General features: G+C 73.6%; 49 protein-coding genes and 2 riboswitches (2 of these 51 only partly in view). Of the genes, 32 read left to right on the forward strand and 17 right to left on the reverse strand.

What is annotated here, in order from left to right; genetic code table 11:
• The 5 genes from ACZ51D_RS27260 to ACZ51D_RS27280 form a co-directional block, all read left to right on the forward strand.
• Nucleotides 1–802, forward strand: the 3' portion of a protein-coding gene (locus tag ACZ51D_RS27260; protein ID WP_360493015.1) for an NYN domain-containing protein. Its footprint begins 500 nt before the window's first position; 802 of the gene's 1,302 nt are visible here — the last part of the coding sequence; its start codon lies off the left edge, out of view; the stop codon is at nt 800–802.
• Nucleotides 803–1,002: 200 nt separating this feature from the next.
• On the forward strand, nt 1,003–2,040 hold the full coding sequence (locus ACZ51D_RS27265; protein WP_360492439.1) for a C40 family peptidase: 1,038 nt from the start codon (nt 1,003–1,005) through the stop codon (nt 2,038–2,040).
• A 337-nt stretch (nt 2,041–2,377) separates the two neighbouring features.
• Nucleotides 2,378–2,531: riboswitch (cyclic di-AMP (ydaO/yuaA leader) on the forward strand.
• Nucleotides 2,532–2,541: 10 nt separating this feature from the next.
• Nucleotides 2,542–3,675 carry a C40 family peptidase gene (locus ACZ51D_RS27270; RefSeq protein ID WP_360492436.1) on the forward strand — a complete coding sequence of 378 codons (1,134 nt, stop codon included), beginning with the start codon at nt 2,542–2,544 and terminating at the stop codon, nt 3,673–3,675.
• Nucleotides 3,676–3,901: 226 nt separating this feature from the next.
• The gene (locus ACZ51D_RS27275; protein ID WP_465621506.1) at nt 3,902–4,948 is read left to right on the forward strand and encodes a C40 family peptidase; all 1,047 of its coding nucleotides are present in this window, start codon (nt 3,902–3,904) and stop codon (nt 4,946–4,948) included.
• A gap of 206 nt (nt 4,949–5,154) precedes the next feature.
• Nucleotides 5,155–6,177 carry a hypothetical protein gene (locus ACZ51D_RS27280; RefSeq protein ID WP_465663756.1) on the forward strand — a complete coding sequence of 341 codons (1,023 nt, stop codon included), beginning with the start codon at nt 5,155–5,157 and terminating at the stop codon, nt 6,175–6,177.
• 57 nt (nt 6,178–6,234) lie between these two features.
• Here ACZ51D_RS27280 and ACZ51D_RS27285 read toward each other — a convergent pair whose 3' ends face one another.
• A complete protein-coding gene (locus tag ACZ51D_RS27285) occupies nt 6,235–7,605 on the reverse strand; it encodes a glycosyltransferase 87 family protein (RefSeq protein WP_465663757.1) in 1,371 nt (456 codons plus the stop codon).
• Nucleotides 7,606–7,819: 214 nt separating this feature from the next.
• Here ACZ51D_RS27285 and ACZ51D_RS27290 point away from each other — a divergent pair, with 214 nt between their 5' ends.
• Entirely contained in the window at nt 7,820–8,956 is a 1,137-nt protein-coding gene (locus ACZ51D_RS27290; RefSeq protein WP_465663758.1) for a glycosyltransferase family 4 protein, read from the forward strand.
• A gap of 83 nt (nt 8,957–9,039) precedes the next feature.
• Here ACZ51D_RS27290 and ACZ51D_RS27295 read toward each other — a convergent pair whose 3' ends face one another.
• Nucleotides 9,040–10,833 (reverse strand): AMP-dependent synthetase/ligase, encoded by a 1,794-nt coding sequence (locus ACZ51D_RS27295; RefSeq protein WP_465621498.1) that lies wholly within the window; start codon nt 10,831–10,833, stop codon nt 9,040–9,042.
• Nucleotides 10,834–11,168: 335 nt separating this feature from the next.
• Between ACZ51D_RS27295 and ACZ51D_RS27300 the strand changes: the two genes are divergently transcribed.
• The 5 genes from ACZ51D_RS27300 (at nt 11,169) to ACZ51D_RS27320 (ending at nt 15,447) form a co-directional block, all read left to right on the forward strand.
• Entirely contained in the window at nt 11,169–11,603 is a 435-nt protein-coding gene (locus ACZ51D_RS27300) for an SRPBCC family protein (RefSeq protein ID WP_465621496.1), read from the forward strand.
• Nucleotides 11,604–11,625: 22 nt separating this feature from the next.
• Entirely contained in the window at nt 11,626–12,798 is a 1,173-nt protein-coding gene (locus tag ACZ51D_RS27305) for an ArsA family ATPase (protein ID WP_465621494.1), read from the forward strand.
• 113 nt (nt 12,799–12,911) lie between these two features.
• Nucleotides 12,912–13,313 carry a DUF5304 family protein gene (locus tag ACZ51D_RS27310; protein ID WP_360492416.1) on the forward strand — a complete coding sequence of 134 codons (402 nt, stop codon included), beginning with the start codon at nt 12,912–12,914 and terminating at the stop codon, nt 13,311–13,313.
• A gap of 192 nt (nt 13,314–13,505) precedes the next feature.
• Nucleotides 13,506–14,450 (forward strand): ROK family glucokinase, encoded by a 945-nt coding sequence (locus ACZ51D_RS27315; protein ID WP_360492413.1) that lies wholly within the window; start codon nt 13,506–13,508, stop codon nt 14,448–14,450.
• 151 nt (nt 14,451–14,601) lie between these two features.
• Nucleotides 14,602–15,447, forward strand: a complete 846-nt coding sequence (locus tag ACZ51D_RS27320) for an endonuclease/exonuclease/phosphatase family protein (protein ID WP_465621491.1) — start codon at nt 14,602–14,604, stop codon at nt 15,445–15,447.
• Here ACZ51D_RS27320 and ACZ51D_RS27325 read toward each other — a convergent pair.
• Together ACZ51D_RS27325 and ACZ51D_RS27330 are read right to left on the reverse strand one after the other, a co-directional pair.
• On the reverse strand, nt 15,444–16,265 hold the full coding sequence (locus ACZ51D_RS27325; protein ID WP_465621489.1) for a hypothetical protein: 822 nt from the start codon (nt 16,263–16,265) through the stop codon (nt 15,444–15,446). The two genes, ACZ51D_RS27320 and ACZ51D_RS27325, sit on opposite strands and share 4 nt — an antisense overlap.
• A gap of 10 nt (nt 16,266–16,275) precedes the next feature.
• Entirely contained in the window at nt 16,276–17,070 is a 795-nt protein-coding gene (locus tag ACZ51D_RS27330; RefSeq protein ID WP_465621487.1) for an alpha/beta hydrolase, read from the reverse strand.
• 177 nt (nt 17,071–17,247) lie between these two features.
• Here ACZ51D_RS27330 and ACZ51D_RS27335 point away from each other — a divergent pair, with 177 nt between their 5' ends.
• Genes ACZ51D_RS27335 through ACZ51D_RS27345 form a run of 3 tightly spaced genes read left to right on the forward strand, consistent with a single transcriptional unit; the run spans nt 17,248 to nt 20,000 of the window.
• Entirely contained in the window at nt 17,248–18,078 is an 831-nt protein-coding gene (locus tag ACZ51D_RS27335; protein ID WP_360492401.1) for a lysophospholipid acyltransferase family protein, read from the forward strand.
• 30 nt (nt 18,079–18,108) lie between these two features.
• A complete protein-coding gene (macS, locus tag ACZ51D_RS27340; protein WP_465621484.1) occupies nt 18,109–19,320 on the forward strand; it encodes a MacS family sensor histidine kinase in 1,212 nt (403 codons plus the stop codon).
• Nucleotides 19,320–20,000, forward strand: coding sequence for a response regulator transcription factor (locus tag ACZ51D_RS27345; protein ID WP_360492395.1), 681 nt, complete (start codon nt 19,320–19,322; stop codon nt 19,998–20,000). The genes macS and ACZ51D_RS27345 overlap by 1 nt, the downstream gene beginning before the upstream one ends.
• Before the next feature lie 57 nt (nt 20,001–20,057).
• Here the strand turns inward: ACZ51D_RS27345 and ACZ51D_RS27350 are convergent, their stop codons facing one another.
• On the reverse strand, nt 20,058–21,995 hold the full coding sequence (locus ACZ51D_RS27350) for an anthranilate synthase family protein (protein ID WP_465621482.1): 1,938 nt from the start codon (nt 21,993–21,995) through the stop codon (nt 20,058–20,060).
• 300 nt (nt 21,996–22,295) lie between these two features.
• Here ACZ51D_RS27350 and ACZ51D_RS27355 point away from each other — a divergent pair, with 300 nt between their 5' ends.
• Both ACZ51D_RS27355 and ACZ51D_RS27360 read left to right on the forward strand, forming a co-directional pair.
• A complete protein-coding gene (locus ACZ51D_RS27355) occupies nt 22,296–23,645 on the forward strand; it encodes a class II 3-deoxy-7-phosphoheptulonate synthase (protein ID WP_465621480.1) in 1,350 nt (449 codons plus the stop codon).
• A gap of 190 nt (nt 23,646–23,835) precedes the next feature.
• Nucleotides 23,836–24,153, forward strand: coding sequence for a (2Fe-2S)-binding protein (locus ACZ51D_RS27360; RefSeq protein ID WP_465663759.1), 318 nt, complete (start codon nt 23,836–23,838; stop codon nt 24,151–24,153).
• 67 nt (nt 24,154–24,220) lie between these two features.
• On the opposite strand, the gene bfr is transcribed toward ACZ51D_RS27360, so the two are convergent.
• A complete protein-coding gene (gene bfr, locus ACZ51D_RS27365) occupies nt 24,221–24,700 on the reverse strand; it encodes a bacterioferritin (RefSeq protein ID WP_045692153.1) in 480 nt (159 codons plus the stop codon).
• 227 nt (nt 24,701–24,927) lie between these two features.
• Here bfr and ACZ51D_RS27370 point away from each other — a divergent pair, with 227 nt between their 5' ends.
• Nucleotides 24,928–25,557 (forward strand): sulfite oxidase-like oxidoreductase, encoded by a 630-nt coding sequence (locus ACZ51D_RS27370; protein ID WP_360492384.1) that lies wholly within the window; start codon nt 24,928–24,930, stop codon nt 25,555–25,557.
• Between the two features lie 39 nt (nt 25,558–25,596).
• Here the strand turns inward: ACZ51D_RS27370 and pknB are convergent, their stop codons facing one another.
• The 4 genes from pknB to thiO all read right to left on the reverse strand — a co-directional run bounded on the left by pknB (nt 25,597) and on the right by thiO (nt 29,714).
• On the reverse strand, nt 25,597–27,375 hold the full coding sequence (gene pknB, locus ACZ51D_RS27375) for a Stk1 family PASTA domain-containing Ser/Thr kinase (protein ID WP_465621657.1): 1,779 nt from the start codon (nt 27,373–27,375) through the stop codon (nt 25,597–25,599).
• A gap of 95 nt (nt 27,376–27,470) precedes the next feature.
• Nucleotides 27,471–28,268 carry a thiazole synthase gene (locus ACZ51D_RS27380; protein ID WP_360492381.1) on the reverse strand — a complete coding sequence of 266 codons (798 nt, stop codon included), beginning with the start codon at nt 28,266–28,268 and terminating at the stop codon, nt 27,471–27,473.
• A 1-nt stretch (nt 28,269) separates the two neighbouring features.
• On the reverse strand, nt 28,270–28,470 hold the full coding sequence (gene thiS, locus ACZ51D_RS27385; RefSeq protein ID WP_360493009.1) for a sulfur carrier protein ThiS: 201 nt from the start codon (nt 28,468–28,470) through the stop codon (nt 28,270–28,272).
• 65 nt (nt 28,471–28,535) lie between these two features.
• A complete protein-coding gene (gene thiO, locus ACZ51D_RS27390; protein WP_465621476.1) occupies nt 28,536–29,714 on the reverse strand; it encodes a glycine oxidase ThiO in 1,179 nt (392 codons plus the stop codon).
• 3 nt (nt 29,715–29,717) lie between these two features.
• Nucleotides 29,718–29,830: riboswitch (TPP riboswitch) on the reverse strand.
• Nucleotides 29,831–29,971: 141 nt separating this feature from the next.
• Between thiO and ACZ51D_RS27395 the strand changes: the two genes are divergently transcribed.
• Genes ACZ51D_RS27395 through thiE form a run of 3 tightly spaced genes read left to right on the forward strand, consistent with a single transcriptional unit; the run spans nt 29,972 to nt 32,241 of the window.
• On the forward strand, nt 29,972–31,180 hold the full coding sequence (locus ACZ51D_RS27395) for an NAD(P)/FAD-dependent oxidoreductase (RefSeq protein WP_465621474.1): 1,209 nt from the start codon (nt 29,972–29,974) through the stop codon (nt 31,178–31,180).
• A 42-nt stretch (nt 31,181–31,222) separates the two neighbouring features.
• Nucleotides 31,223–31,588: an Rv2175c family DNA-binding protein gene (locus ACZ51D_RS27400; RefSeq protein ID WP_360492372.1), complete on the forward strand. Its 366-nt coding sequence runs from the start codon at nt 31,223–31,225 to the stop codon at nt 31,586–31,588.
• Nucleotides 31,588–32,241: a thiamine phosphate synthase gene (thiE, locus tag ACZ51D_RS27405; RefSeq protein ID WP_465621471.1), complete on the forward strand. Its 654-nt coding sequence runs from the start codon at nt 31,588–31,590 to the stop codon at nt 32,239–32,241. Before ACZ51D_RS27400 ends, thiE begins: the two co-directional genes overlap by 1 nt.
• Nucleotides 32,242–32,390: 149 nt before the next feature.
• Here thiE and ACZ51D_RS27410 read toward each other — a convergent pair whose 3' ends face one another.
• Nucleotides 32,391–33,503 carry a polyprenyl synthetase family protein gene (locus tag ACZ51D_RS27410; protein WP_465621469.1) on the reverse strand — a complete coding sequence of 371 codons (1,113 nt, stop codon included), beginning with the start codon at nt 33,501–33,503 and terminating at the stop codon, nt 32,391–32,393.
• Nucleotides 33,504–33,666: 163 nt separating this feature from the next.
• Between ACZ51D_RS27410 and metF the strand changes: the two genes are divergently transcribed.
• Both metF and ACZ51D_RS27420 read left to right on the forward strand, forming a co-directional pair.
• The gene (gene metF / locus ACZ51D_RS27415) at nt 33,667–34,581 is read left to right on the forward strand and encodes a methylenetetrahydrofolate reductase [NAD(P)H] (RefSeq protein ID WP_360492364.1); all 915 of its coding nucleotides are present in this window, start codon (nt 33,667–33,669) and stop codon (nt 34,579–34,581) included.
• A 218-nt stretch (nt 34,582–34,799) separates the two neighbouring features.
• Nucleotides 34,800–35,705 carry a hypothetical protein gene (locus ACZ51D_RS27420; protein ID WP_465621467.1) on the forward strand — a complete coding sequence of 302 codons (906 nt, stop codon included), beginning with the start codon at nt 34,800–34,802 and terminating at the stop codon, nt 35,703–35,705.
• Between the two features lie 62 nt (nt 35,706–35,767).
• On the opposite strand, the gene ACZ51D_RS27425 is transcribed toward ACZ51D_RS27420, so the two are convergent.
• Nucleotides 35,768–37,261: a phytoene desaturase family protein gene (locus ACZ51D_RS27425; RefSeq protein WP_465621465.1), complete on the reverse strand. Its 1,494-nt coding sequence runs from the start codon at nt 37,259–37,261 to the stop codon at nt 35,768–35,770.
• A gap of 37 nt (nt 37,262–37,298) precedes the next feature.
• A complete protein-coding gene (locus ACZ51D_RS27430; RefSeq protein ID WP_360492355.1) occupies nt 37,299–37,919 on the reverse strand; it encodes a DUF4126 domain-containing protein in 621 nt (206 codons plus the stop codon).
• A 563-nt stretch (nt 37,920–38,482) separates the two neighbouring features.
• Between ACZ51D_RS27430 and ACZ51D_RS27435 the strand changes: the two genes are divergently transcribed.
• The 3 genes from ACZ51D_RS27435 to ACZ51D_RS27445 all read left to right on the forward strand — a co-directional run bounded on the left by ACZ51D_RS27435 (nt 38,483) and on the right by ACZ51D_RS27445 (nt 40,768).
• Complete coding sequence (locus ACZ51D_RS27435) at nt 38,483–39,058, forward strand: SAV_6107 family HEPN domain-containing protein (RefSeq protein WP_465621655.1); 576 nt, start codon at nt 38,483–38,485, stop codon at nt 39,056–39,058.
• Nucleotides 39,059–39,154: 96 nt separating this feature from the next.
• On the forward strand, nt 39,155–39,910 hold the full coding sequence (locus ACZ51D_RS27440; RefSeq protein WP_465663760.1) for a methyltransferase domain-containing protein: 756 nt from the start codon (nt 39,155–39,157) through the stop codon (nt 39,908–39,910).
• Nucleotides 39,911–40,378: 468 nt separating this feature from the next.
• Nucleotides 40,379–40,768 carry a DUF3040 domain-containing protein gene (locus ACZ51D_RS27445; RefSeq protein ID WP_360492347.1) on the forward strand — a complete coding sequence of 130 codons (390 nt, stop codon included), beginning with the start codon at nt 40,379–40,381 and terminating at the stop codon, nt 40,766–40,768.
• Nucleotides 40,769–40,866: 98 nt separating this feature from the next.
• Here the strand turns inward: ACZ51D_RS27445 and ACZ51D_RS27450 are convergent, their stop codons facing one another.
• The 4 genes from ACZ51D_RS27450 to ACZ51D_RS27465 form a co-directional block, all read right to left on the reverse strand.
• Nucleotides 40,867–43,323: a transglutaminase TgpA family protein gene (locus ACZ51D_RS27450; protein WP_465663761.1), complete on the reverse strand. Its 2,457-nt coding sequence runs from the start codon at nt 43,321–43,323 to the stop codon at nt 40,867–40,869.
• Nucleotides 43,320–44,642, reverse strand: coding sequence for a DUF58 domain-containing protein (locus tag ACZ51D_RS27455; protein ID WP_360505357.1), 1,323 nt, complete (start codon nt 44,640–44,642; stop codon nt 43,320–43,322). The genes ACZ51D_RS27450 and ACZ51D_RS27455 overlap by 4 nt, the downstream gene beginning before the upstream one ends.
• 1 nt (nt 44,643) lies before the next feature.
• Nucleotides 44,644–45,588 (reverse strand): AAA family ATPase, encoded by a 945-nt coding sequence (locus ACZ51D_RS27460; protein WP_360505465.1) that lies wholly within the window; start codon nt 45,586–45,588, stop codon nt 44,644–44,646.
• A gap of 349 nt (nt 45,589–45,937) precedes the next feature.
• The gene (locus ACZ51D_RS27465; RefSeq protein WP_360505359.1) at nt 45,938–46,480 is read right to left on the reverse strand and encodes a beta-class carbonic anhydrase; all 543 of its coding nucleotides are present in this window, start codon (nt 46,478–46,480) and stop codon (nt 45,938–45,940) included.
• A 537-nt stretch (nt 46,481–47,017) separates the two neighbouring features.
• Between ACZ51D_RS27465 and rsmH the strand changes: the two genes are divergently transcribed.
• The 7 genes from rsmH to murD all read left to right on the forward strand — a co-directional run.
• Nucleotides 47,018–47,992: a 16S rRNA (cytosine(1402)-N(4))-methyltransferase RsmH gene (gene rsmH / locus ACZ51D_RS27470; RefSeq protein ID WP_360505361.1), complete on the forward strand. Its 975-nt coding sequence runs from the start codon at nt 47,018–47,020 to the stop codon at nt 47,990–47,992.
• Nucleotides 47,993–48,147: 155 nt separating this feature from the next.
• Nucleotides 48,148–48,666, forward strand: a complete 519-nt coding sequence (gene ftsL, locus ACZ51D_RS27475; RefSeq protein WP_465621460.1) for a cell division protein FtsL — start codon at nt 48,148–48,150, stop codon at nt 48,664–48,666.
• Nucleotides 48,663–50,924 carry a peptidoglycan D,D-transpeptidase FtsI family protein gene (locus tag ACZ51D_RS27480; RefSeq protein ID WP_465663762.1) on the forward strand — a complete coding sequence of 754 codons (2,262 nt, stop codon included), beginning with the start codon at nt 48,663–48,665 and terminating at the stop codon, nt 50,922–50,924. Before ftsL ends, ACZ51D_RS27480 begins: the two co-directional genes overlap by 4 nt.
• Before the next feature lie 93 nt (nt 50,925–51,017).
• Nucleotides 51,018–52,583, forward strand: coding sequence for a UDP-N-acetylmuramoyl-L-alanyl-D-glutamate--2,6-diaminopimelate ligase (locus ACZ51D_RS27485; RefSeq protein ID WP_465621456.1), 1,566 nt, complete (start codon nt 51,018–51,020; stop codon nt 52,581–52,583).
• Nucleotides 52,580–53,983 (forward strand): UDP-N-acetylmuramoyl-tripeptide--D-alanyl-D-alanine ligase, encoded by a 1,404-nt coding sequence (locus ACZ51D_RS27490; protein ID WP_360505369.1) that lies wholly within the window; start codon nt 52,580–52,582, stop codon nt 53,981–53,983. The genes ACZ51D_RS27485 and ACZ51D_RS27490 overlap by 4 nt, the downstream gene beginning before the upstream one ends.
• The gene (gene mraY / locus ACZ51D_RS27495) at nt 53,983–55,044 is read left to right on the forward strand and encodes a phospho-N-acetylmuramoyl-pentapeptide-transferase (RefSeq protein WP_360505467.1); all 1,062 of its coding nucleotides are present in this window, start codon (nt 53,983–53,985) and stop codon (nt 55,042–55,044) included. The genes ACZ51D_RS27490 and mraY overlap by 1 nt, the downstream gene beginning before the upstream one ends.
• Nucleotides 55,041–56,393, forward strand: the 5' portion of a protein-coding gene (gene murD / locus ACZ51D_RS27500) for a UDP-N-acetylmuramoyl-L-alanine--D-glutamate ligase (protein WP_465663763.1). It continues 81 nt past the right edge of the window; the window shows 1,353 of its 1,434 coding nt (coding positions 1–1,353); the start codon lies at nt 55,041–55,043; its stop codon lies beyond the right edge, outside the window. Before mraY ends, murD begins: the two co-directional genes overlap by 4 nt.

Consider the following 56,393-nt stretch of genomic DNA (forward strand, 5'->3'; position numbering starts at 1 on the left):
GTCGCTGCGCAAGAAGGTGCGGTCGCTGGAGAGTGACACCCGCCGGGCGCAGGCCGAGGCGCGCCGCCTGGCCGGGGAGCTGGAGGCCGCGAAGGCGCAGGGCGCGGCCGAGCGCAGTGCGGCCGAGACCGAGGCGCGGCGGCTCAAGCACCGGGTCTCCGAGCTGGAGAACGCCGCCGAGCAGGGCCGCCGGTCGGCTCGCGAGGGGCGCAGCGTCGAGGACATGCGGCTGCGGCTGCTGCTGGACACCGTGCTGCAGTCGGCCCAGGGGCTGCAGCGGGAGCTGGCGCTGCCGGTCTCCCAGATCCGCCCGGCGGACCTGGTGGAGGCGGTGGTGCCGGGGGCGGCCTCGCCGCACGACGTGGCGCGGCGCGGGCTGGCCGAGGACGACCCGGCGCTGCTGGACCAGCTGCTGGCGATCCCGCAGGTGCACCTGGTGGTGGACGGCTACAACGTGACCAAGACCGGCTATCCGACGCTGCCGCTGGAGCAGCAGCGGATCCGGTTGCTGGGCGGGCTGGCGATGCTGGCCCAGCGCACCCAGGCGGAGGTCACCTGTGTGTTCGACGGGCAGGACCTGGACGTTCCGGTGATCATGGCACCGCCGCGCGGGGTCCGGGTACGGTTCAGCCGGACCGGGGAGACCGCGGACGAGCTGATTCGCCGTCTGGTGCGGGCCGAGCCGCAGGGCCGTCCGGTGGTGGTGGTCTCCGCCGACCGGGAGGTCGCGGAGGGCGTGCGGAAGGCGGGCGCGCGCCCGGTCGCCTCGGTGCTGCTGCTGAACCGGCTGGCCCGGCCCTGAGCGCGGGCCGCGTAGGATGACTCCTGGTCAGCCTTGGGTCCGTGGTGGTGTGCGGGTCCGGTGAAGTCGGTGTGGGAAACAGAGTTCACGCCTTCGGGGGAGTGGCAAAGCGGATAGATCCGCACTAGGGTCTGGCGTCAAACCTATTTTCCGGAATCTCATCCAATCGGGTGAGTCCGTTGGAAGAAGGAGCCGGTCCCTTGGCCTCCCACCGCCGTCCCAAGCAGCCGAGCCGCGCGCGGGTCTCCGTGCTCACCGCGGCCGCTGCGACCGCGGTCGCACTCTCCGCCCAGGTAGCCGCGCACGCCGCGCCGCAGCCGAACAAAACGGACGTCAAGGCGCAGATCGACCAACTCCAGCAAGAGCAGGAGCAGGCGGCAGAGAAGTACAACGGCGCCACGGAGCGGGCCACGCAGCTGCGCAAGCAGGCCGACCAGCTGCAGGACCAGGTGGCCCGCGGCCAGGAGCAGATGACCCAGCTGCAGGCCGGCCTGGCCGAGGTGGCGGGCGAGCAGTACCGCACCGGCGGCATCGACCCGTCCGTCCAGCTGATGCTCTCCTCCGACCCGTCCGGCTACCTGGAGAAGGCCTCCACCGTCCAGCAGGCCAGCACCACCCAGGCGGAGGCGCTCAAGGGGCTGCTGGACCAGCAGCGGCGGCTGGACCAGGAGAAGACCGAGGCGGCCGCCGTGCTGGCCTCGCTCGACACCACCACCAAGGACCTGAACCAGGCCAAGGCGGACGTCAACACCAAGCTGAAGGCCGCCCAGGACCTGATGAACTCGCTGAGCGCCGCCGAGCGCACCGCGCTGAAGGCCCAGCAGGCGCAGGACGACCGGGCCTCGCGCGGCAGCGACCGGGTCGACCTGAGCAGCCTGCCGCCGGCCAGTGGCTACGCGGCCGTGGCCCTCGCCAAGGCGATGAGCAAGCAGGGCTCGCCGTACGTGTGGGGCGCCACCGGGTCGAGCACCTTCGACTGCTCGGGCCTGATGGTCTGGTCGTACGGCCAGGCCGGCGTCTCGCTGCCGCGCACCTCGCAGGAGCAGGGCCACTACGGCACCGCGGTGCCCGGACTGGCGGCGGCTCAGCCGGGCGACCTGGTCATCTACGGCCCCGACATGCACCACGTCGCGATGTACATCGGCAACGGCATGGTGGTCCACGCGCCGCACACCGGTGACGTGGTGAAGGTGATGAAGGCCGACGCGATGCCGATCAACACCATCCGCCGGGTCTGACGGCCCGACACGCCGAAGGGGTTCGCCCGAGCCCTGTGATCCGCGCCACCCCCGATCGGGGGTGGCGTTCGGGTTTTCGACCGTTTCGCGAGCATCGGGTGAGACCTGATCAGCCTTGCGTGGGGCGGCGGTTACCATCGGTCATTTTCACAAAAGAACTTGGGTAATCTTCCGTCTTTTTTCTGACAAGGATTTGAACCGATCACGGTTCAGTTACTAGGGTCATGCACCGAGCCATCGCAGTGTCGATCACCCAGCCGGGGTGGCGGCGGTGGCTACCGTCGAGTTCGCGAGGCAGCGGGGCAGGTCGAAGCGACTGCCCGACAGGGGAGCCCAGTAGTCGGGGGTGCTGCGCAGCGGAGCCGGGGAACCACGTTCCTCCGGGGTGAATCGGCGCCAGGTCGGCCGCTGGAACGGCCGTGAGGCGTCGTAGGGCATGCTTCCGGCCCGAACCCGTCAGCTCACCCGGTAGGCGGACGTAGGAAGAAGGAGCCCGCCTTCGTGGCGTCCCATCGTCGTCCCAAGCCAGCCGGCCGCGCCCGTGTCTCGATCCTGACCGGTGTCGCCGCCGCAGCCGTCGCCCTCTCCGCGCAGTCCGGCGCCCACGCCGACCCGCAGCCGACCAAGGACCAGGTCAAGGAGCAGGTCGACCAGCTCAACGAGCAGGCCGAGGTGGCGACCGAGCAGTACAACGCCGCCCAGGAGAAGCAGCAGACGCTGGAGAAGCAGGTCTCCGGCCTGCAGGACCAGGTGGCCCGTCAGCAGGACCAGGTGACCGACCTGCAGGGCGGCCTGGCCGAGATCGCCGGGGAGCAGTACCGCAACGGCGGCATATCCCCGACCGTGCAGCTGATGTTCTCGTCCAGCCCGGACAGCTTCCTCAACCAGGCCGGTGCGCTGAACCAGGCCGGCGACACCCAGAAGAACCAGCTGAAGGTGCTCCAGGAGCAGCAGCGCAAGCTCGACCAGGACCGCACCGAGGCCCAGGGCAAGCTCGCCGAGCTGGAGTCGACCACCCAGCAGCTGAAGGCCTCCAAGGACGAGGTCCAGAACAAGCTGAAGGCCGCCCAGGACCTGCTCAACACCCTGACCGAGCAGGAGCGCCAGGCGCTGCGCGCGGCCGAGGAGAAGGCCGCCGCCGACGCCAAGGCCCAGGCCGACGCCGCGGTGAAGGCCCAGCAGGCCGCCGACCGCGCCTCCCGCGACAACAGCCGCACCGACCTCTCCGCGGGCTCGGCCCCGGCCCCGGCCTCGCCGGTCGCCAAGCCGGTCGCCCCCGGCAGCTCGCGCGGTGCAGCCGCGCTCTCCGCCGCCGCCTCCAAGGTCGGCAGCCCGTACGTGTGGGGCGCCACCGGCGCGTCCTCCTTCGACTGCTCCGGCCTGATGGTCTGGGCGTTCAACCAGGTCGGCGTCTCGCTGCCGCGCACCTCGCAGGAGCAGGCGCACGCCGGCACCCGGATCGGCAGCGACCTGTCCCAGGCCCAGCCCGGCGACCTGCTGATCTTCTTCGGGGACGCCCACCACGTCGGCATCTACGCCGGCAACGGCCAGGTGCTGCACGCGCCCAAGCCGGGTGCCTCGGTCCGCTACGAGGCCGTCACCAACATGCCGCTGACCAGCATCGTGCGGGTCTGATCCGTACTCGGCGCTTCCAGGCCCGGTCTTCCTCCACGGAAGGCCGGGCCTGCGGCTTTTTCGGCGGCTCGGGCTGATGTCCGATTACGGGTCAAATATTCGGGTCCGGAGGGGTTTGGACTCGCTTGCCCGGACTCGCTAACGTCTGCCACCGGACTCCCGCTCGACGACCGCCCGCAGTGGGGCGGCGGCGGGGCCGCGCCGCAGGATTGGAGCCGCTGCCACCATGCCCGTGCACCGCCGTTCCCAACTGCTCGTCCGTGCGCTGGTGCTGACGGCGGCGGCCACCACCGCGCTCGGCATGGCGACCGGCGGCAGCGCCCACGCCGCCCCCGGCAGCCCGGACCCGGCCGACCGCAAGGACGTCAAGACACAGGTCGAGCAGCTCTACGACGAGGCCGAGCAGGCTTCGGAGAGGTACAACGCGGCCCAGGAGGCCCAGCGGCGGCTCCAGGGGGAGACCACGATCCTGCAGGGCGAGATCGCCGTCGCCCAGGACCAGCTCAACGAGCTGCGCGGCGACCTGGCGACCGTGGCCGGGGCCGAGTACCGCGGCGGCGGGATGACCCAGACCGCCCGGCTGATGCTGTCCCCCGACCCGGAGGACTACCTCGCCCGCGCCCGAACCATGGGCCAGGCGACGCAGCGGCAGCAGGAGACGCTGCACGAGCTGGTCACCCGCCAGCGCCGGCTCGACCAACGGCGCGCCGAGGCCGCCGGCAAGCTCGCCGAGCTGGACCAGACCCGCCGCTCGCTCGCCGACAGCAAGCAGCAGATCCAGCAGCGGCTGACCACGGCACAGAAGCTGCTCAACGGCCTGGGCGCCGTCGAGCGGGCCAGGATGACCGCCCAGGACGCCCGGGACGCCGAGCAGCGCGCCACCCGCGGCACCGACCGGCTGGACCTCGGCTCCGCCCCGCCCGCCTCCGAGCGCGGGGCCGCCGCGCTGGCGGCCGCGGTCCGGATGGTCGGCGCGCCGTACGTCTACGGGGCCACCGGGCCCCGTGCGTTCGACTGCTCCGGTCTGATGTACTACAGCTGGCGGCAGGCCGGAGTGACCCTGCCGCGCACCTCGCAGGCCCAGGCGTACGCCGGCCAGCGGATCAGCCTCTCCGAAGCGCGACCGGGAGACCTGGTGATCTTCTACCGGGACATGCACCACGTCGGCATGTACGCCGGCGGTGGCGTGATCGTGCACGCCCCCTACCCGGGCGCCAAGGTCCGCTACGAGAGCGTCAACGCCATGCCGGTCTCGGGGGTGGTCCGGCTCTGAGCGCGTCGCCGCCCGGCCCCCACGACCCCCACCCGATAGCGGGCCCCCACGACCCCCACCCGACGGACAGGACCCGCCGCACGCTGTCCCGGCGGGGTGCGCTGCTGCTCGCGGCCGGCGGGCTGGCCCAGCTGTCGCTGCCGCCGGTCGCCCCGGCGGCGGCACCGGCCCGCCAGGCGGCCGACCGGCGCGGCGAGGTGGCGGCGGTGCTGGCGGAGCGGGCGCGCTCGCTGCCGGCCCGGTCGGGGCTGCCGGTGGCCGAGGCGGCCTACCGCAACCTGGTGCTCGCCGCGGGCGGCGGGCCGGACCGGCTGACCGCCGCGGCCGACCTGGCGGTGCGGATCGCCGACTACGACGACTACCCCGTGGTGTACCCGCGCCGGATCGAGCTGGCCCGGGCCGGGGACGGCTGGCGGGTCGAGCGCGAGGAGAGCGCGAGCGGGCCGCCGGCGCCGTGGGACTTCGGCGCGGGGCGGTCGGCGGCCGGCGCGCGCTGCCTGGTGCTCGGGTCGGCCGACGGCCCCGACCCGGCCGGGCTGGTCGCGGTCGGGGACCGGGCGGTACCGGCCGTCGAGGAGGTCTGGGGCGGCGCCTGGCCCGGCCGGCTGCTGCTCGAACTGCCCGGTACCGAGGAGCGGTTCGCCCGGCTGCTGGAGGGCGACCCGGCGGGCTGGGCGGGCATGGCGGCGGTCACCGTGGCCGCCCCCGGCGCGCCCCGGCACACCCCGGCGGACCGGGTGCTGGTCAACCCCGAGGCGTACGGACGGCTCAGCGACTTCGGCCGACAGGTGGTCATCACGCACGAGGCCACCCACGTCGCGACCAGGTCCGACACCCGGGCCTGGACACCGCTGTGGCTCTCCGAAGGCGTCGCCGACTGGACCGCCTACCGCGACTCCGGCCGCGTCCCGCGGCAGATCGCCCCCGAGCTGGCCCGGGACGTCGCCGCCGGGCGGCTGCCCGCCGACCTGCCCGCCGACCGGGACTTCGCCGCCGGCGCCACCGGCATCGCCCAGGCCTACGAGCAGTCCTGGCTGGCCTGCGAGCTGATCGCGGGCCGCTACGGGCCGCAGCGGCTGGTCGCCTTCTACCGGGCGATCGGCGCGGCCGACGGGCAGGGCGAGGACCGCGAGCGCCGTACGGACCGGCTGCTGCGCGCCGAACTGGGTGTCGGCCTGGCCGAGTTCACCCGGCTCTGGCTGGACGAGGTGGCGGCGCTGAAGGACTGAGGCCCGGTGCCCCCCGGGGGCGACGGCCCGCTCGGTGCCGAGCAGCGGCGCCGCTGCTCAGCGCCGCTGCTCGGCCGGCGTCCCCGGGTGGTCGATGCCGTCCAGCAGGTCCTGCTCGTACGCGATGCCCGGGCGCACCGGGTAGCCCGAGCCGGGCAGCGCGGCGGGCTCGCGGTCCAGCACCACGGTCGCGGGCAGCGGCGCCCCGCCGCGGGTGGAGCGCCAGAGCCGGACGCAGGAGAGCACGGCGGCGGACAGCAGCAGCAGGTTGCGCGCGGCCAGCACGGTGATCGCGCCGGGGTCGCTGGCCAGGACCTGGGTGAACATCGTCGGGAACTCGACCAGCGTCAGCGGGCAGGCGATCAGGATCAGCAGCGCCACGGGCCGCTGGCTGGTGCCGCGTACGGTCAGGCAGACCGCCGCGACGCCGATCAGCCAGACCAGGTACTGCGGGCTGATCACCCGGCTGGTCACCACGAAGATCAGCAGCGCGCACAGCGCCGCGTCGTACATGGTGGCCGCGTTGCGGCGCTTGGAGGTGAAGCGCCACAGCAGCAGCCAGAGGAACCCCAGCACGGTGCCGGCCATCATCACCTTGCTGATCACGCTGACCCACGGTCCGAGCATCTCGGGGGAGCCGTAGTTCATGGTGACCTTGCCGTCCCAGCCCCCGGCGATCCGGGCGAAGTGCAGCGGCAGCGCGCCGACCGACTCGACCTCGATGCCGCGGTCCTTCTGGAAGGCCAGGAAGTCGAAGGCGCCGTTCATGCCGGCCGCGAGCAGGAAGCCGATCGAGACGGCGGTGGCCCCCGCCAGCGTCCAGGAACGGCGGGTCCTGCGACCGGAGGGGGTGCCGATCAGGCCGAGCAGCGGCCAGACCTTGACGATGCCGCCTAGCCCCAGCAGCAGCCCGCCGACCGCCGGACGGCGGATCAGCGCCAGCAGGCCGGCCAGGGCGACCGCGGTGACGATCATGTCGAAGCGGTTGTAGATCATCGGGCCGAGCAGCGGAACGCCCACCACCCACATCCAGGCGCCGGTCAGCGCCCGGCCCCGGCGCAGGCCGGTCCGCACCAGCAGCGCGGCCGCGGCGGCGTCGGCGATCCCGCAGACCACCCAGAACGAGACCAGGTACGACCAGGGCAGCAGACCCGGCAGCAGGATCACCAGGGCGGCGCCCGGCGGGTACTGCCAGGTCACGTCGTCGAACGGGAAGGTGCCGGTCTGCAGCACGCCGTACCAGGCGTGGTAGATCATCCACACGTCGGCGGTGACATCGCCGCCGGGCGACTTCAGCACGCCGGTGATCAGCAGCACCAGTACGGTGCGGGTGGCCAGCCAGGTCGCGCCGAGTGCGGCGAGCGCCCCGAGCGGGCGGCCGAGCCGGCCGCGCGAAGAACCGGGCTCGGTGGCCGGGGCCAATTCCACTGCGCTCCCTCGTTCGTCTCGGACGTCCTCACCGGAGGCGTCGTACTGACGGACGCCCGGGCCGTGGTGCACAGCGGCCTAGGTACTAGGACTGACCCGGGGGTCAAACGGTTGCCGTGCGCGGTTCCGTTCCCGGCGGGTCATGGTGTTGACCTATCGTACGGATCACCCAGCGGTACACCGAGCACCCCCCGACCGAGCGAGCCGTGGCCTGATGCACAGAACCTTGATCGTCACCAATGACTTCCCGCCCCGTCCGGGGGGTATCCAGGCCTTTGTCCACAACATGGCCGTCCGTCAGCCCGCGGGAAGCATCGTGGTGTACGCCTCGACCTGGCGCGACGGCAGCGAGGTGCGGCGCTTCGACGCCGAGCAGCCGTTCCCGGTGATCCGGGACCGGACGAAGGTGATGGTTCCCACACCCAGGGTCACCCGGCGGGCCGCCGAGATCCTGCGCGCCGAGAAATGCGACTCGGTCTGGTTCGGCGCCGCCGCCCCGCTCGGCCTGATGGCGCCCACCCTGCGCCGGGCCGGGGCCGGGCGGCTGCTCGGCATGACCCACGGGCACGAGGCCGCCTGGGCCCAGCTGCCGGGCTCCCGGCAGCTGCTGCGCCGGATCGGCGCGGGCACCGACGTGCTGACCTACCTGGGCGAGTACACCCGCTCCCGGATCGCCGCCGCGGTCGGGCCGCAGGCCGCGGCCCGGATGGTGCAGCTGCCGCCGGGCGTGGACGAGACGACCTTCCACCCGGGCTCCGGGGGCGCCGAGGTCCGCCGTCGGCTCGGGCTGGCGGACCGGCCGGTGGTGGTCTGCGTCTCCCGGCTGGTGCCGCGCAAGGGGCAGGACACCCTGATCGAGGCGATGCCGCAGATCCTGGCCGACGTGCCGGACGCGGTGCTGCTGATCGTCGGCGGCGGCCCGTACCGGGCGGACCTGGAGAAGCTGGCGGACGCCACGGGCGTACGGGACTCGGTGCGGTTCACCGGCTCGGTGCCCTGGGAGGAGCTGCCCGCCCACTACGGGGCCGGTGACGTCTTCGCGATGCCGTGTCGGACCCGGCGCGGGGGGCTGGACGTCGAGGGCCTGGGCATCGTCTACCTGGAGGCCTCGGCGACCGGCCTGCCGGTGGTCGCGGGGGACTCCGGGGGCGCGCCGGACGCGGTGCTGGAGGGCGAGACCGGGTACGTGGTGCCCGGCGGCTCGGCCCCGGCGGCGGCCGAGCGGATCGTGCGGCTGCTGCGCGACGAGGAGCTGCGGCGGCGGATGGGCGAGGCCGGGCGGCGGTGGGTGGAGCGCTCGTGGCGCTGGGACCTGCTGGCCGGGCGGCTGACCTCGCTGCTGGCGGTGTAGGGCCTGTCTTCGCACGACGCGGGGCCCGTCTCCTTCCGGGAGACGGGCCCCGCGTCTGCTTCAGGGTGGTTACCCGTCGGCGGTCACTTCTGGTAGAGCGCCTCGATGTCGGCCGCGTGGTCCTTCAGGACGAGGTTGCGCTTGAGCTTCAGCGAGGGCGTCAGGTGGCCGCTCTCCTCGGAGAACTCGGTGTCCAGCAGGCGGAACTTCTTGACCGCCTCGGCGTGCGAGACGGCCGCGTTGCCGTCGTCCACCGCGGACTGCAGGGCGGCCAGCAGGTCCGGGTCCTCGGCGAGGTCGGCGACGGTGGCGGCGGCGGGCTTGCCGTTGAGCTCCTTCCACTTGGGGAAGAAGTCCGGGTCGAGGGTGATCAGGCAGGCGATGAAGGGCTTGCGGTCGCCGACCACCATGACCTCGCCGACCAGGGCGTGGGCGCGGATCCGGTCCTCGATCACGGCCGGGGCGACGTTCTTGCCGCCGGCGGTGACGATGATCTCCTTCTTGCGGCCGGTGATGGTCAGGTAGCCCTCGGAGTCCAGCGAGCCGATGTCGCCGGTGGCCATCCAGCCGTCCCTGAGCGTGTCGGCGGTGGCCTGCGGGTTGTTCCAGTAGCCGGTGAAGACGTGCGGGCCCTTGAAGAAGACCTCGCCGTCCTCGGCGATCCGGACCGAGGCGCCGGGCACCGGCTGGCCGACCGTACCGATCTTCGGCTTGTCCCACGGGTTGAAGGCGGTGGCCGCGCAGGTCTCCGTCAGGCCGTAGCCCTCCAGGACGGTGAAGCCGATGCCCCGGTAGAAGTGGCCCAGGCGCTCGCCGAGCGGGGCGCCGCCGGAGATGGCGTGGGTGGCGCGGCCGCCGAGCGCGGCGCGCAGCTTGCTGTAGACCAGCTTGTCGAAGACCGCGTGCTTGATCCGCAGGACCAGGCCCGCGCCGCCCGCGTCCAGCGCCCGGCTGTAGGCGATCGCGGTCTCGGCGGCCTTGTCGAAGATCTTGCCCTTGCCGTCGGCCTGGGCCTTGGCACGCGCGGTGTTGTAGACCTTCTCGAAGACTCTGGGCACGCCCAGGATCAGGGTCGGCTTGAACGCGGCCAGCTCGGCGGTGACGTCCTTGATGTCGGAGACGTGGCCGAGGTTGATCGGGGCCATCGCCGGGGCGATCTCGGCGATCCGGCCGAGCACGTGGGCCAGCGGCAGGAAGAGCAGGACGGAGCTCTCGCCGGTGCGGAACAGCGGGGCCAGGCGCTCGACGATGTTGCCGCACTCGGCGAGGAAGTTGCCGTGCGTCAGCTGACAGCCCTTCGGGCGGCCGGTGGTGCCCGAGGTGTAGACGATGGTCGCGATCGAGTCGGAGTCGGCGGTCGAGCGGTGCTCGGCGACGGTCTCGTCGGAGACCTCGCGGCCGGCCTCGGCCAGCGCGGCGATCGCGCCCTGCTCGATCTGCCAGGTGTGCTTCAGCTCCGGGAGACGGCCGCGGACCTCCTCGACCACCTTGCGGTGCTGGTCGGTCTCGGTGAGCACGGCGACCGCGCCGGAGTCGCCGAGGATCCACTCCACCTGCTCGGGGGAGGAGGTCTCGTACACCGGCACGGTGATGGCGCCGGCCGACCAGATCGCGAAGTCCAGCAGCGTCCACTCGTACCGGGTCCGGGACATGATGGCCACGCGGTCGCCGGGGCGGATGCCGGTGGCGATCAGGCCCTTCGCGGCGGCGTGCACCTCGACCAGGAACTGGGCAGCGGTCAACTCCTGCCACTGGCCGTCCACCTTGCGGCTGAGGACCACGACGTCCGGGTGCCGCTCGGCGTTCTGGTGCACGAGGTCGGAGAGGTTACCGCCGCTCGGTACCTGGTAGAGGGCCGGAAGGCTGAAGTCGAGCAAGACTGCTCCTCGTTCGCGACGCTGCGGGACGGCAGGACGTTACTGCCCGGTAGGCAGCTTCGACCAGGGGGGTCGGCCCCGGTGTTCGAAGTGTCACACCCGGCCGGGTCCGACCAGGCCGTGACCGGGTCGTTCGAATGGCACCCTACGGCAGCCCCACGGTGACCGACCGGTAGCCCACCCGAGGCCCGGCGCCCGCCGACCCGCGGCCGCCCGCAGGACACCGCCCGCGCCGCCGACCGGATCCCCGGTCGCGATAGCCTGCTCCGGGCGGACCGGGCCGAGCGCGCCCCGGACGGACCGGCAGGCAGAGGGACGACGCGGAGGGCCATTCCATGGCGGAGCACACCAGGTCGAGCATCACCATCGACGCGACCCCGGCCACGGTCATGGCCGTGATCGCCGACTTCGCCGCCTACCCGGCCTGGACCGGCGAGGTCCAGGAGGTCGAGGTCCTGGAGACCGGCGAGGCCGGCCGCGCCGCCCAGGTCCGCCTGCTGCTCGACGCCGGCGCCATCCGCGACGAGCACGTCCTCGCCTACACCTGGGACGGCGACCGCGAGGTCAGCTGGACCCTCGTCCGCAGCCAGATGCTCCGCTCGCTGGACGGCTCGTACACCCTCGCCCCGCTGGCCGGCGGCCGTACCGAGGTGACCTACCAGCTCGCGGTGGACGTCAAGATCCCGATGCTCGGCATGATCAAGCGCAAGGCCGAGAAGGTCATCATCGACCGTGCGCTGGCCGGACTGAAGAAGCGCGTCGAGGGCTGACGAGCGGAACGGGGCCGACGGCATGACGGCGACACGCACCATCCTGGTCAGCGGCGACGCGGGCGCGCCCGCGGTGGCCGCCGCCACCGCCCTGCACGCCGCCCGGCGCGGCCACCGCACCTGGCTGCTGGCGGCCGACGACCCGCACCGCACGCTGGACGCCGTCCTCGGCACCCGGCTGGAGCCCGAACCGCTCGGCTACGCACCGGGCCTGACCGTCTCCAGGATCGACGAGCAGGCTGCCTTCCGCTACGCCGTCGGCGAGCTCACCGGCCGGCTCAAGCCCGCCCTCGACCTCCTCGGCGCCGAACAGCTCGACCCCGAGGAGCTCACCGCCCTCCCCGGCATCGCCCGGCTCGCCCTGCTGCGCGCCCTGCCCGCCGCCGACCAGGACGTCCTGGTCGTGCTCGCCCCGCCGCCCGCCGAGCTGATCGCCACCCTCGCCCTGCCCGAGCAGCTGGCGCGCTACCTGGACCGGCTCGTCCCCGAGCAGCGCCAGGCCGCCCGGGCGCTGCGTCCGCTGCTGGCCGGACTGGCCGGGGTCCCGATGCCCGCCGACTGGCTGTACGAGGGGCGCGGCAAGGCCGCCGCGGCGCTCGCCGAGTCCCGCGCCGCGCTCACCGACCCCGGCACCAGCGTCCGCCTGGTCGTCCCGGCCGACGGCCACCCGTACGAGGAACTGCGCCGGATCCGGGCCGGGCTCGCGCTGTACGGGCACCGGCCGGACGCCGTGGTCCTGCACGGCGCACTGCCCGAGGCCGCCGTCGCCTCGCCCGACCCGTGGCTGGCCGCGCTGGCCCGCCGACGGCAGGAGGAGCTGGCCGCCCTCGCCGCCGACACCGACGCCCCGGTCCTGGTCACCGGCCTGGCCGAGGCCACCCTGGAGGCCGTCGCCGACCGCCTGTACGGGGACGGCCCCGGGCCCGAGCGGCTCGACCCGGCGCCCTGGACGGTCGAGGACCGGCTCGCCGCGGACGGCCTGCTGATCTGGCACCTCGACCTGCCCGGTGCCGACCGGGCCGAGCTGGACCTGGTCCGCCGGGGCGACGACCTGGTGGTCGGCCTCGGCGCCCACCGCCGGGTGCTCGCCCTGCCCTCCGCGCTGCGCCGCTGCACGGTGGCCGGGGCCGGGCTGCTGGACGGGGTGCTCTCGGTGCGGTTCGCACCCGACCCTTCGCTCTGGCCGAAGGGCTGACGGGCCGCCCGCCCCTTTCCCGGGCCGGCGTTTGAGGACGGGTGCCGCGGTCGGTCCGGTAGCGTCGGGCCGGAGGGCCGCGGGGTGCGGCCACGGCTGAGGAGGCGCCCGCGATGACCAGCACCGACGACCGCACCGAGCCCGTCGGGGACCATGCCGAGGCGGGCGATCACGGCGGGGCGGGCGAGCAGGCCCACCCGTTCGGGCCGGAGCTCGGCCCGCTGGTGGACGAGGTGCGCCGGTTCGCCACCGCGTTCGGCGAGAAGGCCCAGGAGACCAGCGCCACCACCCTGATCACCCTCTCCGGCCTGGCCGACCGCCTGCGCACCCAGCAGCCTGAGGTGTACACCCACCTCGCCGCCGCCGGCTCCGGGCTGGCCGCCGCGGGCGCCGAGCTGCTGGCCGCCTACCGTGCCGCCGTGGCCGGGCACGAGCACCGCTGGACCGCCGGGCAGAGTGCGGCCGCCGAGAAGATCGACCTCGACGGGCCTGACGAACCGTCCGCCAAGCAGTGAAACCGTAGGTTTCGGAGGGTGATCACGGCGCTCTCGTGCGTCACGAAGAAGGAAATTCGATAAGACTTTTGAAGCATTGCGGCCCGGCTGTCCCAGGATTGTCTTCGGATAATGTATGCGAGGCTGTGTACGGGGACTGGGTTGGGCGGTACCGTTCCGTCCAGCGGGAACGAGTGAATAGCTGAGGGACACATGGCTCTGACCATCGGCGTCGATGTCGGCGGGACCAAGATCGCAGCAGGCGTGGTCGACGAGGCGGGCGAGATCCTGGCCCGGACCAGGGTGCCCACCCCGGCCGACCCGCAGTGGGCGGTCGACGCCATCGCGCAGGCCGTGCGCGAGCTCAAGGAGCAGCACCCCGACGTCACCGCCGTCGGCGTCGGCGCCCCCGGCTTCGTCGACAGCAACCGCTCCACGGTGATCTTCGCGCCCAACATCGACTGGGAGAACGAGCCGCTGCGCGGCCGGATCGAAGAGCTCACCGGGCTGTCCGCGGTGGTCGAGAACGACGCCAACTGCGCCGCCTGGGCCGAGTTCCGCTTCGGCGCGGCCGCCGACCACCAGGACATGGTGCTGATCACCGTCGGCACCGGCATCGGCGGCGGCATCGTCCTCGACGGCCGGCTGCACCGCGGCCGCTTCGGCGTGGCCGGCGAGATCGGCCACCTCAACATGGTGCCGGACGGCCTGCAGTGCGGCTGCGGCGGCAAGGGCTGCTGGGAGCAGTACGGCTCCGGGCGGGCGCTGCGCCGCTACGGCCGGGAGAAGGCTGCGGCCGACCCGGTGCGCGGCCGGCGCATGCTGGAGCTCAACGACGGCGTCGCCGAGACCATCCGCGGCATCCACATCACCGAGGCGGCCGAGGCGGGCGACCCGCTCGCCCTGGAGTGCTACGCCGAGCTGGCCGACTGGCTGGGCCGCGGCATGGCCGACCTCGCCGCACTCTTCGACCCGGGCGTCTTCGTGCTCGGCGGAGGCGTCTCCGACTCCGGCCGCCTGCTGCTCGACCCGGTCGCCAAGGCCTTCGAGTACTACCTGACCGGCGGCGTGCACCGCCCGCGCGCCGAGGTCGTGCTGGCCTCGATGGGCTCCGCCGCCGGCATCGTCGGCGCGGCCGACCTCGCCCGCGTCCCGTAACCGCCCCACCCCTCCCTCCCAGCCCGCCGGCGGCGGTGCGACCGGGCCCCGACCGATCCCGGACGCGCCGCCGCCGTCGCACGTCCCGGCGCCGCCGCGTACGGTCGGACCCAGCGACGACGCACCCGGTGACGACGTACAGGGGAGGGCCATGACCGCCGCGAGGGCGACCCGAAGGAGCGCGACCCAGGCGAGCGCGACCGGAGCGACCGGGACCGGCGCGAGCGCCACGAGTGCGGTGGGTGCCGCGGCCGTCGAACCGTTGCCGCCGGCCGGCCCGCGCCGGCTGCGCCTGCTCAGCTACAACATCCGCTCACTGCGGGACGACCGGCGCGCACTGGCCCGGGTGATCCGGGCCTGCGCGCCCGACCTGGTCTGCGTCCAGGAGTCACCGCGCTACTGGCGCCCCGAGGGCCAGGCCGGGTGGCTGGCCCGGCACACCGGGACGGTCGTCCTGGCCGGCGGCGGCCGCACCGCGGCCGGCCCGCTGCTGCTCGGGCGGCCCGGCGCGGTGGAGGTGCTGGGCGTGCACGACCGGCTGCTGCCCAAGACCCGCGGCCTGCACGCCCGGGGCTTCGCCACCGCGCTGCTGCGGCTGCCCGGCGCGGCGCCGTTCACCCTCACCAGCTGCCACCTGAGCCTGGAACCCGAGGAGCGGTACGGGCAGTTCGAGCTGCTGCTCGACCAGCTCGCGATCGCCGAACACGGCGTCGTGGCAGGGGACTTCAACGAGCACCCGGACGGGCCGGGCTGGCAGCTGCTGGCCTCCCGACTGCAGGACGGATACCCGACCGCGCCCTGGGGCGGCGAGTTCACGTCCGTCCCGGAGCGCCCCTACCAGCGGATCGACGCCGTCTTCGCCACCCCCGGGATCACCGTCCTCGGCTGCGGGGTGCCGCACGGACTGCCCGGCGTCACCGAGGCCGACCTGCGGGCCGCGACCGACCACCTGCCGGTGCTCGCGGTGCTCGAACTCCCCGAGAGCAAGGCGGGCTAGACCACGGCGCCGTGGTCCGGGTCCTCCGGCTCGTCCTCGTCGCGGTCCCGCATCCGGGCCACCAGGGTGACGAAGCCGCCGAGGAAGGCGGTGATCCCGACCCAGGCGGGCCAGCCGGAGATCTCCCGCCAGACCATGGCGTCGACCAGCAGCAGGGCGGGGCCGCCGAGCACGGCGAGCCAGGCGAACTTGGCGGTCACGTCGGCGGCGGGCAGCGGCGGGGGCTCCGGCGGGACGTAGTGGTCCTCGTCGCTCTCCTCGGCCAGCTCGTAGTCGCGCGGGCTCGGACCGGCGGCCGGTAGCACCGGCCGGCCGGAGCGGGGGCGGGGCTGCGGGGCGAGGTCGGACAGGTCGTCCTGGTCGTCGCGGCCGCTGCCGTTCTTGTAGCCGCCCTTGAGCTCGTTCTGCGCCCGGAGGTTCTCGACCTCGGGCCAGTCGGGGTTGTTGAGGTCGACGGGGTCGTCGAACTGGGCGACCAGGGCGGCGAAGATCTCGTCCTGCTCGGCCTGGCTGCGCTCGGGCGCGCGGCGCGGCCGGGGACCGGCGGGGGCCGCCGGTGCGGCGGCGTCCTCGGCGGAGCCCTTGGCGGCGGCGTCCTTCGCGGGTGCGGGTGTGGGTGCGGGCGTCACGGCGCCGTCCACGCCGGTGCGGTCCGTCGGCGCACCGCCCGGGGCGGCGTCGTTCGCCGCGCCGTCGTTCGCCGCGCCGTCGTTCGCCCCGCCGTCCTGCGCCCCGCCGTCGTTCGCTCCGCTGTTCTTCGTCGCGCCGTCCTCGCGGGGAGCTTCGTCCCCGCCGCCCGCCGTGCTGCTCTCGTGCACTTCCGGCCCTTCAGCCATGGTGATCGTCGGATTCGACCCGGGTTGCGCCCGCCGCGTGCGCGGGGGCCAGCTGTCGGATGAAGTCCTGGCTGGCCGCGAATATTTCCGCCGCGTCGTGGTCCAGCGTCGCGACGTGGAAGCTGCGTTGGCACAGCCGCTCCGTCACATCGGTCGAGGATATCCGGGCCAGCACCAGTTCCGAGTTGGCCGGAGAGACGACGTGGTCCTGCGGGCTGTGGAAGAGCAGCACCGGCTGGGTCACCTCGGGAAGGCGGTGCTGGACCTCCCGCCACAGCCGGCTCAGCGACCAGGCGGCGTGCAGTGGCGTCCGGTCGTAGCCGAGCTCGGTCGCGCCGGCCTTGGCGATGTCGTTCGCGATGCCGGGCGTGCTCGGGACGAGGTGGCGCAGCACCGGAAGCAGCACACTCGCGGGGGTGTCCGAGCGCACCGACGGGTTGACCAGCACCAGCCCGGACACCGTCGGGCCGTGCAGCGCGGCGAGCCGCAGCGCCAGCGCGCCGCCCATCGACAGCGCGCAGACGAAGACCTGTTCGCACTCGTCGGCGAGCGTCAGCAGCTCGCGTTCGACCGCGGCGTACCAGTCCTCCCAGCGGGTGAGCTGCATGTCCTGCCAGCGGGTGCCGTGCCCGGGCAGCAGCGGCAGCGAGACGGTGTACCCGGCTGCGGCCAGGTCCTCGGCCCACGGTCGCAGCGACTGCGGCGACCCGGTGAAACCGTGGCAGAGCAGCACTCCCACCGGTCCGCCACGGTGGCGGTACGGTTCTGCACCGGGCAGCAACGGCATGGCGGACTCCTTCGCGGGCGGGTGGCGCTGGGGGAGGGGACGCTGGAGGGGGAAGCTGCAGGAATCCGCATCGTCCCACGCTCCGCGCGGGGTCGTACACCCCCTTCGGCGGGGCCGGGCACAGCGGACGGCCGCGGGGCATTAGGATCGACCGGTCCGCATAACAGGAGGCCCCGGTTGTTCTACCGACTGATGAAGATGATCGTCGCGCCACTGCTTCGGATCTTCTTCCGGCCGTGGATCGAAGGTGAGGAGAACATCCCCACCGAGGGTGCGGCGATCATCGCGAGCAACCACCTGTCCTTCTCGGACTCGTTCTTCTTCCCCGCGCTGATCAAGCGCCGGGTGACCTTCATCGCGAAGGCCGAGTACTTCAACACCCCGGGCCTCAAGGGCCGGCTGACCGCCGCGTTCTTCAAGGGCGTCGGCCAGCTGCCGGTGGACCGCTCGGGCGCGCGCGGCGCCGGCGAGGCCGCGATCCGCAGCGCCATCGCCGTGCTGGAGCGCGGCGAGCTGTTCGGCGTCTACCCCGAGGGCACCCGCTCGCCCGACGGCAAGCTGTACCGCGGCAAGGTCGGCGGCCTGGCCCGGGTGGCGCTGGCCACCGGCGCCCCGGTGATCCCGGTCGCCATGATCGACACCGAGAAGGTGCAGCCGCCCGGCCAGGTGGTCCCGAACTTCGGCATCCGCCCGGGCATCCGGATCGGCCGCCCGCTGGACTTCTCCCGCTACCACGGCATGGAGAACGACCGCTTCATCCTCCGTTCGGTGACGGACGAGGTGATGTACGAGATCATGCGGCTCTCCGGCCAGGAGTACGTGGACATCTACGCGACCGCCGCCAAGCGGCAGATCTCCGACGACAAGAAGAAGGCCGACGCCGAGCGTCGCGCGGCGGCCAAGGCGGAGAAGGCGGAGGCAGCCGAGGCCGAGAAGGCAGCCGAGGCGGAGAAGGCGGCCGAAGCCGAGAAGGCGGCCGAGACGGACAAGGAGACCGGGTCGGCCTGACGGCCCGGCCGGGCCCGGGGGGAGGGGCGGATGACGGACGGCGGCAGAGCCGGCGCGGTGGGCGGTACGGTGGCGGCCGGCGGCATGTCCGTCGAACTCCCGTTGTGGAGGGCCATCTCCTACTTCCGGGTGCTGGCCCTGATCTACGCGTTGCTGCGGTACTTCAACTCGTACCTGCACTTCCTGCACCCCGTCGCCGGCTGGATCTTCCTCGGCGCGCTCACCCTCTGGACCCTCGCCACCACCCGGGCGTTCGCCAACCCGCAGCGCTGCACCTGGTACGTCCTGGGCGTCGACCTCACGCTCGCCGTCACCGGCATCGTGATGAGCGGACTGACCGACGCCCCGGCCCGGATCAGCCACGGCGCGCCCACCCTGCCCACCATCTGGGCCGCCGGTACCGTGCTCGGCTGCGCCGCGAAGGGCGGCTGGCGCCCGGCGGCGGCCGCGGGCTCGGTGATCGGCGTCGCCAACATCCTCGGCCACGGCGGGCCGACCGGCGACAACATCCACAACATCGTGCTGCTGATGGTCGCCGGGTGCGCGATCGGCTACGTGATCGAGCTGGCCCGGGGCAGTGAGGCCACGCTCACCCGGGCGCTCCAGGTCGAGGCGGCCACCCGGGAGCGGGAGCGGCTCTCCCGGGACATCCACGACGGCGTGCTGCAGGTGCTGGCGCTGGTCCAGCGGCGCGGCGCGGAGCTGGCCGCGGTGCCGGACGGCGGCACCTGCGGCACGGACTTCGCCGAGCTGGGCCGCCTGGCCGGCGAGCAGGAGCGCGCGCTGCGGACGCTGATGACCGGCGGCCCGATCCCGGCCCAGCGCCTGCCGCAGCCCGACGCCGCCCAGCCGCGCGACCTCACCGCGCTGCTGCGCCCGTACGCCGACGAGCGGATCACGTTCTCCGCCCCCGGCACCCCGGTGCTGCTGCCCGCCCCGGCGGCGGGCGAGCTCGCCGCGGCGGTCGGCGCGGCCGTGGACAACGTCCGCCGGCACGCCGGGGAGGAGGCCCGGGCCTGGATCCTGGTCGAGGACGAGCCGGAGGCGGTCACGGTCAGCATCCGCGACGACGGCCCCGGTTACGCCCCAGGCCGGCTCGGCGAGGCGGAGCGGGCCGGGCGGCTCGGTGTCTCCCAGTCCATCCGGGGCCGGCTGCTGGACCTCGGCGGCACGGCCGAGCTGTACTCGGCGCCCGGGGAGGGCGTCGAGGTCGAACTGCGTGTCCCGAGGAAGGGTGCTTGATGACCGATCAGCCGACCACCGACCGGCCGGTGCGGGTGATGGTGGTGGACGACCACCCGATGTGGCGCGACGCCGTCTCGCGTGACCTCGCCGAGTCCGGGCTGGACGTGGTGGCCACGGCGGGCGACGGCGAGGAGGCCGTCCGCCGCGCCCGCGCCTGCTCGCCGCAGGTCGTCGTGCTGGACCTCAACCTGCCCGGGCTGCCCGGTGCCGAGGTGTGCCGCCAGGTGGTCGCGCACGACCCGGCGGTGCGGGTGCTGGTGCTGTCGGCCAGCGGGGAGCACCAGGACGTGCTGGAGGCGGTGAAGTCCGGTGCGACCGGGTACCTGGTGAAGTCGGCCGGGCGGGAGGAGCTGCTGGACGCGGTGCGCCGTACGGCCGTCGGTGACGCGGTGTTCACCCCGGGCCTGGCCGGCCTGGTGCTCGGCGAGTTCCGCCGGCTGGCCGCCGAGCCGGCCCCGGCGTCGGCGCCGGCCGCCCCGCAGCTCACCACCCGGGAGACCGAGGTGCTGCGGCTGGTGGCCAAGGGCCTGTCGTACCGCCAGATCGCCGACCGGCTGGTGCTGTCGCACCGCACGGTGCAGAACCACGTGCAGAACACCCTCGGGAAGCTGCAGTTGCACAACCGGGTGGAGCTGGTCCGGTACGCGATCGAGCAGGGCCTGGACGACGAGATCTGACGGGCCCCGGGCGGTGCGTCCGCCCGGGGCCCGTCAACTCCTCACGTCCTCGACCCCTCAGCGCGGTACGGCCGCAGCCTCGCGCAGCAGGCCCGCCACGATGTCCACGCCCTCGCGGGTGAGCACCGACTCGGGGTGGAACTGGAGGCCGGCGAAGCCGGGCCCGCGCAGGGCGTGGACGTCGCCGGTGGCGGCGTCCCGGGCGACCTCGACGCCCGCGGCGGCGAGCCGGGCCGCGTCGGCCTCCGAGCAGCGCGCGGTGAAGGTGTTGTAGAAGCCGACCGTCCGCTTGCTGCCGAACAGGTCGATGCTCTCCTGCGCGCCCTGGTACGGGACGGCCTTGCGGCCCAGCGCCAGCCCGAGTTCGGCTGAGAGCAACTGGTGGCTGAGGCAGACCGCGAGCAGCGGCGCGGTCCGGGCACCGGACCGCGCGGCGGCCAGGGCGTCCGCGACGATCGGCCGCAGCACGGCCATCTTGGGGTCGTCGGCGACGGCCGGGTCGCCGGGGCCGGGGCCGAGCACCAGCGGGCCGCGGTGCGCCGCGACCAGCGCGCGCAGCCCGGGCTCGTCGTAGCGCACGACCGTCACCCGGTGGCCGAGCGAGCCGAGCAGGTGGGAGAGCATCGAGGTGAAGGTGTCCTCGCCGTCGACGACCAGCGTCGGCTCGGCCTCGGTGATCCGGGCCGGGGTCTGCATCCGCAGCCAGAACGGCGCGAGGCCGGCCCGGCGGGCGTCCAGCGCGGCCTGCACCCGGTGGTTGTCGGCGAGCCGGGGGCCGGTGGGGTGGGGCAGCCGGGCGGGCGCGGGCCGGGCACCGATCGCGGTGAGCACCCCGGCGGCCTTGGCGTGGGTCTCGGCGACCTCGGACTCCGGGACGGAGTGGCGCACCAGGGTGGCGCCGACCCGGACGACCAGCCGTCCGGTGGCCGGGTCGATGTCGGCGGTGCGGATGCAGATCGGCGAGTCCAGCAGCTGCCCGCCGCTGGCGGAGCGTCCGATCAGGGCGAGCGCGCCGGAGTAGTAGCCGCGCCCGGTGGGCTCGTAGCGGTTGATGACCCGGGTGGCGTTCTCGACCGGGCTGCCGGTGACGGTGGCGGCGAACATCGTCTCGCGGAGCACGTCGCGGACGTCCAGCGAGGTGCGCCCGCGCAGCTCGTACTCGGTGTGGGCGAGGTGGGCCATCTCCTTGAGCCGGGGCCCGAGCACCTGGCCGCCGAGGTCGCCGACCGTGCACATCATCTTCAGCTCCTCGTCCACGACCATGGTGAGCTCCTCCAACTCCTTGGGGTCGTGCAGGAATTGGAGCAGCGAATCGAGGTCGGAGCCGCCTGCCGGATAGCGGTAGGTGCCGGAGATCGGGTTCATCACGACGGTGCCGCCGCTCTGCCGGACGTGCACCTCGGGGGAGGCGCCGACCAGGACCCGGTCACCGGTGTGCACCAGGAAGGTCCAGTAGGCGCCGCGCTCCTGCTCCAGCAGCCGCCGGAACAGCGTCAGCGCGAGCGCGGGGCTGAAGTCCTCCAGCGTGGCGTGGAAGTCGCGCCGGATCACGAAGTTGGCGCCCTCGCCGTTGCCGATCTCCTCCTCGACCACCCGGCGGACGATCGAGGCGTACGAATCGTCGTCCACGTCGAACGCGCCACCGGCAAGCGAGACCGGCAACTGCGGTAGGGCGGAAGTGAATTCGGCCAACGGTAGAACGTGCTGCTCAGCCACCGTGAGGGCCTGCAGCGGGGTGCCGTCGTCGTGCGCCTCGAAGCCGCGCTCGCGGATCTGCCGGTACGGGACGAGCGCGAGCAGGTCGTGCACCGGGGTGCCGCCGGCCGGGGCACCGCTGCGCACCGGGAGGTCGGCGAGGCGCTCGTAGCTGTCGACGCTGCCCAGCAGCACCTCGACGGTGTCCGGGGCGAGTCGGGGGGTGCGGCGGTGCAGCAGGGCGAAGGCGGGGGCGCCGGGGGCGGTGAGACGGGTGAGCAGGTCGGTGATGGTGGTCACGGTGCGGCTTCCTTCCGGGTGGAGGGCGAGGGCGGTGCTGGATTCCGCTCCCGGAGGGCCGTCAGCTCAGACGCCGACGGCCGCCCCGAGGGGCGGCCGTCGTGTTCGTCTAGGAACGCGCGATCGGTGGGCCACCCTTGGGGGAGGCCCACCACCAGGAGTGGTTGTGGGGCGCGTGCATGGCTCGAGCGTAGCGGATCCGGCAGGACGGGTGAGCGAGGTCACTCCTTTGTCCGAGATGTGTCTCACCCCTCGGGCAATGGTCACGAATCGCTCGGGTCACCCCGTAGCCTTGGCGGTGTGACCGCTACGACTGAGACATCGAGGGCTGCCCACTCCTGGCAGTCCCTGCCCGCGGCGCAGCAGCCTGAATGGCCGGACCAAGAGGCTCTGCGCAAGACCCTTGCCGAGCTCGCCTCGTATCCGCCGCTCGTCTTCGCCGGCGAGTGCGACCAGCTGCGCGCCCGGCTCGGAGCCGTGGCGCGCGGGGAGGCCTTCCTCCTCCAGGGTGGTGACTGCGCCGAGGCCTTCGACGGTGTCTCGGCGGAGCACATCCGCAACAAGCTGAAGACCCTGCTGCAGATGGCCGCCGTGCTGACGTACGCGGCCTCGGTGCCGGTGGTGAAGGTCGGCCGGATCGCGGGCCAGTACTCCAAGCCGCGTTCCAAGTCGACCGAGACCCGCAACGGTGTGACCCTGCCGGTCTACCGGGGCGACTCGGTGAACGGCTTCGAGTTCACCCCCGAGTCCCGCAACCCGGACCCGGAGCGCCTGAAGCGGATGTACAACGCGTCCGCCGCGACGCTCAACCTGGTGCGCGCGTTCACCACCGGTGGCTACGCCGACCTGCGCCAGGTGCACGCCTGGAACCAGGACTTCGTCCGCAACTCGCCGGCCGGCCAGCGCTACGAGCAGCTCGCCCGGGAGATCGACAACGCCCTGGCGTTCATGAACGCCTGCGGTGTCGCGCCGGAGGAGTTCAAGACGGTCGAGTTCTTCTCCTCGCACGAGGCGCTGATCCTCGACTACGAGACCGCGCTGACCCGCGTGGACTCGCGCACCGGCGAGCTGTACGACGTCTCCGGCCACATGGTGTGGATCGGTGAGCGCACCCGGCAGCTGGACCAGGCGCACATCGAGTTCGCCTCGAAGATCCGCAACCCGATCGGCGTCAAGCTCGGCCCGACCACCTCCGTGGACGAGGCGCTCGCCCTGATCGAGAAGCTGGACCCGGAGCGCGAGCCCGGCCGCCTGACCTTCATCACCCGGATGGGCGCGGGCAAGATCCGCGAGCACCTGCCCGCCCTGGTGGAGAAGGTCACCGCCTCCGGCGCCAAGCCGGTGTGGATCTGCGACCCGATGCACGGCAACACCTTCGAGGCCTCCAGCGGCCACAAGACCCGCCGCTTCGACGACGTCCTGGACGAGGTCAAGGGCTTCTTCGAGGTGCACCGCGCGCTCGGCACCCACCCGGGCGGCATCCACGTGGAGCTGACCGGCGACGACGTCACCGAGTGCGTCGGCGGCGGCGACGAGGTCATGGTGGACGACCTGCACCAGCGCTACGAGACGGCCTGCGACCCGCGGCTCAACCGCAGCCAGTCGCTGGACCTGGCGTTCCTGGTGGCGGAGATGTACCGGGGGCAGTGAGCCCCGGGCACTGCCGGCCCCCGGCGGTGCCGGATGTGACGTAAGCCCCTCCGGATTCGGGATTCCCGAGCCCGGAGGGGCTTTTTCGTACCCGGATCGCCGGGTAAGGTGAGGCTTAGTGAACTAAGGCAAGCCTTAGTCAAGATCCACTCCGTACTTCACCCCGGGAGAGACCGCGATGTTCGTGTGCATGTGCCATGCGGTCACCGAGGACCAGGTGAAGAAGGCAATCGACGGGGGTGCCAACACCCCCCGCCAGATAGCGAAGGGCTGCAAGGCCGGCACCGACTGCGGGTCCTGCGTGCGCCGGATCCAGGCGCTGCTCGGCGAGCACGGCGCCCGGCCCTGCCCGACCGCTCGGCTGGCCGCGAAGCTCGGCCTCGCCGAATCGGAGCCGCAGCCCGCGCCCGACGCCATGCCGGCTGCCGCTGTGCCGGCCGCCGCCGTTGCTCCGGCGAGGCTTGCCGCGGGTCCGATCGCCCCGGTGGTCACGCTGCGCGTCGCCTGAGGCCGGATCCCCGGGGTCCAAGCCTGGCGTCTGAGGCCCGGCGCCTGAGGCCCGGCACCTGAGGGCCTCAGGACTCCGGCTGCTCGATGAGCTGGGCGATGTAGAGCGCCTCGCCGAGCTTCTCCAGGAGCTCCAGCTGGGTGTCGAGGTAGTCGATGTGGTGCTCCTCGTCGGCCAGGATGTCCTCGAAGATGTTCGCCGAGGTGACGTCGTTCTTGGCCCGCATCACCACGATCCCGCGCTTGAGCCGGTCGATCGCCTCGACCTCGATCTGCCGGTCGGCCTCGAACATCTCCTTGACCGTCTGGCCGATCCGGACGTGGAACAGCCGCTGGTAGTTGGGCAGCCCCTCCAGGAACAGGATCCGGTCGGTGAGCGTCTCGGCGTGCTTCATCTCGTCGAAGGACTCGTGCCGGGTGTACTTGGCGAGCTTCGTCCAGCCGAAGTTCTCCTGCATCTTGGCGTGCAGGAAGTACTGGTTGATCGCGGTCAGCTCGGCGGTGAGCTGTTCGTTGAGGAACTCGATGACCTCGGGATCGCCCTGCATGGCGGTGCCTCCTGCGCTCGTCCTGGAGTAAGTCCTGCGCTGGGCATCCTGGCACCGTAATGGGAAGTAATTCCAGTAAGTTCACACTCACTAGGACATGTGTCGGAATATCCGATTTGGCCGGAGTCGGCCGGTGGGCGATCGACGGTTGGCCCGTCCGGGCGGGGCGTGAATCCGCGCCAAGGGGCGCGCGTCGGCGTACGTCCGCCGTCTGTCACCATGGATCCATGGGTCAGTCCAAACACGAACCGCTGCCGCCGTCTGACCCGAGGCTCCCCCCGGGCCAGCGCGAACAGCGCGGCTGGCCCGCCCTGCACTACGGGCCGGTACCCCGCTTCAAGCCGCTGACCTGGGACCTCCAGGTGTTCGGCGCCACCGCCTCGGCGGAGAAGCACAGCTGGGACTTCGAGGGCTTCAACGCCCTGCCGCGTACCACCGTCGTCGCGGACCTGCACTGCGTGACCAAGTTCTCCGTGCTCGGCAACGAGTGGACGGGCGTGTCGGCCGCCGCCGTGCTCGACCTGGTGCCCCCGGCGCCCGGCGTCACCCATGTGATGGTCTGGGCCGAGTACGGCTACAGCGCCAACCTGCGGCTCGCCGACTTCGCCGACCCGCGCACCCTGCTCGCCACCCACCGCAACGGCGAGGCGCTGACCGCCGAGCACGGCTTCCCGGTCCGGCTCGTGGTGCCGCAGCTCTACGCCTGGAAGGGCCCCAAGTGGGTCCGCGCGGTGGAGTACATGCGGGCCGACCGGCGAGGCTTCTGGGAGGAACGCGGCTACCACAACCTCGCCGACCCCTGGGGCGAGCAGCGCTACTCCTACCAGGAGGAGCCGGGCGAGGGCCCGCTGCGCTGAGCCCGGCCGCAACGGCCGCAACGGCCGGGGCAGGGGTGCCTAGAAGAGCGAGAAGCGGACCGTCACCGCACTGTGCTGCGGCCGCCGCTCCCCGGCCGCCGGGGACTGGCCGTTCACCTTGACCGCGCCGAACACGTCCCAGCCGGTGGTCTGCATCGTGAAGCCCGCTGCCTGCAGCGCCTTCTGTGCCTCGTCCTTGGTCATCCCGGTGACGTTCGGGACCGGCACCATGCCCTTGCTGACCACCAACGAGACCGCGGCGTTCTCCTGCAGCTGCTGCCCGGCCGCCGGCGAGCTGCTGATCACCGAGCCCTCCGGGACGTTGTCGTCGTACGTCTCGGTCACGCTGCCCTTGGACAGCTGGGCGCCGGCCAGGGCCGCGGCGGCGTCGGCGGCGCTCTTGCCGACGAGGTCCGGCACCGCGACCCGCTTGGGCCCCTTGGAGACGGTGACGGTGATGCTGTCGCTCCGGCGGGTGCGCGCGCCCACCCCGGGGTCGGTGGAGATCACCTGTCCGGACGGGACGGACTCGCTGAACGCCTCGACGAACTTGCCGTGCAGACCCTCCTTGTCCAGGATCCGCTGCGCCTCGGCCCGGTCCTTGCCGAGCACCCCGGGCACCGAGCCGTACAGCCCCTCGGACAGTCCGTAGGTGGCACCGCCGACCGCCAGCACCAGCGCGGTCAGCACGGAGGCCCAGATCAGCGCCTTGCGGGGGATCCGGCGCAGCAGGCCGGGCCGGCGCTCGCGCGCCGGGGCCGGCTCGTCGTACGGGCGCGGCTCGGTGAGCAGCTGGTCCATCAGCTCCGGCGGCACGTCCAGCACGCTGGTGCGCTCCGGCGGCGGGGCGTCGGCGGGCCGCGGCAGCGGCTGGATCACCGAGGTCGGCTCGCTGGTCGGGTAGCGCGGGCTCGGCCGGGTGGAGGCCGGCGGCTCGGCGTCCAGCTCGGCCGGGGTGAGGGTGCGGCGGAGCCGCTGGAGCGCGGCGAGCAGCTCGACCGCGTCGTACGGGCGGGCGTCGGCGACCCGGGCGCAGGCGCCGGCCACTATGGCGTCCAGCTCCGGGCCGACCGCCGGGGCGACCAGGGAGGGGGCGGGGACGTTCTCGTGCAGGTGCTTGTACATGACCTGGACGGGGTTGTCGCCGGTGTGCGGGCGGCGGCCGGTGAGCATCTCGTAGAGCAGGATGCCGGCCGCGTAGACGTCGACCCGCTGGTCGGTGGGGGCGTCCGGGAGGATCTGCTCGGGGGCCAGGTAGGAGACGGTGCCCAGGACCGTGCCGCCGGTGGCGGTGCTGGTCGAGGTGGGCGCGCCGTCGGCGGCGCCGAGCACCCGGACCAGGCCGAAGTCGGCGACCTTGACCAGGCCGCTCTCGGTGATCAGCACGTTCTCCGGCTTGACGTCGCGGTGGACGAGCCCGGCCCGGTGGGCGGCGCCGAGGGCGGCGAGCACCGGCTCCAGGACGTCCAGCGCGGCCCGAACGGAGAGCGCGCCGCGGTCGCGCAGCAGGTCGCGCAGGGTGCGGCCGGGCACGTACTCCATGGCGAGGAAAACGTTTCCGCCGTCCGCGCCCTGGTCGAAGACGTTGACCACATTGGGGTGGGTGAGCTTGGCGACCGCCTTGGCCTCGCGGATGAAGCGGGTGGTGAAGGCCTCGTCCCCGGCCAGCGCGGGGTGCATCACCTTGAGGGCGACCACCCGGTCGAGCCGGGTGTCGGTGCCCTTGTAGACGGTGGACATCCCGCCGGTCGCGATGCGCTGCTCGACCCGGTACCGGTTGTCGAGCAGGGCGCCGATCAGCGGGTCGTGCAGTGCCATGTCCACCCGGCGAGTCTAGTGCCGGGCCGGGCGGCCGGACCCGGAGGACGCCGCCCCGGGGCCCGGCTGTGCCCGGCTTGTGACACGCCGGTGCTTCAGAAGGCAGGCCGCTCCCGGGTGTCCAGGTCGGCCCGGCCGGCCATCGCGGAGGAGGCCTCGGCGTGGAAGCGGCGCGGGATGCGCCCCGCCCGGTGGGCGAGCCGGCCCGCCTCGGCGCCGTGCCGCATCGCCTCGGCCATCAGCACCGGGTCCTGAGCCCGGGTCACCGCGGAGGCCAGCATCACCGCGGCGCAGCCCAGCTCCATCGCCAGCGCGACGTCGGAGGCGGTGCCGGCGCCCGCATCCAGGATCACCGGGACGCCCGCACTCTCCACGATCAACTGGAAGTTGTGCGGGTTGCGGATGCCGAGACCGGAGCCGATCGGCGAGCCCAGCGGCATGATCGCGGCGCAGCCGACGTCCTCCAGCTTGCGGGCCAGCACCGGGTCGTCGTTGGTGTACGGCAGCACCGTGAAGCCGTCGTCGACCAGGGTCTCGGCGGCGTCCAGCAGCTCGATCGGGTCCGGCAGGAGGGTTCGCTCGTCGGCGATCACCTCCAGCTTCACCCAGTCGGTGCCGAGCGCCTCGCGGGCCAGCCGGGCGGTCAGCACGGCCTCGCCGGCGGTGAAGCAGCCGGCCGTGTTGGGCAGCACGCGGATGCCGTTGCGGGTCAGCACGTCCAGGACGGAGCCCTGGGTGCCCGCGTCGACCCGGCGCATCGCGACGGTGGTCAGCTCGGTGCCGGAGGCGAGCAGCGCGCGCTCCAGCACCTCCAGGCTCGGCGCGCCGCCGGTGCCCATGATCAGCCGGGAGGAGAAGCTCGTCCCGGCGATGGTCAGCAGGTCGTCGGCCATCTCAGCCTCCCTGCACGGCGGTGAGGATCTCGACCCGGTCGCCCGCGGTCAGCGGCGTCTCGGACCACGAACTGCGGGGCACCACGGCCTCGTTGAGGGCGGCGGCGACGCCGGAGTTGGCCCGGCTGACGGTGGCCACCACCTCGGCGAGGGTCGTCGCGGCCGGCACCTCGCGGGGCTTGCCGTTGACGGTCAGTGCGATCTCGTCCGGACCGGTTTCGTTCGGTGCGGTCTCGTTCGGGCCGGTTTCGTTCGGTGCGATCTCGGTCATGCCAGGGCCTTCGTGGTGGGGCGAGCGGGGGCGGGGGAGAACCGGGTGGGGGTGAACGGCTGCGCCAGTTCGGGGAGTTCGCCGGTGGCCAGGTACTCGGAGAGCAGGTCGGCGGTCACCGGGGTGAGCAGCACGCCGTTGCGGTAGTGGCCGGTGGCGGCGACCAGCCCGGGCAGTGACGTCGGGCCGAGCAGCGGCGCGTTGTCGGGCGAGCCCGGGCGCAGACCGGCCGAGGTCTCCGCGAGCGGGAGTTCGGTGAGACCCGGGACCAACTCGTGCGCGTCGCGCAGGAGTTCGTACACCCCGCCGGCGGTGACCGTGGTGTCGTAGCCCTGCTCCTCGGTGGTCGCGCCGATCACCAGCTCGCCGTTCTCCCGCGGCACCAGGTAGATGTGCCGGCCGCGCACCACGGCGCGGACGTTGCGGGAGAGGAACGGCCGGTAGGCGTCGGGGACCCGTAGGCGCAGCACCTGCCCCTTCACCGGGCGGATCGCGGGCAGCACGCCCTCGGGCAGACCGGCCAGCCGGTGGCTGTGCGGGCCGGCGGCGAGCACGACCTGGTCGGCGGTCACGGTCTCGTGCGTGCTCAGGCGGGCGCCGACCGCGCGGCCGCCCTCGACCAGCAGCTCAACCGCCTCGGCGGCCCGGACGACGACGCCCGCGCGCTCCCCGGCCGACAGCAGCGCGGTGAGCATCCGCCGGCCGTCCACCTGGTGGTCGTCCGCGACGTGCAGGCCGCCGCGCACCCCGGGGGCGAGCATCGGCTCCAGCCTGCGGGCCTCCCGGCCGGTCAGCCAGGTCGAGTCCAGGCCCAGCCGCCGGTGGAAGGCGTGCAGTTCGCGCAGTTCCTCGCGGTCGTCGGAGTCCAGCGCGACGGCGATCGTGCCGCACTGGCGGTAGCCGGTGTCCTGGCCGCCGCTCGCCTCCGTGAGTTCGGCGACGAAGTCCGCGTACCGCTCGTTGGAGGCCATGCCGAGGCGCAGCAGCGGCTCCTCGCCGTACTGGAGCTCGGTGACCGGGGCGAGCATCCCGGCCGCGACCTTGCCCGCCCCGCCGCCGGGGGTGGGGTCGACCACGACGGTCCGCAGCCCTCGCTGCGCCGCCCGCCAGGCGACGGCGAGGCCGATGATGCCCCCGCCGATCACCAGGACGTCGGGTGGGGCGCCTGATGGCATGCGTGTCAAAGCTGCTCTTCTCCCTTCGCCGGTATGACCCGGATCAGGTTCGGACGGTCGCAGGCCGTGCCAGCCCGCCTCTCAGCCCGGTTCGCCGGGCTCCCGTGATGGTGTCCCCACCATAACGCCGGGGCCCGGCCCGGCCGAAGGGCCGGACGAAGGGTGGACAGGGGGAGGCGGAAGGGGGCCGCTCGGCGCGAGGCCGCGCCTGAACGAAGGGTGGACGGCCCGGAAGCGGTGGCGTCGCGCTGAGTACAGTGACGGGCGTGGCAGAGCTGAGCGGGACGGATCAGGTGGTCGTCGTCGGGGCCGGGCTGGCCGGGGCGCAGTGCGCCCTGAAGCTGCGGCAGGGCGGTTGGCGGGGGCGGATCACGCTGGTCGGCGAGGAGCCGCACGCGCCGTACGACCGGCCACCGCTCTCCAAGGACGTGCTGCTCGGCAAGAGCGACAGCACCACCCTGGACATCGACTACGCGAACCTCGGCATCGAGGTCCGCACCGGCCGCCGGGCCACCGGCCTCACCCCCGGCGTGCTGCACACCGACGACGGCGACCTCCCGTACGGCTCGCTGGTGATCGCCACCGGCGCCGTCCCGCGCGCCCTGCCCGGCGCCGAGCGGGCCCACCTGCTGCACACCCTGGACGACGCGCTGGCGCTGCGCGCGCTGCTGCGCCCCGGCCTGCGGCTGGTGCTGGTCGGCGCGGGCTGGATCGGCGCCGAGGTGTCCACCGCCGCCCGCGAGGCGGGCTGCGAGGTGACCGTGGTCGAGGCGGGCCCGGCGCCGCTGCCCGGCGCGCTGCCGACCGCGATCGGCTCGGCGATGGCCGCCTGGTACGCCGAGGCCGGCGTCGACCTGCGCTGCGGGGTCGGCGTGGCCGCCGTCGAGCCCGGCGCGGTGCTGCTGGCGGACGGCTCGCACCTGCCCGCCGACGAGGTGGTGGTCGGCATCGGCGCCCGGCCCGCGACCGAGTGGCTGGCCGGCTCCGGCGTCGAACTGGACGGGACCGGCGCCGTCGTGGTGGACGCGCGGCTGCGCACCAGCCTGCCCGGTGTCTTCGCGGCCGGGGACTGCGTCAGCTACCCCTCGGCCCGGGCCGGCGGCCGGCTGGCCGTCCAGCACTGGGACCACGCGCTGCAGTCCGGCGAGGCGGCGGCCGCCGCCGTCCTCGGTGCGGACGCGCCGCCGTACGACCCGGTGCCGTACTTCTGGTCGGAGCAGTTCGGGCGGATGGTCCAGTACGTGGGCCGGCACGCCGAGGGCGACGAGCCGCTGTGGCGCGGCAGCCCGCAGGACGGCTCCTGGGCGGTGCTCTGGCTGCGCGACGGGGTGCCGAGCGCGCTGCTGACCGTGGACCGGCCGCGCGACCTCACCCAGGGACGGAAGCTGATCGAACGCGGTGCGGCGCTGGACCCGGCCCGCGCGGCGGACCCCTCGGTTCCGCTGAAGTCGGCGGTCGCCGGGTAGCGGCTGGTGCGCGGCGGGCCGCGGAGGTGGCAGTCTGGTGGCGTGAGTGAGATCGAAAGCAAGATTGAAGCCCTGGTCGCCGAGTGGATGTACCTCCCCGACATCTCCGAGCAGTGGGGGGTGCGCGTCACCGAGGTGCGCGACCTGGTCCGCAGCGGCGGCCTGATCGCCGTCCGGCGGGGCCCGAACAAGTCGCTGCAGGTCCCTGCGGCGTTCATCGACGGCCAGGGGCTGGTCAAGCACCTGTCCGGCACCCTGACCGTGCTGCGCGACTGCGGGTACAACGACGTGGAGATCCTGGAGTGGCTCTTCACCGAGGACCCGTCGCTGCCCGGCAGCCCGATCCAGGCACTGCGGGAGAACCGCGGCACCGAGGTCAAGCGCCGCGCCCAGGCGATGCTGATCTGATGGCGGCGGACACGCCGCGCGCCCGCCTGGCGGACGCGCGCCTCTACCTGTGCACCGACGCCCGCCGCGAGCAGGGCGACCTCGCCGAGTTCCTCGACGCGGCGCTGGCGGGCGGGGTGGACATCGTCCAGCTGCGTGACAAGGGCCTGGAGGCCAAGCAGGAGCTGGCGGCCCTGGAGGTCTTCGCCGACGCCTGCCGTCGGCACGGCAAGCTGCTGTCCGTCAACGACCGCGCCGACGTCGCCCACGCGGCCCGGCCGGACGTGCTGCACCTCGGCCAGGACGACCTGCCGGTGCCGGCCGCCCGGGCGGTCCTCGGCGAGGACGTCCTGATCGGCCGGTCCTGCCACGCCGAGTCCGAGGTGGACGCGGCGGTCGCCGAACCCGGGGTGGACTACTTCTGCACCGGCCCGGTCTGGCCGACCCCGACCAAGCCGGGCCGCCCGGCGCCGGGCATCGGCCTGGTCTCGTACGCGGCGAAGCAGGCCACCGACCGGCCGTGGTTCGCCATCGGCGGGATCGACCTCGGCAACCTGGACGAGGTGCTGGCCGCCGGTGCCCGCCGGATCGTCGTGGTCCGGGCCATCACCGCCGCGGAGGACCCGCGGGCGGCCGCCGCCGAGCTGTCCCGCCGGGTGCGCGCGGCGCTCTGACCGCCGCCGAGGACCGCCTTTGAGGCCGTCGCCGTCCGCCAGTACTTGCGGACGGTGGCGGTCTCGGCCACGTCTTCAGTACTTGCGGATGGTGGCGGCTTCGGCCACGTCTTCAGTACTTGCGGATGGTGGCGGCTTCGGCCACGTCTTCAGTACTTGCGGATGGTGGCGGCTTCGGCCAGTGCCAGCAGCACCCCGCGGGCCCGTTCGTCCACCAGCGGGGCCGCCTGCAGCGCGGCCAGCGACTGCCGCATCAGCTCCTCGATCCGGTGCTCCACCAGCTCGGGCGCGCCGCTGCGGGCGACCAGTTCGCGCAGCCCGGCGACCTCCTCGGGTGCCAGGTCCGGCGCGCCGAGCCGCTCGTCCAGGTGCCGGGCGTCGGCGGTGGGCAGGCCGCGCATCGCGTGCGCGACCAGCAGGGTGCGCTTGCCCTCGCGCAGGTCGTCCCCGGCCGGCTTTCCGGTGACCGCCGGGTCCCCGAAGACGCCGAGCAGGTCGTCCCGCAGCTGGAACGCCTCGCCCAGTGGCAGCCCGAACGCCCCGAGGGCCTCGACCAGCTCGGGTCCGGCCCCGGCCAGCAGTGCTCCGACCTGCAGCGGGCGTTCGATCGTGTACTTCGCGGACTTGTAGTGCAGCACCGTCTGCGCCCGGTCCAGCGCGCCCTCGTCCGTCGAGTCGCCGGCCACCGGCTCCAGCACGTCCAGGTACTGGCCGAGCATGACCTCGGTGCGCATCAGGTCGAACACCGGCTTGGCGGCCAGCACGGCGGCCGGCTCCAGGCCGGAGCGCAGGAACAGCTCGTCGCACCAGATCAGCAGCAGGTCGCCGAGCAGCACCGCGGCCGAGGCGCCGTACTGCTCGCGGTCCCCGCGCCAGCCGCTGTCGCGGTGCAGCGCCTCGAAGCGGCGGTGGATCGAGGGCAGGCCGCGGCGGGTGTCGCTGCGGTCCATCAGGTCGTCGTGCACCAGGGCACTCGCCTGGAGCAGTTCCAGGGCGGCGGCCGCGTTGGCGATCCCGTCGCCCCCCGGGCTGGCCGGGCCGCCGGCGGCCCGCCAACCCCAGTAGCAAAAGGCCGGGCGCAGCCGCTTGCCGCCGTCGAGCAGGAAGTCGCGCAGCGCGTCGGACGCGGGGACCAGCTGGGGCGAGATCTTGCCGAGCAGCGCGGACTGGCCGTCCATGAACGCGGCGAGCGCGGCGTTGACGCGTGTGCGGACGTCCTCCACGTCAATGGGATTGGCCGGCCGGGTGCTGGACGAGGTCACGATGGGGCTCCGCTGGTTCTCTGGGGTGCAGCAAGCGTAGCTGGGCGGCTGGGAACGGGCGTGCGAGCAGCCCTGCGGGGTCAACCGGAATGCCGTCCACTAATTGTCTCAATCCGTGGAATCGGGTTGTCCGGCCTCCATGAGGGGCGGATAGCCTGCCAGCATGGCACTCGGTATCGCTTCCACGAGAACGGATCGCGCACTGACCGTCCGCGAACTCCTGGCGGCCGGCAAGCGCTCCTTCTCCTTCGAGTTCATGCCGCCGCGCACCGAGGTCGGTGAGCAGAAGCTCTGGGACGCCATCCGTCGACTCGAACCGCTCGACCCGAACTTCGTCTGTATGACGTACGGCGCGGGCGGCTCCTCGCGCGAGCGCACGGTCAACATGGTCGGCCGGATCGCCACCGAGACCACGCTGACCCCGGTCGCCCACCTGACCGCCGTCGACCACTCGATCGCGGAGCTGCGCAACATCATCGGCCAGTACGCCGACCAGGGCGTGCGGAACGTCCTCGCCGTCCGGGGTGACCCGCCGGGCGACCCGCTGGGCGAGTGGGTCAGCCACCCCGAGGGCGTCACCTACGCGTACGAGCTGGTGGAGCTGATCAAGGGCATCGGCGACTTCTGCGTCGGCGTCGCGGCCTCGCCGAACATGCACCCGCGTTCGAGCAACTGGGACGACGACATCCGGCACTTCGTGGCGAAGATCCGCTCCGGGGCCGACTACGCGATCACCCAGATGTTCTTCGAGGTGGACGACTACCTGCGGCTGCGCGACCGGGTGACCGCCGCCGGCTGCGAGACGCCGATCATCCCGGAGATCATGCCGGTCACCAACGCCAAGCAGCTGGAGCGTTTCCCGCAGCTCAGCGGCTCGCCCTTCCCCGCCGACCTGGAGGCCCGCCTGCGGGCGGCCATCGACGACCCGGCGGCGCTGCGGGCCGTCGGCATGGAGCACGCCACGGCGATGGCCGAACGGCTCCTGGCCGAGGGTGCGCCCGGTCTGCACTTCATCACGCTGAACCACTCGACGGCGACGCTGGAGATCTACCAGAACCTGGGGCTGCACAAGCGCTGAGCCGCGGCCCGCCGCCTGCGGGTGGTCCTGGCCCGACTGCCGTGCTGACGTCGGGTGTTCACGAGTCCGTCACCGTTCCGACGGGGACGGGCTCGGTCGTGTGCGGCCGGTTCCGGGTGCGGTGGGAACGCGATGCGGTACCCCGGCCGTTGAACCGGTACAGTCGCCGGACACGCGCGGCGTGGACGCGCGGGCACGCGACTGGAGGTAGCGGGCGGATGGGCATCGGATACCTGCTGCTGTACGCCGCGTTGGCGGTGGTGGCGCTCTGGCTGGTCGCCGAGGTGCTGCTGCAGAACCGGGCGCCGCTGCACTGGCGGGCCCTGGCCCTGGTCGGCTTCCTGGGCGTGGCCGCCGGGATGAACCTCGGGTCGGTCGTGGTGATCGGGGTCGGCGCGGTGCTGTTCGCGGTCGGCCAGACCTTCGTGACGCTCTCGGTCAAGCGCGGCTACCGGGACGGCTGGTCCCTGCGGAAGGCCGACGGCAGCCTGCCGGGCCCGCTCGCCAAGGTGCCGCTGCTCGGCGCCCTCACCGGCGGCGGTGCCGCGGTGGCGGCCGTCGCGGTCGCCAAGGAGCGGATCGGCGAGGTCAGCGCCGTCGAGGAGCCTCCGGCCGTCCAGCCGACGCCCGAGGAGCTGCCGGAGGTCGAGCAGACCGCCGCCTTCGCGATGCAGGAGCTTGCCCAGGACGGCATCTACGCCCCCGCGTACTACGAGCAGCAGCAGCAGCAGCCGCAGCAGCAGGCCCAGGACCCGTACGCCACCGCCTACCAGGGCGGCTACGACCAGCAGCAGTGGCAGACCCAGCAGCAGCCCGCCTTCGCCTACGACCAGTCCTACGGCGCCTACCCGCAGCAGCAGGACCCGCAGCAGATGCCGCAGCAGGACCCGTACGGCGCCTATCCGCAGCAGCAGAGCCAGCAGCAGATGCCGCAGCAGGACCAGTACGCGGGCTACCAGCAGCACCAGCAGGCCTGGGACCCGAACGCCCAGCAGCAGCACCAGCAGCACCAGCAGCAGCAGTGGCAGCCCCAGCCCGACCCGCAGACCCAGGGCATCCCGCCGCAGCCGGTCTACGACCAGAACTACGGCTACCAGCAGCAGAACACCTGGCACCAGGGCTGACGCGACCGGACAAGGCGAAAGGGGGCCGATATCGGCCCCCTTTCGCCTTGTCCGGGGCGCGCTTACGCCGGTCCCACCAGGTTGGCGGCGATGCAGGCCGACATGCCGACGCGGGCGAGCCCGCCGCCGGGGTGGGCGGTGCCGCCGATGAGGTACAGGCCGGGGACGGGGGACTCGTTGGCGGTCTTCAGCCAGTCGCCGTCGGTTCCGGCGAGGACGGGCAGGGCGACCGAGCCGCCCGGGGCGCCGGTCTCCCGGCGGGTGTCCTCCGGGGTGCGCACGACCCGCCACAGCACCCGCTCGCGCAGGCCCAGGCCGGCCGCGTCGACGTGGGCGAGCAGCCGGTCGGCGTAGCGCTCGGCGACACCGGGGGCGGTCCAGTCGACGACGCCCTGGGCCGGGACGGTCGCGGTCAGCACCACGCTCTCGTGCGCGTCGTCGGGGCGCAGCGCGGGGTCGTCCGGGCGCAGTACCTGCACGGTGGGGCGCTCGCAGAGCGGGGCCAGGCCGGTCAGGGCCCGCTCCTCGGCGGCGAGGTCGGCCGCGTGCACCACCGTGCGGTGCGCGGTGCCCTCCGGCCGGGGGCCGCGCAGCGCGAGCAGCACGCCGAACCGGCCGGGCGCCCCGGACGGCGTCCACGCCTCGGCGGGCTTCCCCGGCCACTCGGCCAGGCCGTGGCCGAACAGCGCGTCGGAGTCCATCGCCGAGAGCACCAGATCCGCGTCGATCCGGCCATCCGCCGTCTCGACGCCGCGCGCCCGGCCGTCCTCCACCACGACCCGGGTGACGGGCGTGGCGAAGCGGAAGTCGACCCTGCGCAGCTCGCAGCGCCGGTACACCGCCTCCGCCAGGGCGCGCAGGCCGCCCCGGACGTACCAGACGCCGAAGGACTGCTCCATGTACGGCAGCACGGTGGCCCCGGCGGGGGCCAGGCCCGGGGCGAAGCCGTACCGGACCGCGGACTCGAACAGCAGGGCGGTCAGGCCGGGGTGGCCGTCCAGTTGGCGCGCCGCCACGTCGTGCAGTGTCCACGGGACGGCGCGGCGCAGCCGGGCCAGGCCGGTGCGCGGCGGGACGGGGTACGGGTCGGTGCCCAGGAACGCCCGGTCGGCCGGGAGCGGCTCCTCCAGCAGCGGGCGGCGGGTGGCCTCCCAGACCGTCCGGCCGTGGTTCATCACCGCACTCCAGCGGGCGCCCGAGCCGGCCCCGAAGGCCGCGTCCAGGGCCTGGCTGACGCCGCCGCGGGAGGCGTTGGGCAGGGCGACGGCGGTGCCGTCGGGGAACAGGTGCCGGCTCTCCGGATCGACCGGGGCCAGCTCTACCAACTGTTCCAGCGGCTCCTTGCCGGTCTTCAGCGCGAGGTCGCGGTAGACGGCGGGGAGCGCGAGCAGCCCCGGCCCGGTGTCGAAGGCGAAGCCGTCGCGCTCGTAACGGCCGACCATGCCCCCGTACGTGCCGCTCGCTTCGCAGACCGTCACCCGGTGGCCGAGGGTCGCCAGCCGGGAGGCCGCCGCGAGCCCGCTCATTCCTGCGCCGATGATGACGATCCGTGCCATGGCACCCGATCCTAGGGCCCGGCTTCGGGCCCGCCGGTCAGGCCCCCGGCTGCCCGGCGTACGCGCTCCCCACGGCCCGGGCGGCCTTGCGCTCGCGGCGGCGGGCCCGGAAGGCGCGGATCTTGCTGATCGCCAGCCAGACCAGCAGCAGGCCGACGGCCAGGACCACGGCGGCGATCGACGCGGCCAGCCAGGGGTGGAAGATCGCCAGGGTGACCAGGCCGGCCACCGAGAGGTCCTCCGCCATGCTGACCACGATGTTGCTGGCCGGCTCGGGAGATGTGTTGACTGCCATCCGCAGCGAGGCCTTCACCAGGTGGCTGACCAGCGCCGTGGTCCCGCCCATCACACCGGCCGCGACCTCGCTCAGCGAGCCGGGGTCGTTGCTCGCGATCAGCACGCCCACGGTGGCCCCGGCGATCGGCCGGATCACGGTGTGCACGACGTCCCAGACGCTGTCCACGTACGGGATCTTGTCGGCCACCGCCTCCATCGCGAACAGCACGGCGGCCGCGATCAGCACGTCCGTGCGCTCCAGCGCGTGCGGCACCGACTGCGCGTCGGCGAACCGGCCCAGCAGCCCGAGCAGCAGCACCACCGCATAGGCGTTGATTCCGCTGGCCAGTCCGCTGGTGAAGATCAGCGGCAGGATCGTCATGGCCTCCCCCTCCTCGTGAACCCGGGCCGGTTCCGGCCGGCCCCGCCGTACCGTACCGGGACCCGGGACGCCGTGCGGACGTGTGTCGGTTCCGGCGCGGGGGGACTGAGTACGGATACTCAGATCCGCGGTTGAGTACGTGAGCGGATGGCCTGCGACCTGCGGAGACGGGAGAGTAGTGGCACCCGGGAGGAACGGCGCGTCGGGCGCCGCTCCACCCGGGTGGCGGATCCGTCCAACCCTCCGGCCGTGATGGCCAGGGGGACGACGGGGGAGATCCGCGACGGGGCTGGTCACGGTCCCCGCACCGCCGGCACGGGGCGGCGGAGCGGGCCGGGGGGAGACCGGCCACGGGGGAAGTTCGTCACCGCCGCCCATGGGGGGAACGGCGGAGCGACGGAACACGGCGGCGGCGCGGACCGGGGGAGGGTCCGCGCCCGCCGCCGATCCGCGTGTCCGGGGCCAGGCGCCGGAGCGGACGGATTGTCAGTGGTGCCGTTCACGATGGAGGAGCACGGACCACCCGGTCCGCGCGCTGCCTCGGAACGGGGGAGACCATGACCATCAGCCACCCTGAGCCCGTCACCGCCCGCCTCCACTCCGCCGCCCTCCCCGTCACCCCGGGCCCGTCGGGCGCACGCCCCGCGGGCCGGGACGTCCACCCCGTGCCGCGCCGGACCGCCGCGCCGCCGGCCGCCCTCGACCTGCTCGCCGACGCCCACCGCACCCTCGCGCGGGCCCGCGCCCTGGAAGACCCGCTCGAGCGCTACGCCACCGCCCACCTGGCCGCGCTGCGCACGGTGGCGGCCGTCCTGGCCGTGCGCGGCCGCCCGGAGAAGAACCCGCGGCGGCGCAAGGCCATCCGCAGTGCCTGGGAGGTGCTGCCCGAGGTGGCCCCGGAGCTCGCCGAATGGGCGCTCTTCTACGGCGTCGGCGCCCGCCGACGGGCCGCCGCGGAGGCCGGGATCCGGGGCGCCGCGTCGGCCCGCGACGCCGACGACCTGATCCGCAACACCGCCCTGTTCCTGCGTCTGGTCGAGCGGCTGCTGGGCCTGCGGGTGGTCCCGCCCGCGCCGCGGCTGCCGCTGGACGGCGACGAGCGGCCGGGGGTGGAGGGCCCGCGCGCCCGGCGGGCATGAACGCCCGGCGGGCATGAGCACCCGGCGGGCGTGAGCACCCGGCAGGCTTAAGGTGGAGGCATCCTGATCGAACTGCACGTGCCAAGGAGTCCCACCTTGTACCCGACGCGTCCCCGCAGTGCCCTGCGTACCGCCGTGGTGTGGGAGGTGGTGCGGGCAGCCCTGGAGAAGCGGGCGGCCGAGCTGGACCAGCCGGTGCTCGACGTGGTCGACACCGGGGGCGGCACCGGTAACTTCGCCGTGCCGGTGGCCAAGCTCGGCCACCGGGTCACTGTGGTCGACCCGAGCCCGGACGCGCTGTTCGCCCTGGAGCGCCGGGCCGCCGAGGCCGGCGTGACAGACCTGGTGCGCGCCGTCCAGGGCGACACCCAGACGCTGCCCGAGCTGGTCGCCCCCGGCACCGTGGACGCGGTGCTCTGCCACGGTGTGCTCGAGGTCGTGGACGACCCGGCGGAGGCGCTGGGCAGCCTGGCCGGCACCCTGCGCAAGGGCGGCGGCCTGGTCAGCCTGCTGGCCGCCAACCGCAACGGCGCCGTGCTGGCCCGCGCGCTGGCCGGCCACTTCAACGAGGCCCGGACGGTGCTCTCCGCGACCGACGGCCGCTGGGGCGAGCAGGACCCGATGCCGCGCCGCTTCACCGGCGAGGAGCTGGGTCGGCTGGCCGAGGCCGCGGGCCTGCGGGTGGAGTCGGTGCACGGCGTCCGGGTCTTCGCCGACCTGGTCCCCGGGGTGCTGGTGGACACCGAGCCGGGCGCGCTGGAGGCGCTGCTGAAGCTGGAGGAGGCCGCCGCCGAGCAGCCCGCCTTCCACGCCGTGGCGACCCAGCTGCACCTGCTGGCCACCCTGGCCTGAGCCGTCCGTCACCGGGCCTTCGCGGCCTTCGCGAAGCCTTCGCGAGACCTACCGCCGCCGTACGGTTCGCGCACCGTACGGCGGCGGTTCGCGATCCGGTCGCCCGCCGGTTGTCCGGCCCGGCTGTCCGGCCGGTTTCCGCGCTCCGGCGGCGGAGCTCCCCAGGTCCGGACCGATTCCATCGGGTCGGGCACTTGTCCGGGGCGTGGCGCGTTGGCACGGGTGCGGCCGTGCCCGGTCGAAGTGGCCCGTCCCACGCGGCGCAGACCACTCCGTAACGGGCCTACGGACCGTATGATCTGGGTAAAGCCGGAAAGCATGACAGCCGGATGCGTGGGGCATATGGACGACACGGGCCGGGTCCCCCGCACAGGCGTCCGACCGTGTGCCCCAAGGCTGATTGGACTTGCCTCCCCGACCGGGGTGGGCGGACCGGTCGCACCCGCGACCGACGAGTAGGAGGACTCCGTGCCGCTCTCGGAGCACGAGCAGCGACTGCTCGACCAGATGGAGCGAGCGCTGTATGCCGAAGATCCCAAATTCGCGTCGGCGCTTGAGGGAACCGGGCTGCGCACTTACACCCGTCGGCGGGTCTACCTGGCCATCGCCGGATTCGTGGTGGGGATCGGCCTCTTGATGGGCGGCATGGTCGTACCGGATCAGATCTGGGTCAGCGTCGTGGGCTTCCTGGTCATGCTCGGGTGCGCGGTGTTCGCCGTGACGGGCTGGCGCCGCGGGCCCGCGACCCAGGGCTCCGGGCCCCGCCAGGCCGCCGCCCCGCGCCGCAAGGCCGGGATGATGGACCGGGTCGAGCAGCGCTGGCAGCGCCGCCGGGACGAGCAGACCGGCGGCTTCTGAGCCGTCGGGCCGTCCGGCGCGACCGAGACCTAAGACGCCGGGGGCGGGCAGTCGATCGACTGCCCGCCCCCGGCGTCTTTCCGTGTCCGGCCCGGAGCTCAGGACTCCTGAGTGTCCGACGTGGGGGTGTCCGACGGGGCGGCGTCCGGCCTGGGCCGCCGGGTGAAGACCCGCCGGAGCGGGGCGGTGGCCGCCTCGCCCGTCCGGGCCGCCCGGGTGCCGACGGCCGCCCGGGCCGCCCGCACCGCGTCGGAGGTCCGCCACCACAGCTGCGCCGAGGACGGCGGCAGCAGCAGCGCCCTGGTCCGCCCGGCCCGTCCGACGCTCGCCTGCAGGCCACGCCGGGCGGTGTGGACGTCGGCGGCCAGCGGTGCCGCGGTGGTCTGGCCGGGCGGGGCGTACAGCACCCGCTCGGTGGCCAGCGCCAGTCGGCCGGCGGCAGCCGCCGAGTCCGCGTCCAGGTCCGCCTTCTCGGTGATCCGTCGTGCGGCCGAGCGCGGGGTGCGTGACTCGTCCGGGGGAATTCCGAGGTCCCAGGCGGAGTCGACCAGCTCGTCCCAGGCGGCGAGCACCTGGGCTTCGGTCAGCTCCGCGGACCCGGTCCCGCCGGGGCGGCGCCGCCCGCCGCCGCCGAGCCGGCGACGGCGTACGGCCGTGCGCCAGAGCATCGGGACGAGCAGCAGTGCGATCACCGCCACCACCGCGGCGAGGGCGCCGAGCACCTGCCCGGACAGCAGCCAGGATTCTTCGGCGGTCTTGGCGGCGGTCTTGCCCTTCGGCCCGCAGTCGCCCAGCTGGCGCTGCTTGGCGGTGCAGTCCGAGGCGGCGGACGGCGCCGGGGCGGCCGACGCGGTCTGCGGGGCGGTGGTCGCGTGCTGGGTCGGCGCGGTGGTCGCGGCGCCGGACGTCTCGTTGTAGTGCGTCGCGATGCCGCGGCTCGGGGTCGGCTCGAAGCGCAGCCAGCCGTAGCCCGCGAAGTACAGCTCGGGCCAGGCGTGGTACATCCGGCCGCTCACCGAGTAGACGTTGCCGCCCTTGTTGTCGCCGGGGGTGAACCCGACGGCGACCCGGGCCGGGATCTTCAGCACCCGGGCCATCGCCGCCATGGTGGAGGCGAAGTGCACGCAGAAGCCCCGGCGGTCGCGCAGGAAGACCGCGATGGCGTTGCTGCCGGTGCCCGCGCTGACCGAGGTGTCGTACTTGAAGTCCGGGCCGGTGAACCAGTTCACCAGGGCCATCGCCCGGTCGTAGTCGTTCTGCGCGCCGCCGGTGATCGACCGGGCCTGGTCGGCGACCACGCCCGGCAGGTCGGACGGGACGACGGTGTAGTGGTCCCGGACGTCCTGCGGCGCGATGGGCGCCAGGCGCAGCTCGTTGGCGGTGGGCCGCAGGTCCAGGGCACTGGCGTGGTAGCGCAGCCCGCGGATCGCCTTGTCGTTGCTCGGGATGACGGTGCGGGTCAGCGGGTCGAGCTTCCAGTCCCCGCGGTTGGGGACCTGGACGGCGGCGGCCGGGTAGGGCAGCGGCAGCCAGCTGTTCTCCAGCCGGTCGCTGATCTGGAAGTCGGCCTCGACCCGGGGGACGTTGGCGTTGCGCAGGCCCTCGGGGGCGGGCAGCGACGCCGGGAGGTCGTTGACCGTGGTGCTGCCGAGCCGCCAGCTGGTGCCGTCGAACTGGTCCAGCGAGCCGGTCCGCAGGTAGATCTGGTCGGCCAGCTCGCTGTCCATGGTGTAGCTGAGCAGCTCGGCGTCGGTGGGCTTGGTGATCGCGGCCTCCAGGCTGACCAGCGGGTCGAGGCTGGTCGCCACGCTCCCGCCGGTGCCCTTGCCGGAGCTTCCGCCGGAGCCGGAGTGCAGCAGCCCGGCGTCCCAGTGCGGGAGGACGACCGGGAGCAGTATCGCCACGGCCAGCGCCAGGACGCCGACCTGTCGGCCGCCCGGGCTGACCTTGGAGGAGCTCACGGTGCCGCGGGCGGTGCCGCGGAAGACCCGGCCCCAGCGGGAGACCCGGTCCTGGCCCTCGGCGAAGAGCAGCAGCAGGTAGCCGGCCGCGGCGGCCGCGAACCAGAGCCAGCTGCCGTGGTCCCCGGACAGGCCGTTGCCGATCGAGTAGAGCGCCAGCAGCGGCAGCCCGGCCAGGGCCGAGTGCCGGTAGGTCACCGCGACGGTGTCCACCACGATGGCGATCAGGCCGACCGCCGAGACCAGGATCAGCCGCAGGCCGGCGGTGGGCGGCGCCGGGATCGCGTACTGCTGGATGTCGTCCAGACCGGTGGAGAAGACCTGCTCCAGGACCCGCAGCGAGGACGGCCCGGGCAGCGCACTCCCGGCGAAGCCGATGACCACCAGCAGGAGCAGCACCAGCAGCTGCCCGACCGGCACCGTCCAGCGGTACAGCGGGGAGCGGCGCAGGCCGGCGCCGACCCCGGCGACGACGGTGATCACCAGGACGGCGTGGGTGAGCCAGCTGCGCGAGGTCAGCAGCGGGAGCAGGCAGAACGAGGCGAGGGCGGTGGCCAGCGCCGCGTAGACGGTCAGTTTGGCCCGGGTGGTCACGCGCCGGCCTCTTCTCGGTTGGGGGCGGTCGTCTTGGCGCCTTCGGCGGCCCGCCACAGGTCCGGTACGGAGTCGCCGGCGCGCACCGGAATGACCGTCCAGCCGGCCTCGCGCAGCTGCCGGACCCGGGCCCGGACCTCGTCGCCGCCGGTGTTCGGGGCGAGCATCCGCAGGCCGGCCCAGGTGCCGGTGTCCAGCAGGAAGGCGATCGCCCCGCCGGTACGGCTGCGCAGTCGGCCCAGCCGGGCGGTCTGCGTGTCGTCCAGCTCGCCGAGGACGGCGACCAGCAGGCCCTCGCCGCCGGTGCGCAGCGGCTCCTCGGCGCGGGAGAGCGTGCCGCCGTCGGACAGGTCGGCGACCGCGAGGGCGTCCAGGATCAGCCCGGAGGTGTCGGCGGCGTTGTTGTGGCCGCCCGCGCCGGGCCCGGGCACCGAGAGGCCGGTGTCGGTGAGCAACTGGGTCTGGTAGCCGCGCTCCAGCAGGTGCGTGGCGACCGAGGCGGCGCAGCTGACCGCCCACTCGAAGGAGGAGGCGGGGCCGCTGCCCCGGTGGCCGATCTCGCGGGTGTCCAGCAGGACGGTGGCCCGGGCCCGCTGCGGCTGCTCCTCGCGGCGCACCATCAGCTCGCCGTACTTGGCGGTGGAGCGCCAGTGCACCCGGCGCAGGTCGTCGCCGGGCCGGTACTCGCGCAGGATCACGTCGTCGTCGCCGGCCAGCGCGAGGGTGCGGCTGTGGCTCTCGCCCTGGCCGAGCCACTCGCCGCTGAGCCGGACGAACGGCAGGGCCTGGACCTGGGGGACGACGGTGAGGACGTCGGAGGCGGTGAAGGCGCGGGTCACCTCGCACATCCCGAACGGGTCGGACAGCCGCAGCTGCAGCGGCCCGAGCGGGTAGCGCCCGCGCAGGTCGGAGCGGACCCGGTAGGAGACCTCGCGGTGGCCGCGCGGCTCGACCCGGTCCAGCACGAAGCGCGGGCGCGGCCCGAGCACGTACGGGACCTTGTCCTCCAGGAGCAGCAGGCCGGTGGGCACCCGGGAGACGTTGTCGAGCCGCAGGTGGACCCGGGCCTCCTGGCCGGCGATCGCCCGGCGCGGGCTGAGCCGGCGGCCGCTGGCGACCCGGTACCGGGTGTTGGCGACCACCACCACGGCGACCAGCGGGAGCGCGGCGAGCAGCACGCCGACCCGCAGCAGGGCGTCCTGGTCGAGCAGGTAGGCGCAGACCACCGCGGTGAGGCCGGCGGCGAGGAAGGACCGGCCCCGGGTGGTGAGGCCGTGGAAGCCGGCTCGCAGCCCTGACGCCGAGTCGGACTGGACCACCTCAGCCCCTCCGGACGGCCGGGCCGCCCTGCGGGCGAGGCAGCGGCAGCCGGGCGACCAGGTCGGTCACGATCTGCTCGGAGGTGCGGCGGCTGAGCTGGGTCTCGGCGGTCGGCATCAGGCGGTGCGCGAGGACCGGGACGGCGAGGCGCTGGACGTCGTCCGGGGTGACGTAGTCGCGCCCGTCCAGCGCGGCGGCGGCGCGGGCGGCCCGGACCAGGTGCAGGGTGGCGCGCGGCGAGGCGCCCAGGCGCAGCTCGTGGCTGGTGCGGGTAGCGCCGACCAGGTCGACGGCGTAGCGGCGGACCGGGTCGGCGATGTGCACGGTGCGGACCAGGTCGACCAGCTTGAGGATGTCGGCGGCGTGCGCGACCGGCTGGAGGTCCTCCAGCGGGCTGGCGCCGGAGTGCACGTCCAGCATCGCGAGCTCGGCCTCGGGGCTGGGGTAGCCGATCGAGATCCGGGCCATGAAGCGGTCGCGCTGGGCCTCCGGGAGGGGGTAGGTGCCCTCCATCTCGACCGGGTTCTGGGTGGCCACGACCATGAACGGCGAGGGCAGCTCGTAGCTGGTGCCGTCGATGGTGACCTGGCGCTCCTCCATGGACTCCAGCAGCGCGGACTGGGTCTTGGGCGAGGCGCGGTTGATCTCGTCGCCGACCACGATCTGGGCGAAGATCGCGCCCGGGCGGAACTCGAAGTCGTGCCGCTGCTGGTCGTAGATGTTGGTGCCGGTGACGTCCGAGGGCAGCAGGTCGGGCGTGAACTGGATGCGACGCACGGTGCAGTCGACCGAGCGGGCGAGCGCCTTGGCCAGCATGGTCTTGCCGACGCCGGGTACGTCCTCCAGCAGCAGGTGGCCCTCGGCGAGCAGCACGGTCAGGGCGATCCGGATGGCCTCCGGCTTGCCCTCGATCACGCTCTCGATGTTGGTGCGGATCCGGTCCACGACCGCGGCGAGCTCGGGGAGCCCGACCTGCTGGTACCCGTTCGCCCTCTGCTCGCCCCCCGCAGGACCACCGAGACCGGCCTGATCGTTGTAGCTCGTCACCCGTTTACGCTCCCTGGCACCCTGTGCCCGCCCCGTCCCGAGGCCGGACCCCACCCCATGCTTGACGCGGCCGTCCCGGGGACGGTTCCGATGGCGGATCCGGCGTCGGGGAGGCGGCCTGCGGCCCGGTCGCCCCAGGTGGTTCGGGGTCTGACCGGCAGCCGCATTCTCCCCCGCGCGATGGCCAGAAGTCACCATTCGGCCGACCCCGAATGCCGGTGGGGCGGGGGGCGGGGCCGGAGACCGCCTACCGGATCTCGCGCAGCAGGCCGGTGTGGACGTCGAAGACGAAGCCGCGGACGTCGTCCGTGTGCAGCAGGAAGGGCGAGGTGCGCACGCGCTGCATGGACTGGCGGACGTCGCCGTCCAGGTCGACGAAGGCCTCCACCGCCCACTGCGGGCGCTGGCCGACCTCCAGCTCCAGCTCGCGGCGGAAGTCCTCGGTGAGCCCGAGCAGGCCGCAGCCGGTGTGGTGGATCAGCGCGATCGAGCGGGTGCCGAGGGCGCGCTGGCTGATGGTCAGGGACCGGATGGTGTCGTCGGTGACGACGCCGCCGGCGTTGCGGATGACGTGCGCGTCGCCCAGTTCGAGGCCGAGCGCCGCGAACAGGTCGAGGCGGGCGTCCATGCAGGCCACCACGGCGATCTTCTGCACCGGGCGGGCGTCCATGCCGCCGTCCTGGAAGGTCACCGCGTACTCGCGGTTGGCCGCGACGAAGCGGTCGATGATGGTGGGTCCGGCGGGAGCGGCAGCGGCGTTCGGCGTGGGCCGGTCGGGGGTCACTGTCATGCCGGCGACGTTAGTGCGAATCCGGCGTCCGCGGTGGGGTGAAGAGCTACAGAACAGGAGGCTGTGATCGAGTGCATAGCCACAACGGGAGGGTTTGTCCGGGCTGGTCCCGGATGGGTCGTACGCGGGTCGTGGGGTGGGGGCGCGCGACGATGTCCGAAGGCCCCCGGATCGGGCCGCCGCGGGACCACCCCAACGGCCACGACCTGCGGTGATCCGTTCCGCCGCCCGGGTGGTGCGCCGGAGCGGACCATTGACTGGCAGGGCCTGGGCGATAGAGTTTGCGGCGCAGTGGAGCACACCCGCCGGAGCCCGTCAACCGGGCCTTCCCGGCCGGTGCGGCCGGTCGACGCGGCCCGTGGCCTCCACCCGCTCCGTGCTCACCTGGCGCACCTTCCCCGGTGCCGGGCGGTCACGATCTTCCCCTCGAGCGGGCGGGGACCACGGGCCGCTTCGTCGTGCCGGGGGACGGTGGGCGAGAATGGTGGCAGCTCCCGGGCCTCGGGCTGCTCCGCACGAAGAAGGGCGCCACCGCGCATGACCACCAACGAACCGGGCCCCAAGCACGTTCCGGTGATGCTGCAGCGGTGCATGGACGCCCTGGCGCCGGCGATCTCGCGCCCCGGCGCCGTGGTGGTGGACGCCACCCTCGGCCTCGGCGGGCACAGCGAGGCGCTGCTCACCCAGTTCCCCGAGGTCCGGCTCGTCGCGGTGGACCGCGACCCGCAGGCACTGAAGCTCTCCGGCGAGCGGCTGGCCCCGTTCGGCGACCGGGCGACGCTGGTGCACGCCGTCTACGACGAGATCCCCGAGGTGCTGGAGCGCCTGGGCATCGACCGCGTGGACGGCGTCCTGTTCGACCTCGGCGTCTCCTCGATGCAGTTGGACGAGGCGGACCGCGGCTTCGCGTACGCGCAGGACGCTCCGCTGGACATGCGGATGGACCAGACCCGGGGGATCAGCGCGGCGGAGGTGCTGAACACCTACAGCCACGGCGAGCTGGCCCGGATCCTCAAGTTCTACGGCGAGGAGCGGTTCGCCGGGAAGATCGCCTCGGTGATCCTCCGGGAGCGGGAGAAGGAACCGTTCACCAACAGCGCGCGTCTGGTCGATCTGGTGCGCAACGCCATTCCGGCGGCGACCCGCCGCACCGGCGGAAACCCGGCCAAGCGGACGTTCCAGGCGCTGCGGATCGAGGTCAACGGCGAGCTGGAGGTCCTGGACCGGGCGATCCCGGGGGCGCTGGACGCCCTCACGATCGGCGGCCGGATCGTCGTGATGTCCTACCAGTCGCTGGAGGACCGCCTGGTGAAGCAGTACTTCGCCGCCGGGGCGACCAACACCGCCCCGCCGGGGCTGCCGTTCATCCCGGAGGAGCACCAGCCCTGGCTCAAACTGATCACCCGCGGTGCCGAGCAGGCCACCGAGGAGGAGATCGAGGAGAACCGGCGCGCCGCGCCCGTACGGCTGCGGGTGGCGGAGAGGATCAGGGACCGAAGCAAGCGGGGCTGACGAACGGTCCGGCGGGGTCCGAAGGGCGGAGGAGAGCGGTGGGGCCGGTGGCCGGTGAGGTCCGGGCGGGGCGGGGAGGACTCCCCGGACAGGGGAGGGCACGCATCACGGTCCGGCCGGGGAAACGCCCGGTCCGGGGGCGCACGCCGTTCGCGGTGCTCGTCGTGGTGCTGCTGGCGGCGGGGCTGCTCGGGCTGCTGGCGCTGAACACCGCGCTCAACGAGGGCTCCTTCGAGCTGTCCCGGCTGCAGAAGCAGACCACCGTGGCGACCGACGAGCAGCAGAGCCTGCAGCACCAGATCGATCAGAGCTCGGCCCCGGACGCGCTGGCCAGGCGAGCCGCCGAGCTGGGCATGGTCCCGGCCGGGGGGATGGCCTTCCTGGACGTCCCGAACGGAGGCAAGGTGGTCGGCACGCCCGGCCCGGCGCAGGACAGCCCGCCGGTGAAGCGCTCCACGGCCGACCCCTGGCCGACCAAGCCCGTGCCGGGCGGCGCCCAGCCGAGCACCGGACCGTCGCCGGCCGCCCAGCCGCCGGCCCCGCCGGCCGTGCCGACGACACCGGCCGCACCGACCACCACGGCGACTCCGACGACGGCGGCCTCGGCCGGCGACTCGGTGATCCAGCTCAACCCGGCCTCGCCCGCCGCGCCGAACGGGGGCCCCGGCCGATGACCACGCCTCGTCAGCCCTCCGGTTCGGGCTCCGGCAACGGCCGCCGCCCGGTGCCTCGGTCCGCCGCGCCGCGCGGCCAGTCCGGCTCCGGTCGGCCGCAGCCCGCCAAGAGCCAGCCCACGCGCGGCCAGCCGGCCAAGGCCCCGTCCCCGAAGGCCCAGCCCCCGAAGGCTCAGCCCCCGAAGGCCCAGCCCCCGCGCGGCCAGTCGGCGGCCAAGGCCCAGCCCGCGAAGGTGCAGCCCGCCAAGGCCGCCGTGTCCCGCAGCGCCCCGCGCACGCCGCAGCAGCGGCGTCCGGAGGGCCGGCCGCCGGCCCGCAGCCAGGCGGCGGTGCGGCCGCGCCCGAAGAGCCGGCTGCCGCAGCGCCCCAAGGCGCTCAAGCTGGCCGAGCCGAAGCGCCGGCTGCGGGTGATCACCGTGGTGATGTCGCTGGTGTTCTCGGTCTTCGCGGGCCGCCTGATCCAGCTCCAGCTGGTCGACTCGGACGCGCTGGCCGCCGACGCCAACACCAACCGCTACCTGAACATCCCGATCACCGCCGAGCGCGGCTCGATAGCGTCCGCCGACGGGGTGGCGCTGGCCGCCACCGTCGACGCGTACGACATCACCGCCGACCCGGCGATGTTCACCCCGGAGGCGACCGGCATCCCGGACGCGCCGGAGCAGGCGGCCGCCCTGCTGTCGCCGATCCTCGGTGTGCCCAAGGAGAGGATCGCCGCCGACCTGCACACCCCCAAGACCCGCTACAAGCGGCTCGCCGCCCAGCAGACCCCGGCCGCCAAGAACCAGATCAGCGACCTCAAGTCGAGCCTGGAGAAGCAGGCCGGCTCGCGGGCCTGCCAGGTCCAGAAGAAGCTGCTCGGCAAGCCCGCCGACCAGGGCGGGCGCACCCGGGTGGACAACGAGTGCGCCAACCCGCTGGCCGGGGTGTTCAACCGGGAGACCCAGAAGCGGGTCTACCCCGCCGACGGGCTGGCCGCCAACCTGGTCGGCTTCGTCAACGGCGAGGGCGCGGGCGCCGGGGGGCTGGAGCTGCAGTACCAGCAGCAGCTGGCCGGCAAGGACGGCCACAGCAGCTACGCCCAGGCCGGCGGACGGCTGGTGCCCACCGCCGGGGGCTCGATGGACCCGGCCGTGCCCGGCAGCGACGTGAAGCTGACCATCAACCGGGACATCCAGTGGGCCGCCCAGCGGGCGATCACCGACCAGGTGGCCAACTCCGGCGCGGAGAAGGGCTACGTGGTGGTCCAGGACGTGAAGACCGGCCAGGTCCTCGCGATGGCCACCGCGCCCGGCTTCAACCCGAACGACCTGAGCCTGTCCAAGCAGGCCCAGCTGGGCAACCCCGCCCTGGTCGACGCGTACGAGCCGGGCAGCACCGCCAAGCTGATGAGCCTGGCCGCCGTCCTGGACTCCGGCAAGGCCACCTGGGACACCAAGGTCACCGTCCCCAACCGGCTGGTCCGGGCCGGCCAGCAGTTCAAGGACGACGTCAACCACGACCCCTGGTACCTGACCCTGGCCGGAGTGCTGGCCAAGTCCTCCAACATCGGCACCATCGAGGCGATCGAGACCCTCGGTGACGGCAACCAGCTCCAGGCCAACAAGGTGCTGGACGGCTACATGCGCAAGTTCGGCGTCGCCCAGCCGACCGGCCTGAACTTCCCCGGGGAGACCCCGGGGATGCTCAAGAAGCCGGAGGACCTGGTCGCTTCGGAGAAGTACAACATCTCCTTCGGCCAGGGCCCGCTGCAGATGAACGCGCTGCAGGCCACGTCGGTCTACTCGACCATCGCCAACGGCGGGGTGCGGGTCGCGCCCAGCATCGTCCAGGGCGTCACCGGCCCGGACGGCAAGTACACCGCGACGCCGCCGGGGGAGCAGACCCGGGTGGTCAGCGACCAGACCGCCAAGACCCTCACCTCGATGCTGGAGTCGGTCGTCGACGACGAGCAGGGCACCGGCGGCAAGGCCGCCATCCCCGGCTACCGGGTCGCGGGCAAGACCGGCACCGCCGACCGGGGCGCCGCCAACGGCGTCGGCTACGACGGCTACACCGCCTCCTTCATCGGCTTCGCCCCCGCCGACGCCCCCCGCGTCACCGTCTCCTGTACTCTCCAGGGCCCGGTCAACGGCCACTTCGGCGGCCAGCTGTGCGGCCCGGTGTTCAAGCAGGTGATGGAGTTCACCCTGAAGACCCTGCAGGTCCCGCCGAGCGGCAGCCAGGCGCCCAACCTGCCCGTCGAGTGGAAGCCGTGAGCGAGCATGAGCGACGAGCGGGCCGGGTCGGCCGACGGTGCGGCGAAGGGCCGGTTTGGCCCTGGGCACCCTTCGGCGGATAGCCTTCCCGCCGTGCCGAAACCCGATCAAACCACCGTGAGTCCGCCCCGCCCGACCGGGACCGCCGCTCTGCCGCTGGCCGAGCTGGCCGTCCGGCTGGGTCTCGCGCCCGTCGAGGGCGGCGCCGTCACCGGCGTCACCCACGACTCCCGCGCGGTCCGCCCGGGCGATGTGTACGTGGCCTTCCCGGGCGCCAACCACCACGGCGCGGCCTTCGCGGCCAAGGCCGCGGAGTCCGGCGCGGTGGCCGTGCTCACCGACCTGGCGGGCGCCGACCTGGCGGCCGACACCGGTCTGCCGCTGCTGGTCGTCGAGCGGCCGCGAGCCGTCATGGGCGAGCTCGCCGCGATCGTCTACGGCCGCCCCTCCGAGCGGCTGCTGATGATCGGGCTGACCGGCACCAACGGCAAGACCACCACCTCGTACCTGGTCGAGGGCGGCCTGCGCGGCGCCGGGCGCCACCCCGGCGTGATCGGCACCGTCGAGATGCGGGTCGGCGAGGAGCGGATCAAGAGCGAGCGCACCACCCCCGAGGCCACCGACCTGCACGCGATCCTCGGCGTGATGGCCGAGCGCGGCGCCGACGCGGTGACCATGGAGGTCTCCAGCCACGCCCTGGTCTTCGGCCGCACCGACGGCGTCGCGTACGACGTCGCGCTGTTCAACAACCTCACGCCCGAGCACCTCGACTTCCACCCGGACATGGAGGACTACTTCCAGGCGAAGGCCCGGCTCTTCCAGCCCGGCAAGTCCCGCCACGGCGTGGTGAACCTGGACGACGAGTACGGCCGCCGGCTCGCCGCCGAGGCCAAGATCCCGGTGACCACCTTCTCCGCCACCGGCGCCGCGGACGCCGACTGGCGGGCCGTGGACGTCCGGCTCGGCCCGGTCGGCTCCACCTTCCGGGTGCTCGGCCCGGACGGCGCCGAGGCCGAGGCGGCCGTCCCGCTGCCCGGCCCGTTCAACGTCGCCAACGCGATCGCCGCGATCACCCTGCTGGTCGCCGCCGGGCTGCCGCTGGAGCAGGCCGTGGCCGGCGTCGCCGCGGTTCCCGGCGTGCCCGGCCGTCTGGAGCGGGTGGACGCCGGCCAGCCGTTCGTGGCCGTCGTGGACTACGCGCACAAGCCGGACGCCCTGCAGGCCGTCCTCGCCTCGCTGCGCGAGGTCACCAAGGGCCGGCTGCACGTCGTCGTCGGCTGCGGCGGCGACCGCGACCCGCACAAGCGCGGCCCGATGGGCGCCATCGCCGCCCGCCTCGCCGACACCGCCCTGCTGACCAGCGACAACCCGCGCAGCGAGGACCCGCTGGCGATCCTCGCCACTATGCTGACCGGCGCCGCCGCGGTGCCGGAGGCCGAGCGCGGGGCCGTCCTGGTCGTTCCCGACCGGGCCGAGGCGATCCAGCTGGCGGTCGCCCGCGCCCAGGCGGGGGACACCGTGCTGGTGGCCGGCAAGGGCCACGAGCTCGGCCAGTACGTACGAGACGAGATCCGCCCCTTCGACGACCGGGAGGTGCTGCGCGAGTCCATCGCGCGGACCACGGCCGTGCGGGGCGACCGAGGAGTAGAGCAGCAGTGATCGCACTGACCCTCGCCGAGGTGGCCGCCGCAGTCGGGGGCACCCTGGACGGCGCCGACCCGGACACCCTGGTCACCGGCCCGGTCGAGGTCGACTCGCGCAAGGTGAGCCCCGGCGGCCTGTTCGCGGCCTTCGTCGGCGAACACGTGGACGGCCACGACTACGCGACCACAGCCGTCGAGGCCGGCGCCGTCGCGGTGCTGGCCTCCCGCCCGGTCGGCGTGCCCGCCGTCCTGGTCGACAGTGTGGTGGAGGCGCTCGGCAGGCTGGCCCGTACCGTGGTCGCCCGCGCCGAGGGCACCGCCGTGGTCGCGCTGACCGGCTCGGCCGGCAAGACCAGCACCAAGGACATGATCGCGCAGCTGCTCCAGCGCCACGGTGCGACCGTCTACCCGCCCGGCTCGCTCAACAACGAGATCGGCCACCCGATGACCGCGCTGCGGGTCGAGGCCGGCACCCGGCACCTCGTCATGGAGATGGGCGCCCGGCACAAGGGCGACATCGAGTACCTCACCTCGATCACCCCGCCCCGGGTCGGCGTGGTCCTGAACGTCGGCACCGCCCACGTCGGCGAGTTCGGCTCCCAGGAGGCGATCGCCGAGGCCAAGGGCGAGCTCGTCGAGGCGCTGCCCGTCGACGGCACCGCGATCCTCAACGCGGACGACCGGCTGGTGCGCGCGATGGCCACCCGCACCAAGGCGAAGGTGGTCCTGTTCGGGGAGTCCCCGGACGCCCACGTCCGGGCGACCGACGTTCGCCTGGACGCCACCGGACGGCCATCGTTCACGCTCACCACCCCGGCCGGTTCCGCGCCCGTGCAACTGCGCCTGTACGGTGAGCACCACGTCTCGAACGCCCTCGCCGCCGCCGCGGTGGCGGTGGAGCTCGGGATGTCCGTCGACGACACCGCCGCAGCCCTGGGCGAGGCGGGTGCGCTGTCCCGCTGGCGCATGGAGGTCGTCGACCGGGCCGATGGTGTCACCGTCGTCAACGACGCCTACAACGCGAACCCCGACTCGATGCGGGCCGCGCTGCGGGCGCTGGTCTCGATGGGGGGTCGCGGCCCGGAGCGCCGCCGCACCTGGGCGGTGCTCGGCGAGATGCGGGAGCTCGGCGAGGAGAGCCTGGCCGAGCACGACGCCATCGGGCGGCTCGCCGTCCGGCTGGACGTCACCAAGCTGGTGGCGGTCGGCGGACGCGAGGCGGCCTGCATGGAACTCGGCGCGAGGAACGAAGGTTCGTGGGGTGAGGAGTCGGTGCTGGTGTCCGACGCGGACGCGGCGGTCGAGTTGCTGCGCAGTCAGCTGCGGCCGGGGGATGTGGTCCTGGTGAAGGCATCCCGTTCGGTGGGGCTGGAGAAGGTGGCCGAGGCCCTCCTGACGGACGGTGCTGCCCGATGATGAAGCAGATCCTCATCTCCGGGATGATCGGCCTGATCCTCTCGCTGGCCGGCACGCCCGCCCTGATCAAGCTGCTCGCCCGGCAGGGCTACGGCCAGTACATCCGCGACGACGGCCCGAAGGCGCACCACAGCAAGAAGGGCACGCCCACCATGGGCGGCATCGCCTTCATCCTGGCGACCCTGATCGCGTACTTCGGCACCAAGGCGATAACGGGCGAGAGCCCGACCGCCTCCGGGCTGCTGGTGCTCTTCCTGACCACGGGCCTCGGCCTGGTCGGCTTCCTGGACGACTACATCAAGGTGGTCAAGCGCCGCTCGCTCGGCCTGCGGGCCAAGGCGAAGCTGGCCGGCCAGTCCATCGTCGGCCTTGCCTTCGCGATCCTGGCCCTGCAGTTCCACGACGACCGGGGGCTCAGCCCGGCCTCGCAGTCGCTGTCCTTCGTGCGCGACTTCAAGTGGTCGATCGGCCCCGTGCTGTTCGTCATCTTCGCCTACTTCATGATCGCCGCGACCTCCAACGGCGTGAACCTGACGGACGGTCTGGACGGCCTCGCCACCGGCGCCTCCGTGATGGCCTTCGGCGCCTACACCTTCATCGGCGTCTGGGAGTACGGGCAGAGCTGCGCCTACACCGTCACCGCGACCGTCAGCTGCTACGACGTCCGCGACCCACTGGACCTCGCGGTGGTCGCGGCCGCCCTGATGGGCTCCTGCTTCGGCTTCCTGTGGTGGAACACCTCGCCCGCCAAGATCTTCATGGGTGACACCGGCTCGCTCGCCCTCGGCGGCGCCCTCGCCGGTCTGGCGATCTGCTCCCGCACCGAGCTGCTGCTCATCATGCTCGGCGGCCTCTTCATGGTCATCACCCTGTCGGTGATCATCCAGGTCGGCTCCTTCCGGATGACCGGCAAGCGCGTCTTCAAGATGGCACCACTGCAGCACCACTTCGAACTCAAGGGCTGGAGCGAAGTCCTGGTCGTGGTCCGCTTCTGGATCATCCAGGGCCTCTGCGTGGCCGTCGGCCTCGGCCTCTTCTACGCGGGATACCGGACCGGATGACCAACCCTGACTTCTCCGAACTGCCCGTCGTCGTCGCCGGACTCGGCGTCTCGGGCATCAGCGCCGCACGCGCCCTGCACGGCCTCGGCGCCCGCGTCACCGTCGTGGACGGCGGCGGCGGGCCTGGCCTGGCCGCCCGGGCCGCCGAGCTGGAGGCGCAGGGCATCACCGTGCGCCTCGGCGACGGCGCGAGCCTGCCCGAGGGCACCGAGCTGATCGTCACCTCGCCCGGCTGGGCCCCGGACAGCCCGCTGTTCGCCGCCGCCGAGGCGGCCGGGGTGCCGGTCTGGGGCGACGTCGAGCTCGCCTGGCGGCTGCGCAAGCCGCTGCCGGGCACCGGCGAGCCCGCCCCCTGGCTGGCCGTCACCGGCACCAACGGCAAGACCACCACCGTCCAGATGCTCGCCTCGATCCTCGCCGCAGCCGGCATGCGCACCGCCGCCGTCGGCAACGTCGGGGTCTCGGTGCTGGACGCGGTGCTCGCCGAGGAGCCGTACGACGTGCTCGCCGTCGAGCTCTCCAGCTACCAGCTGCACTGGGCGCCCTCGCTGCGCCCGTACTCGGCCGCGGTGCTCAACCTGGCGCCCGACCACCTCGACTGGCACGGCTCGATGGAGGCGTACGCCGCCGACAAGGGCCGGATCTACGAGGGCAACGTCGTCGCCTGCGTGTACAACCTGGCCGACCCGGCCACCGAGGCGCTGGTCCGCGAGGCCGACGTCGAGGAGGGCTGCCGGGCGATCGGTTTCGGCCTCGGCGCCCCGGGCCCGTCGAACTTCGGCGTGGTGGACGGGCTGCTGGTGGACCGCGCCTTCATCGAGGACCGGGCCAAGAACGCGGCCGAGCTGGGCTCCGTCGAGGACGTCAACCCTCCTGCCCCGCACAACATCGCCAACGCGCTCGCCGCGGCGGCGCTGGCCCGGGCGTACGGCGTCGAGCCGAAGGCCGTCCGGGAGGGCCTGCGGGCCTTCCGCCCGGACGCCCACCGGATCGCCGAGGTCGGCGTGGTCCGCGAGGTCACCTACATCGACGACTCCAAGGCCACCAACACCCACGCGGCGGCCGCCTCGCTGGCCGCCTACCGGCCGATCGTCTGGATCGCCGGGGGCCTCGCCAAGGGCGCGACCTTCGACGACCTGGTGCAGGGCGCGGCCGAGCGGCTGCGCGCCGCGGTGCTGATCGGCCAGGACCGGGCGCTGATCCGCGAGGCGCTGGAGCGACACGCTCCGGATGTGCCGGTGATCGAGGCGGCCGAGGGCCAGACTGGCGCGGTGGCGATGGCCGAGGTCGTCCGCGCGGCCGCGTCGCTCGCCCAATCGGGTGACACCGTGCTGCTGGCCCCGGCCTGC

Source organism: Kitasatospora sp. NPDC033851 (assembly GCF_055576085.1).

What these genes read in the sequence shown, in the direction of transcription:
- thiE (WP_465621471.1), top strand. Translation starts at nt 31,588, where the DNA reads ATGGCGGCGGACACGCCGCGCGCCCGCCTGGCGGACGCGCGCCTCTAC.
- ACZ51D_RS27370 (WP_360492384.1), top strand. Translation starts at nt 24,928, where the DNA reads ATGGGTCAGTCCAAACACGAACCGCTGCCGCCGTCTGACCCGAGGCTC.
- ACZ51D_RS27275 (WP_465621506.1), top strand. Translation starts at nt 3,902, where the DNA reads ATGCCCGTGCACCGCCGTTCCCAACTGCTCGTCCGTGCGCTGGTGCTG.
- metF (WP_360492364.1), top strand. Translation starts at nt 33,667, where the DNA reads ATGGCACTCGGTATCGCTTCCACGAGAACGGATCGCGCACTGACCGTC.
- macS (WP_465621484.1), top strand. Translation starts at nt 18,109, where the DNA reads ATGACGGACGGCGGCAGAGCCGGCGCGGTGGGCGGTACGGTGGCGGCC.
- ACZ51D_RS27300 (WP_465621496.1), top strand. Translation starts at nt 11,169, where the DNA reads ATGGCGGAGCACACCAGGTCGAGCATCACCATCGACGCGACCCCGGCC.
- thiO (WP_465621476.1), bottom strand. Translation starts at nt 29,714, where the DNA reads ATGCCATCAGGCGCCCCACCCGACGTCCTGGTGATCGGCGGGGGCATC.
- ACZ51D_RS27315 (WP_360492413.1), top strand. Translation starts at nt 13,506, where the DNA reads ATGGCTCTGACCATCGGCGTCGATGTCGGCGGGACCAAGATCGCAGCA.
- ACZ51D_RS27305 (WP_465621494.1), top strand. Translation starts at nt 11,626, where the DNA reads ATGACGGCGACACGCACCATCCTGGTCAGCGGCGACGCGGGCGCGCCC.
- ACZ51D_RS27420 (WP_465621467.1), top strand. Translation starts at nt 34,800, where the DNA reads ATGGGCATCGGATACCTGCTGCTGTACGCCGCGTTGGCGGTGGTGGCG.
- rsmH (WP_360505361.1), top strand. Translation starts at nt 47,018, where the DNA reads ATGACCACCAACGAACCGGGCCCCAAGCACGTTCCGGTGATGCTGCAG.
- ACZ51D_RS27380 (WP_360492381.1), bottom strand. Translation starts at nt 28,268, where the DNA reads ATGGCCGACGACCTGCTGACCATCGCCGGGACGAGCTTCTCCTCCCGG.
- ACZ51D_RS27465 (WP_360505359.1), bottom strand. Translation starts at nt 46,480, where the DNA reads ATGACAGTGACCCCCGACCGGCCCACGCCGAACGCCGCTGCCGCTCCC.
- ACZ51D_RS27310 (WP_360492416.1), top strand. Translation starts at nt 12,912, where the DNA reads ATGACCAGCACCGACGACCGCACCGAGCCCGTCGGGGACCATGCCGAG.
- mraY (WP_360505467.1), top strand. Translation starts at nt 53,983, where the DNA reads ATGAAGCAGATCCTCATCTCCGGGATGATCGGCCTGATCCTCTCGCTG.
- pknB (WP_465621657.1), bottom strand. Translation starts at nt 27,375, where the DNA reads ATGGCACTGCACGACCCGCTGATCGGCGCCCTGCTCGACAACCGGTAC.
- bfr (WP_045692153.1), bottom strand. Translation starts at nt 24,700, where the DNA reads ATGCAGGGCGATCCCGAGGTCATCGAGTTCCTCAACGAACAGCTCACC.
- ACZ51D_RS27360 (WP_465663759.1), top strand. Translation starts at nt 23,836, where the DNA reads ATGTGCCATGCGGTCACCGAGGACCAGGTGAAGAAGGCAATCGACGGG.
- ACZ51D_RS27425 (WP_465621465.1), bottom strand. Translation starts at nt 37,261, where the DNA reads ATGGCACGGATCGTCATCATCGGCGCAGGAATGAGCGGGCTCGCGGCG.
- ACZ51D_RS27330 (WP_465621487.1), bottom strand. Translation starts at nt 17,070, where the DNA reads ATGCCGTTGCTGCCCGGTGCAGAACCGTACCGCCACCGTGGCGGACCG.
- ACZ51D_RS27320 (WP_465621491.1), top strand. Translation starts at nt 14,602, where the DNA reads ATGACCGCCGCGAGGGCGACCCGAAGGAGCGCGACCCAGGCGAGCGCG.
- ACZ51D_RS27290 (WP_465663758.1), top strand. Translation starts at nt 7,820, where the DNA reads ATGCACAGAACCTTGATCGTCACCAATGACTTCCCGCCCCGTCCGGGG.
- ACZ51D_RS27430 (WP_360492355.1), bottom strand. Translation starts at nt 37,919, where the DNA reads ATGACGATCCTGCCGCTGATCTTCACCAGCGGACTGGCCAGCGGAATC.
- ACZ51D_RS27345 (WP_360492395.1), top strand. Translation starts at nt 19,320, where the DNA reads ATGACCGATCAGCCGACCACCGACCGGCCGGTGCGGGTGATGGTGGTG.
- ACZ51D_RS27480 (WP_465663762.1), top strand. Translation starts at nt 48,663, where the DNA reads ATGACCACGCCTCGTCAGCCCTCCGGTTCGGGCTCCGGCAACGGCCGC.